This is a genomic window from Xanthomonas protegens (assembly GCF_038442435.1).
GTDB lineage: Bacteria > Pseudomonadota > Gammaproteobacteria > Xanthomonadales > Xanthomonadaceae > Xanthomonas_A > Xanthomonas_A sontii.
The window spans coordinates 57672-113794 of record NZ_JAQJCQ010000002.1; the positions used below are offsets into that span (position 1 = coordinate 57672).

Below are 56123 nucleotides of genomic sequence, written 5' to 3' on the forward strand. Positions count from 1 at the left end.
AGCTAAGGCGAGCGGAAAGGAGTAAGCCGTTAGCCACTATTTTGATGGAAGCTCTGCGAGATTTTGGACTTCCGGGGAACGGGGAAAGTCTAAAGGAACTATCTGTAAAGAAAGATCTGATAGTATTTTTGGATGGATTTGATGAGTTGGATCAAAAAAACTCTGAGAAAGTTGATCGCGACTTGCACTACTTAGTTTCAACATATCCCTTTGTGCGCGTGTTTCTGACGTCGCGTCCTCATACTGGTATGTCTAAAAGCTCTTATCTGCACAATTGCAGAATTGAAAAGCTTGACAGATCTGATGTGCATAGATTAGTCAGAAAGCTTTGCCCGAATGATTCGTCATCTCAAGAGCTCATAAAGGCGCTCGATTTTCATAAGGGGAATGCCCTTAGTTTATTGGAAACCCCGTTACTTGTTACACTTTTGGTCGCTCAGTATGCGCAAACTCAGCGTCTTCCTGAGCAGTTGGCGGAATTTTACGACAATATATTTCCGGTGCTTTTTGAGCGGCATGATAGCTTCAAAACCCCCTTCATTAGACCTCGGCGGCTTGGACTAACTACCCATTTGTATAGAAAAATTTTCCAGCGGTTTTGTTTTGCTTCCTTGCTTTCTGTGAAGCTGGATAGTGAGACATCTTTGCGTATTTCGGAATGGGCAATGAAGCTATGTGATGTTCATGGGGAGGCGGGTTTTTTTCTTGACGACATCGCTACCACTTCGTCTTTAATAAATGAGGAGGCGGGGGAATGGGCATTCATCCATAATAGCATCCAAGAGTTTTATGCGGCATCCTTTCTCCTGTCTTGTGGAGATGAGGAGCTCGCTGATTATGGCGAAAAGGTGAGAAATCTAGAAAGCGGTTCCTCAGTGGATCAAGTGTTCCGCTTTGCTGAGGAAATTAACTCAGTAAGGTTCTTGGAATTTCTGCAGTTGCCCTTTCTTAAGACTCTCGTTGCACCAATTGACAGCAATCAAGTCATTAATGATGACCAGGTGATAAATTGGTTGTCTGCTAGGGATTTAGTTGTAACTTGGGATAAGAATAGAGTCAATGGAGGTGCACACTTTACCATCCATATGGATGCCCGCGACGGAGGTGTAATTCGCCTTTTTGCGCCAAATCAGTCGATTGGTGCGGTACATGCAGCTATTTCTCTTGGTAAGAGAGACTGCGTGGAGCAGCTGATTAAAGTTCCTGGAGTCAGAAGCCGTCTATTGAGTTTGGTTTCTGAGCGAATTGAGGAAAGGCTCGTGAAGCTTAATGAGTGCTCTGAAAAGGTTAAGAGAAATCGAGAGGAGAAAAAGAAGTCTGAGCAGTTCTTGGATTCTCTATTGGCTAATTGATGTTGATTTAAGTGGAATTTTGATTGGGATGTCGAGGTTATAGATCAGAACCTTCTGTGGGCGCGGGGAGCGGGTCAGGTGCACTTTTGGTAGATGGATCTGCACTTCAATACGACCAGGATCGATTTCGATAGAGCAAAGGACCGCAGGGGGCGGAAAGATGATTCAAGACCAGGAGAGATGGATCTCAGCAGCCATCCTTCTATTCGTGTTCGCGGGTTTTGTGCTCACGGTTGTGCTGGTGCGACGGGCCAACAGACGGGAAAGCGCGCTAGAAGCCCTTCCAGCGGTGCCGATGGCGCGCGTGAGCGTAGGCATGCACTGGGATAGCGATACCAGCATGCCCATCCCCAAGTGGGAGGCCATTGCAGAGGCTGAGCCAGCGGAAGCGGGGGCGGACGCGTTGCATGTCTACTGGACCTCTGCCGCGCGACAATGGCTGGAGGTCTTGAACAAGCAGTTGGGCGATCACTATGCGGTGACCGAATCCGCCGACTTCCTGCTGTTGTCGAACCTAGAGGCGCGGCCGGCAACGGTGGTGTTGCAGACCTGCCAGCGCATGCTGGCCAGGATCCGTCGCAATCTGGGCGCGCTGGCGGTCGAGCAGGGCATGGGCAAGCATGTGGTGATCGTGTTCGCCGATGACGACGACTACTACGCCTATGTCTCCAATTACTACCCTGAGGGCGGAGAGTATGCGATGTCCTCGGGGATGTTCATCAGGGCCGGCTATGGGCACTTCGTGGTGCCGCTGGCGATCATGGACGCGATGGAGCCTGTGATCGCACACGAGCTGACGCATTGCTTGCTGCAGCACTTGCCGATCCCGGCGTGGTTGAACGAAGGCCTGGCGGTCAACACCGAGCACACGATGTTCCCGCAGCTGGCCATGCCGAGCGCGCAGAAGTACTTCCAGCACGAGATCCCGGCCCGCCATGCAGCGTACTGGAATGCGGACAGCATCCAGACGTTCTGGTCCGGAAAGTCGTTCCTGGCGACCGACGATGGCAACGCGCTTTCCTACGATCTGGCCAAGAAGATCACGGCGCTCGCCGCCGGGGACGAACCCGCGTTTCGTGCATTCGTCGCTGAAGCAAGCATGGACGACGGTGGCGTGGCCGCTGCGCAGCACCTGGGCTATCCGCTCGAACACCTTGTCCAGGCCGTGCTGGGTGACGGGGATTGGTCGCCGAAGCCCGAGCGCTGGCATCGGGACGTCGAGCGTGGACAGTTCTGATCAGACGTCAGGTGCCGCAAGCGATGCACCGGTTGAAGTGCCGACCGGGAATTGCCGCAGCGCACCCGTGACGCGCTGTACTAGCTTGACTGGATTGGTCTAGGCGCAGCGCCGCGTGCATCACGCCGCGCCGGTTGAACTGCACGCCGCCGCGTGACGCCGCCACCGATGTTCCCGGTCATGCCACCCTGCTACGGTGCGCCCTGGTGGGAAGCGGCGGCGACGCCGTTCCGGCGCGCAGCGAACGACAGGGGAGTGTGGATGCGGGGACGTGGGGAGCCGTCAGGCGGATGGGGCGAGTTGCTGCTGGTGGTGGCGGTGGCGTTCGGGTTGCCGATCTATTGGAGTGCGCTGGCGGTGCTGGCGCCGGTGGTGGAGCCGTCGTTCTCCGACGCGAACCTGTGGGGCATGGTGTTCTACGAGCTGCTGGTGCTGGCGTTGTTGCTGCCGACGCTGTGGTTCCGCGGCTGGACGCCGCAGGCGCTGGGGCTGCAGTGGCAGGCGAGCGACATCGGCGTTGGCCTGGCGCTGTTGGCCGCCTGTCTGGTGGCGACCTATCCGTTGAATCTGTTGAACGACAGCGTGGCGGCCGAGGTGAACCCGTCGATGGACGCGATGGTGGCCGGGCCGCTGTCGGCGGGCGTGGTGGTGCTGGTCTCGCTGCTCAATCCGATCTTCGAGGAGGTGTTCGTCTGCGCCTACGTGATCCGCGCGCTGGAGCGGCGGCACAGTCCGGCGTTCGCGGTGAACGTGAGCGTGGCGATCCGTGCGTCGTACCACCTGTACCAGGGGCCGGTCGGCGCCATCGGCATCGTGGTGGTCGGGCTGATCCTGGGTTGGTGGGTGGCGCGCACCGGGCGGCTGTGGCCGGCGATCGTGGCGCATGCCGCGCTGGATTTGCTGGGATTGATGGTCTACGTCTGATGCGCAGGGCGCGCGCGACGGCAGGCGGGCGTGCACCGGTTGGTCGCAGCGTCGGCATGCGCGAGCCCGGCCGCCCATTCCATCGACGACATGCCGTCGGCCACCATGCCTGACCACTCCGGCACTGGTGTTCGGCCGCCCGTTGGCTGAATTCGCGGCTGCGGCCTCACTGGCGCGGTCGCTGGCGTAGACAGCTACATTCCTGAACAAGTCGGCGCTTTCGCCGCTGTACGCCACGGCTTACAGTCGAACGACAAGGACGTGTCGCCCGCTGGGACAAACGGGGGAAGGTCCGGGGTTCCCCGCTGCTCGATCGCGCCGGTCACGGCGCGCGCCGCGCGGGTCGCAACGCTTTCAGGGGAGAAGCGGGATGGCGTCGACCGAGGATCTGCCAGAACCTCATCCGTTGTTCGAGCTGCTGTCGGGCGAGATCAGCGACCGCGAACTGCGCCGCTGCCTGCGCGTGGTGCGCCTGCACCTGGGCATGGACGTGGCGTTCCTGTCGCGCTTCCGCGAAACCGACCGCGTGCTGGATCACGTGGACGGGCCGCCCGACGGGCCGATCCACGAAGGCCAGATCCTGCCGTTCGCCGATGGCTACTGCATGCGCGTGGTGCAGGGCGAGTTGCCGCAACTCATTCCGGATACCTCCCTGGTGCCGGCGGCGCAGTGCATCCCGGCGACGTGGCAGATTCCGATCGGCTCGCACATGAGCGTGCCGATCCAGGTGAACGGCCGGATCTACGGCACGCTGTGCTGTTTCAGCTTCCTGCCCAGGCACGACCTGGGCGAGCGCGACATCGGCATGCTGCGTGCGTTCGCCGAGATCTTCGCGCTGCGCCTGCACGAGGTGGAGGCGCACAAGCTGGAACGGCAGGCGATGATCGACGAGATCGACGGCGCGCTGGCGGCGGGCGCGCCGCGCATCGTGTTCCAGCCGGTGTTCGCGCTGCAGGGGCTGCGCCTGCATGGGTTCGAGTGCCTGTCGCGTTTCGACGTCGCGCCGCAGCGTGGGCCTGCGCAGTGGTTCCAGCAGGCCGAGCTGGCCGGCGTCGGCATTCGTCTGGAATTGCACGTGCTGGCCAAGGCGCTGGCGTATCTGCGGCGCTTCCCGCCGCAGTACCGGCTGAGCGTGAACATGTCGCCGGAGCTGATGATGTCCGCGTCCCTGGCGGGCCTGCTCGGCGACGACACCGAGGTGACGCGCCTGACCCTGGAGATCACCGAGCACGCCATCGTGCGCAACTACCAGGCGCTGGCGCAGGCGCTGGCGCCGCTGCGCGAGCGCGGCGCGCAGGTGGCGGTGGACGATGCCGGCGCCGGCTACGCCAGCATGCGCCACATCCTGCAATTGCAGCCGGACGTCATCAAGCTCGACATGAGCATCACCCAGTGCATCCATTCCGACCGCAGCCGCCGCGCGCTGGCCAAGGGGCTGACCAACTTCGCCCACGAGATCGGCACGCGGGTGGTGGCCGAAGGTGTGGAGACGGCGCAGGAACTGGATGCGCTGCGCGAGCTGCAGGTCGACCTGGTGCAGGGGTATTTCCTGTCACGGCCGCTGTCGGAGGATGCGGCGCTGGCCCTGGCGCTGTCCGACGCCGGCTGAGCCGCGGCGCGTCCTTGCGGGCGTGGCGCGATCGATGGGCAGCCTGGCCGATGCAGGCCTGCGGCCCATGCACGCGGCGTCCTCTACCACGGCACCACGCGGCCCAGGTAATCCAGGTAGTGCAGGCCGCCGCGGCCATGGGCGGCGTCGATGGTGTCGAGCAGGGGCGGGATGCTGTCGTCGATGGACAGGCGTGCCTGCGGCCCGCCCATGTCGGTGCGCACCCAGCCGGGCGCCATCAGCAGCAAGGTGTGCGCGCTGTCGCGGTGGCGTGCGGCGTAGCTACGCATCAGCATGTTCAGCGCGGCCTTGCTGCTGCGGTAGATCTCGTACTGGCCATTGCTGTTGTTGGCGATACTGCCTTGCCCGGACGACATCACGCCGATGCTGCCGGTGTCGCGCACCAGGTCGCGCAAGGTTTCGATGGCGCGCATCGGGCTCAGCGCGTTGGTGACCATGACCCGGACGAACTCGTCGGTGGCGACATCGGCGACGGTCTCGCGGTCGTCGTTCTTGACGCCGGCGTTGACGAACAGCAGGTCCAGGACCTCGCCCTCCAGGCGCGCACGCAGCGCGGCAAGCTGCGCCGGGACGGTGATGTCGACGCATTCGATGCGCAGCATTTGCGGATGTTCGGCGGCGAGGCGGTGCAGCGCACTGGGCGTGCCGGCGCGCTCGGTGGCGATGACGCGCCAGCCGCGTCTCAGGTAGCCTTCGGCCATCGCCAGGCCCAGGCCGCGCGAGGCGCCGATCAGCAGGACGGTGGTGTGTGCAGGGGTGTGGGTCATGGTGGTCTCCTCGAGGCCGGCGCGGCCTCGGCACGCGAGGCCCACCAGCGGTCTGCGCACTCTAGGCGCGCATGCCGCCCGGCGGAACGCGCGCCGGATGCATTGAGGCCTTGCATGGGACGCCTGTGTCCGTTCGCCACTGTCGGGAAGCGCGTATGCCGGAACCGGATCTGAATCTGTTGATCGCCCTCGACGCCTTGCTGGCGGAAGCCAGCGTCGCCGGCGCCGCGCGGCGGCTGGGGCTGAGCGCGTCGGCAATGAGCCGGACATTGACCCGGCTGCGCGAAGCGACCGGCGATGCGCTGCTGGTGCGGGCGGGCGGCACGATGGTGGCGACACCGCATGCTCTGCAGCTGCGCGAGCGCGCCCGCGACGCGGTGGAGGCCGCCCGTGCCGTGCTGCGCCCGGCACCGGCCGATCTGGATCCGGCGACGTTGCAGCGCACCTTCACCGTGCGCGCCAACGACGCCTTCGTGGAGGCGTTCGCGGCGATGCTGGTCGCCGCGGTGGCGGCGTCGGCGCCGCAGGTCCGCCTGCAGTTCGTCGCCAAGGCGCAGAAGAGCGCAGGGCCGCTGCGCGAGGGCCTGGCCGATCTGGAAATCGGGGTGCTGGGCACGATGGGGCCGGAGGTGCGCGTGCAGGGCCTGTTTCGCGATCGCTTCGTGGGCGCGGTGCGTAGCGGCCATCCGCTGGCGCGCGACAGGGAGGTGAGCGCGCAGCGCTATGTCGCGTTCGGCCACGTCGTGGCCTCGCGGCGCGGACGGGCGCACGGGCCGGTGGACGCGGCGCTGCAGCAGCTGGGCCTGGTGCGTCATGTCGCGACCGTGGTGCCGAGTTTTTCCGCGGCGCTGGCGGTGGCGCGCGGCTCGGACTTGATCGCGTTGGTGCCGGCCTCGTTCATGGCGGCGCAGCCCGACATGCTGCGCGAGCCCGCGCACACATTTGCGCTCCCCGTGGTCACCGAGCCGATCACGGTGTCGATGCTGTGGCATCCGCGCCTGGAGCACGACGCAGCGCATCGCTGGCTCCGTGGGTTGGTGCTGGCCGAGTTCCGCAGCCGGATGCCGCTACGCTGAACTGGATGGGCGGCGGTGGTCGCAACAGGCGCGGGCAAGGACGGGCACCTGCAACGGTCCTTGCAGCGGCATGCACGCGCACGCTGCCGCGATGATCGCGCAGGTCGCCCACTGCCTGCATGCCTCAATCCGCGCCATCGCGTCCTGCGGCGTCACGCATGCCCTGGCGTCGTTGCGCCAGGACGTGCGCATCGGCGTACACCGCCGCGTCGTGGCCAGGGCCGTGTACCAGGCACGCCTGCCGTCGCCTCCATGCACGATGCGATTCGGCCGAGCGCACAGGCGGTCGCTGCGGGATGCGACATCGGTACTGGTCCGCCGCCGCGGCGATGCCGCACACTTGCCGGCTGTGATCGAAGGCAGGAACAGGCGATGGCACGGCGATACGGATGGAGCGCGATGCTGGTGGGGCTGGTGGCGTTCGCTGCGGCAGCGGCCGGCCCCGCACCTGGCGAATACAGCACCAAGGAAGGCTGGGGCAGCATGCGGGTCACCGAGAAGGGCGGCGCGCGCCAGTTCGACCTGTTGTCGGTCGGCGCCAACGGCCACACCTGCTCGCTGTCGGGCACGCTGCAGGGCGACAAGGCGGAGGTGAACGATGCAGGCGACGTGCCGTGCAAGCTGGCGTTCAAGCCGGTGCCGGGCGGGTTCAACGTGGCCGCGCTGACCGAGGAAAGCTGCCGCGATTATTGCGGCATGCGCGCCAGCTTCGAGGGCGACTACCTGCAGTTGCCGGCCGGCTGCACCGCCGCGGCCAGCAGCCGGCGGCGCGAGGCCTATCTGCAGGACTACCGCGGCAAGCGCTATGACAAGGCGCTGGCCGGCATGCAGGCGTTCGCAGGCGAGTGTGGCGGCTTCCTCAACTGGCTCGATCGCGACCGCTTCGCCAACGACCGCGCCATCACGTTGCTGCGCCTGGGCCGGCCGCAGGAGTGTCTGGCGACGCTGGACGGCACCCTGGCCGGCCGCAGCCGCGACGAGGCCTCGTTCCAGGCGGAACTGGAAAAGCAGAGCACCATGCTGCCGCCCAGCGACTGGGACGCTTACCTGCCGATCGCCAAGTCCACCTGGTTCAACCGCAAGCTGTGCGAGGCGGCCAGGCGCTGACAGACGCTGTGTGGGTGCGGCGCGCGGATGGCCGCTGCACCGGGCGCTGTCCGCCGCTGCGAGATGCGGCGCGCTGGCTGTGGACGTGCCTGCAGTTGGCGTGCGGCGCGAGAGACACCGAGGCACCTGGCGCCGTCCCATGGCCCACTGGTCGCCGGGGCGTCGCCGGTTGCCGTGGCCGCGGGCGACTGCGCATACTTCCGGCGACCGATTGCGCATTGGCGCCCTGGAGCAAGGATGATCGATCGACTGCGACGCCTGTTGTCCCGCACCTCGCCACGCGGGGCCGATACCGCCCACAAGGCTGCAGGGTCGGAGCCCGCGCCCGACGCGCAACCGCGCCATGCACTGCAGCAGCTGTTGCTGCAGGTGCTGCAGCGCGAGGGGCATGCGGCGACCCTGCACGACGAGGTGGTCGTGCTCGGCAACGGCCTGCAACTGCTCACCGAATTGGTGGATCTGGCCGAGCTGCGCAGCGGCGTGCGCACGGCCAGCTGCATTCGCGTGCATCACCGCAGCCTGTTCCCGGACGGGATCGTCGAGTTCCAGCATTCCATCGGCGAGGACACCGACGCGAGCCTGGCCTCGGGCTTCACGACCTGGGCGCGCACCGATCTGGTGGCGCTGTCGGAGGCGGTGGCGGCACCGGCCGATGCGCGCTGCATGACGCTGCAGATGGAGTTCCCGGCCTCGGCCACGGCCGAGGCCGCGGTGCGGCGCACGGTGGTGCTGGGGCCGGTGGCGCATATGAATGGCGACGCCGCGCGGGCCGCGGCGGGCGAGGACACGGAACATGCGTTCTGCCCGTGCTGCCTGTTCACCAACAGCCTGGACGCCTTGATGCCGTTGCTGCAGCGGGATCAGCGCATGCTCGGGATCCGCCTGTTCGCCTCGCGCGACGCCGACGGCGAGGTCGCGGCCGACTGCCGGGTCAACGGCGAGGACTTTCCCGACGGCGTGGCCTGCCTGCGTCGCTACGCCGAGACCTGGCCGGCGCTGGGCGCCATGGAATTCCGCAAGCAGTACGCGGTGGTGCGCCTGCCGGAGCCGGTGGCGCCGGACACCTCGCACTGACGCGTCATCGCGCGCTGCCCGAGCGCGCGCCCAGTGTTGGGTAGTGGCGGCTTAGGCGACCGCAGCGGCATCCGCCGGCGCGCTGGGCAGTGCCGACGCCACGATGCCGTGCAACTGCGCGGCCAGCGCCTTGCGGTCGCTGCCCGGCGCCACCGCGAGCGGTGCGTGGAAGGTCACCCTGACCACCGCACCGGACAGGCGCAGGAAATGCGCGACGTGCGCACCGGCCTGCATCTCGCCGTAGAAGGCGTAGGCATCGCGATCGCCGCCTTGCGCGATGGGGTGCCCGTCGACGCTGCGCAGCTCCAGCGTGAACGGCTGCAGCGTCCACTGTCGCGCGCCCGGGTCGGCACTGAGGAACAGCGAGAACAGGCTGGACTTGAACGGCGCCACCCGCTCGCCGGAGGAGGTGGTGCCCTCGGCGAACAGCACCACGTCGTGATCCGGGCGCAGTTGCGCGGCGACCGCGGCCGCCACTGCCGCAGCATCCTGGCGGCGCCGGCTGATGAACACGGTCTGCGCCAGCGCGCCGATGTGGCGCATGCCCGGCCAGCGTTCCATGTCGTTCTTGGCGATGAAACGCGCGCGCAGCAGGCTGCCCAGCACCACGATGTCGAAGTGGGAGATGTGGTTGCCGACGAACAGCGTGCCGCCTGCGTCGCGCGGCGCGCCCACCACCTCGACGCGAATGCCCAACGCGCGCCGCAGGCAGCCGAACCACAGCCGCGGCAGCACGAACGCGGCGCGGCCGCGGGTAAAGCGCATCAGCAGCCACTGCGGCGGGATCAGCAGCAGGCTGGCCGCGATGCAGACGGCGAGCCGGACGATGGCGCGCACGCGGCCGATCGGGGTGTCTGCAGCATGTCGGGGCGAAGCGGAAGGCATCGGGATCGCAGGTGAGGGCACGGTCGGCACGCGTGGCGGCGCGCCCGCGGCGATGGTAGCCGAGGCGTGTGTACTTCAGCATCCAGGGGTGTCCTGGTGGCAGTCCGGCGCGCGCTGTTTGCTTCGTTCGTCGCGGCTGAAGCCGCTCCTACGGGAGCTTGCGGTGTGCTGGCTGGGGGCAGTGTGGAGGGACTTCAGTCCCGACTGCTTCCAGGAACGGATGGCCGGTCTGCTTCGCTCGTCGCGGCTGAAGCCGCTCCTACGGGAGCTTGCGGTGTGCTGGCTGGGGGCAGTGTGGAGGGACTTCAGTTCCGACTGCTTGCAGGAACGGATTGCTGGTTTGCCTTGCTCGTCGCGGCTGAAGCCGCTCCTACGGGAGCTTGCGATGTGCTGGCTGGGGGCAGTGTGGGAGGGACTTTAGTCCCGACTGGTTCCAGGAACGGATGGCTGGTCTGCTTCGCTCATCGCGGCTGAAGCCGCTCCTACGGTGATTTGCGCTGCGTGTGTCGGGTAGGAGGCGCGGTTGCTTGGTCGATGCCCAGCGGTGCTGAGGTCGTCGCCGCTGAAGGGAACCCCATCACTCCCGGGGAGGTGCGCCGTAGGAGCGGCTTCAGCCGCGATGAGGCGTTAGGGGGAAAGCCTGTCGCGGCTGAAGCCGCTCCCACAAGTCAACCTCGCTCACCGAGCCATGGCAAGTGACTAGCGGTGCGCCGATGGCGCGCCTGCAGAGTCTGCTGAGGTCGCCGGCTCAGCGCGCGCTGTCGCCTGTGTGCAGTCCGCACGCTGTGAGATGGCGAACGACGTCAGCGTCCAGTCATGCATGGACGCTTCCTCAACGCCGTAGATCCACGATTGGCGCAGGCCGTCGATGCAGCTGGCGATGGCGATGCTGTCGCCGGGCGCGCCCTGGTCGGGCAGCGGCAGCGCTACCGGCGCCTGGGTCGGCACGCCGTGCAGCGCACGTGCGTAGGTCAGCATCAGCGGGCCGAGTCGCTCCAGGTTCTGGGCCCGTGCCGGGCCGGCGTCCGATGGCCGATGCTGCGCCAGCCAATCGCGCACCTGCCGCCATTCGGGCGTGCCCGCGGCGTAGGTGTCGGTACTGGACACGCGCAGGCTGTCCGGCACGTCCGGCGCGGCGTAAGCCGCCAGCGGCAGCAGGGCGAGCAGCAGCGTGCCCATGCCCCATCGCGCGTGCCGGGGGCGCGTCTGCCCGTTTTCGAACGCATCATCGCCGCATTTGTGCATCCGCCCGCTCCCTGCTGGTTGCCGATGGCGCGACGATAGCACCATCGGTGGCCATGCGTGCCCGCGTGGCCCGGGCATGTCGCCGGCCGCGCTCGCGCTCAGCGTTTGCCGGGACGATCGGCCAATGAGGCCTGCAGCGCGGTGGCCAATGCCGCGTCGCCGCTGACCAGTGCGCTCCAGCGCAATTCCAGGCCCTTGCGCCGGCCCTTCTCGGTGAGCTTCAGGCCATCCGGGTCCACGGTCAGGGTGTAGTGCACGCCGTCGATGTCCAGTTCGCGGCGAAGGGGTTTGTCGAGCGGGGTCATGCGGCGGCTCCCGTTTTCACGATGCGACGAGGGTAGCGGGGCGAAGGTGATGGCAGGTTCTGCAGGCGCGCCGGATGAAGTCGCTCAAGATCGCCACCTACAACGTCAACGGCATCCGCAGCCGCTTGCCGCAGCTGCTGCAATGGTTGCAGCGCGAGGCGCCGGACATCGTCGGGCTGCAGGAGCTCAAGCGCGTGGATGTGGGCTTTCCGCTCGCCGAGCTGCATGCCGCCGGCTACGGCGCGGTGTGGATGGGGCAGTCGAGCTGGAACGGCGTGGCGCTGCTGGCCAGGGGCTGCGATCCGGTCGAGAGCCGGCGCGGCCTGCCCGGCGATCCGCGCGACACCCAGAGCCGCTACATCGAGGCGATGGCGCACGGCGTGCTGGTCGGTTGTCTGTACCTGCCCAACGGCAATCCGTGCCCGGGTCCGAAGTTCGACTACAAGCTGGACTGGTTCGCGCGGCTGCAGCGGCATGCGCAGCAGCTGGTGGCGCTGCCGCATCCGGTGGCTCTGATCGGCGACTTCAACGTGGTGCCCACCGATGCGGACATCTACAACCCGGCCTCGTGGCGGCGCGATGCGCTGCTGCAACCGGAGAGCCGCCAGGCCTATGCCGAGCTGCTGGCGCAGGGTTGGACCGACAGCCTGCGCGAAGTGCACGGCGAGCGCCACGTGTACACGTTCTGGGATTATTTCCGCCAGCACTGGCAGCGCGATGCCGGGCTGCGTATCGACCACCTGCTGCTGAATCCCCCGCTGGCCGCGCGCCTGCGCGACGCCGGCGTGGACCGCTGGGTGCGCGACCTGCCGCATGCCAGCGACCATGCGCCGACCTGGGTCGCGGTGACCGCGTCGCCGGGCCGCGGTGCAGCCAAATCATTGGCCAAGCCGAGGCGCGGCGTCGAGGGCGCTGGAAGCCAGACCACGCGCGGCGCTGCGAAGAAGTCTGCACGTCCATCCGCGTCTGGCGCGACGTCGCCAGCAGCGAAGGCGGCAGCGCGGAGCAACGGCAAGACGACGGCCAGGACCGCAGCGAAATCGACTAAGCCAACGCCGGCAGCAAAGACGACAAGCGCAAAGACGACAAGCGCAAAGACGACAAGCGCAAAGACGACAAAAGCGAAGACGCCGAAAGCAAGCACGCCACGTGCTGCCGCCACGGTGCCGCCGACGCCCGCGCGCGGCGGCAAACGCCGCAAACCATCCCTTCTCCCTCCGGGAGAAGGTGGCGCGTAGCGCCGGATGAGGGTACGGCGAAGCGGGGAAGGTACCGACCCCGCGCTACCGCCGCGTCCCGGCGTCTTCCCTTACTTCAACATCTCGGTAAACGCGCGATCGGCCTCGATCACGTCCGGCAGCGCGGCGAACAGCGCGTCCAGGTCCACGTCGTCCAGCAGCGGGCCGGTCACCGCCTGCCGCGCCTGGTCGTTGGCGCCGCCGTGGCGTTCCAGCGCGTCGGCGACCAGCGCCGCCTGGGCGACGACCTTCGGCATCGGCTCGCCTTCCGGGGCCTGCAGCGGCCGCGCCTGGAAGGCGATGGCGGTCTGGATCACCTGCGGCAGGTGCCAGCGCCGCGCCAGCTCGGCGCCCACTTCCGGGTAGCCGAAGCCCAGTTGCACGGTCTCGTCGGCGGCGCGGCCGCTGGACGAGGCGTCCGGGTGCAGTTGCGCGGCGTAGTCGGGCGCGCCGGTCTGGATCAGCAGTTCGCCGATGTTGTGCATCATGCCGCAGGTGAAGGCGGTCTCCGCGTCCAGGCCCTTCTGCCGCGCCAGCAGCCGGCACACGCCGGCCACTTCGAAGCTGTGCAGCCAGAACGCGCGCAGGTCGAAATGCGCCGGCGCATGGAACGCGCCGGTCACCGAGGAGGCCAGCACCAGGGTGCGCAAGGTGTTGAAGCCCAGGCGCAGCGCCGCGTCTTCCACCGTGGTGGAATCGCGCGCGCCACGGAAGCGCGCCGAATTGGCCAGCCGCAGCACCTTGGCCGCGATCACCGGGTCCCGCTCGATGTTGCGCGCCACCGCGTCCAGGCTGGTGCCCGGCGCATCGAACTGCAGGATCAGGTCCTGCGCCACCTGGGGAATGGTCGGCAGGGTGTGCAACTGGTCGAACAGCGCCTCTAGCTTCATGGGACCCTCGGAACGGAACGGGAGGCGGGCAGGGCCGGCATCCGGCCGCGCCGCCACGGTGGCGGAATGCGCGCATCCTACCGATTCGCGATGGCCGGCGTGTGGATGGCCGGCGTCGCGGCGACGGCCGCGCCCTGGTGCAGCGGTGCGCGCGGCTCAGCCGGCGGTGCGCACGCGCAGGGTCAGGCCCTTGAGGAAGTTGCGCAGCAACTGGTCGCCGCACAGGCGGAAATTCTTGTGCTCCGGCTGCCGGAACAGCGCCGACAGTTCCGGCTTGGACACCGGGAAACCGGCGGCGTCGAAGATCTGGTGCATGTCCACGTCCTTGAGCTGGAACGCCACGCGCAGCTTCTTCAGCACCACGTTGTTGGTGATGCGCGCTTCCACCGGGCGCGGCGGCAGGCTCTCGTCGCGGCCGCGGTAGTGGAACACCAGCCCGTCCAGCACATGCGCCAGCACCGCGTCGCTGCATTCGACGAAGCCGTCTTCGTCCTCCTTCTTCAGCCACGCCGGGATCTGCGCCTTGTCGATCGGGAACGCCGGATCGGCGAGGTGCGCCAGATCGACGATCTTCTGGTCGCTCAGGTCGAGCATGTAGCGGATGGAGCGCAGGATGTCGTTGTTGAGCATGGCAGGTGTGGGAGTGCGGGAGGCCCGGCGAGGGGCGCTAGTCTAGGCGCTGGTCCGCATCAGTGCGTAGACCGCGCAGGCCCAGGCCAGGGTTGCGGTTCACCGAGGGTGTGTATGCGGCGCGGTTGCATCCGCGGGCGCATGCGCCATCATCCATGCATGGACCATTCGATTCCCAAGCCGAGCGCGGTGTCCGCGCTGAATCCCCGCCAGGAGCAACTGGTGGCGCTGGTGCGCCAGCAGGGCTATGCCGAGGTGGAAGGGCTGGCGGCGCGCTTCGAGGTGACGCCGCAGACCATCCGCCGCGACCTGACCCTGCTGTGCGAGGCCGGCGTGCTGCGCCGCTACCACGGCGGGGTGAGCCTGCCGTCCAGCGTGGAGAACCTGGCCTACACGGCGCGCAAGTCGCTGCAGGCGCAGGAGAAGCGGCGCATCGCCACGCTGCTGGCGCAGCACATTCCCGACGACGCCTCGCTGTTCATCAACATCGGCACCACCAACGAGGACGTGGCGCGCGCGCTGATGGGCCACAGCGGCCTGCGCGTGATCACCAACAACCTCAACGTCGCGGTGATGATGAGCGCCAATCCCAGCTTCGAGGTGATGGTGGCCGGCGGGCGCGTGCGCGGCCGCGACCAGGGCGTCACCGGCGAGGCCACCATCGAGCTGATCCGCCAGTTCAAGGTGGATTTCGGCGTGATCGGCATTTCCGGCATCGATCCGGACGGCACCCTGCTGGATTTCGACTTCCACGAGGTGCGGGTGGCGCAGGCGATCATCGAGCACTCGCGGCAGGTGTTCCTGGCCGCCGACCACAGCAAGCTCGGCCGCAACGCGATGGTGCGGCTGGGGCCGATCGGGCGGGTGCACGCCTGGTTCACCGACCGTGCGCCGCCGGACGAACTGGCCGCCGTGCTCGACGCGGCCGGCACCCGGGTGTTCGTCGCCGAGGGCGATGCGGCAGACTGGCGCGCGCCGGTGCTGGACGCGGCTGCGGATTGAGGGCACCTGTAGCAACGACGAAGGCCATTGGTAGGAGCGGCTTCAGCCGCGAGGCCTTACCGGGAATGCCCGTCGCGGCTGAAGCCGCCCCTGCAATCAATCGAGCCAAGACATCCCGCCGCGCTCCGGCAATACGCGTTGTTGGAGGTGTCCTTGAGTCAGCCCGCCGGCCCTGGCGCTAACGCCAGCGGCGGACGGGGGATCATGTTCGAATTATTTCGTTAATGTTGCGTGATGTGGTGTGCTCGACACGTCGCGGCGCCGCCATATGCACGTTTGGCTGTCTACAGCCTAAGTAAGGTAGGGCGTTCGATCCGTCTTCCGGGGCGCTGTCGACGCCACGCTGCAGTGCAGCGTGATATGTTCGGAAATGTTCGTTTACGATCTTTTCGTCCTCAGTCCTGCGCTTGGCCGCTGTTGCCGAGCCGGACACGACACTTCCGGAGTCGGCTATGCGTGAGACCTACGATGTGCTGGTGGTCGGTGGCGGCATCAACGGCGTGGGCATCGCCCGCGACGCGGTGGGCCGTGGCCTGTCGGTGTGCCTGTGCGAGCGCGACGACCTGGCCGCGCATACCTCCAGCGCCAGCACCAAGCTGATCCACGGCGGCCTGCGCTACCTGGAGCAGTACGAGTTCGCCCTGGTCGGCAAGGCCCTGGCCGAGCGCGAGGTGCTGCTGCGGCTGGCCCCCCACATCATCTGGCCGCTGCGCTTCCTGCTGCCGCACCAGCCGCACCTGCGCCCGGCGTGGATGATCCGCACCGGCCTGTTCCTGTACGACCACCTGGGCCGCGGCCGCCGCACCCTGCCGGGCTCGCGACGCCTGGCGCTGCGCACGCATCCGGTGGGCGTGCCGCTGCGCGAGGAGTTCCGCACCGGCTTCGTCTATTCCGATGCCTGGGTGCAGGACGCGCGGCTGGTGGTGCTCAATGCGATGGACGCCGAGCAGCGCGGCGCGCGCATCCTCACCCGCACCCGCTGCATCGGCGCGCGTCGGGTCGATGGCCTGTGGCAGGTGCAGCTGCAGCACGCCGACGGCCACCGCGAGGAGCTGCGCGCGCGGTCGCTGGTCAATGCCGCCGGGCCGTGGGCGGTGCAGTTCCTGGACGAGGTGGCGCACGTCGGCCACGACCACGCGCTGCGCCTGGTCAAGGGCAGCCACATCGTGGTGCCGCGGCTGTTCGAGCACGACCATGCCTACATCTTCCAGCAGCCGGACCGGCGCATCGTCTTCGCCATTCCGTACGAGCAGGACTACACCCTGATCGGCACCACCGACGTCGACTACCGCGCCGACCCGGCCGCACCGCGCATCGACGGCGAGGAGACGCGCTACCTGTGCGAGGCGACCAATCGCTACTTCCGCAAGCAGATCGCCCCGGACGACGTGGTGTGGAGCTACAGCGGCGTGCGCCCGCTGCTCGACGACGAGGAGGACAACGCCGCCGAGGTCACCCGCGACTATCTGCTGGAACTGGATGCGCGCGACGGCGCGGCCCTGCTCAACGTGTTCGGCGGCAAGCTCACCACCTACCGCAAGCTGGCCGAGGAGGCGGTGGACCGGCTGACCGCGCATGCCGGGCGCAAGGCGCCGGCCTGGACCGCGCACGGCGCGCCGCTGCCCGGCGGCGAGCGCAACGACATCGCCACGCTGGCGCGCGAGCTGCGCGCGGCGCGGCCGTGGCTGGCCGAGGCCACTGCGCAGCGGCTGGCGCGCAACTACGGCACTCGCGCGGAAACGCTGCTGGGCGACGCCGCCTCGCTGCAGGACCTTGGCCAGCACTTCGGCGCCGACCTGTACCAGGCCGAGGTCGACTACCTGCGCCAGCACGAGTGGGTGGTGGAGGCCGAAGACCTGCTGTGGCGGCGCAGCAAGCTCGGCTTGCGCGTGGACAACGCCGGCCGCCAGCGCCTGGTCGCCTATCTGCAACAGGCGCCGGCCACGCTGGCCGCGGCACCGGCGTGACCAAAACGCTGCCGCAGGCCCGGTTCGGGCCGCGGCGGCACGTGCACAATCGCGCTGCGCCCGGCCCCCGCCGTGGCGCACGAACCTGGACGCAACCGTGGAGGGTGGCAGGCATGGGTGGATCGACAGCGGCAACGACGGCAGGCCGGGAGGCATGGGCATGAGCCGGCAACTGATAGGCGAACTGATTTCCGAGGCGATCGCGATGCTGATCATCATCGCCTTCGGCTGCTCGGTGGCGTGCATGTACGTGCTCTACGACCCCAGCCCGTACCAGCACGCCTACTGGGGCGTGTGCATCGCCTGGGGCCTGGCGGTGACCATCGCCATCTACGTCACCGGCTCGGTGTCCGGCACCCACGCCAATCCGGCGGTGACCCTGGCACTGGCGCTGTACCGCGGCTTTCCCTGGCCCAAGGTGCTGCCGTACTGGGTGGCGCAGGTGATCGGTGCGTTCCTGGGCGCCTGGATCGTCTACCTGCTGTTCGCGCCGGTGATCGACCACTACAACCAGGCCCAGCATCTCACCCGCGCCGGCGGCGGCGCGGCCGGGGTGTTCTTCACCGCGCCCGGCCTGGCGATCACGCCGATGCACGCGCTGCGCGACCAGGTGATCCTGACCGCGTTCCTGATCTTCGGCATCTTCGCCATCACCGAGCGCTACAACGAGGCCGCGCCCACCGCCAATTCCGGTGCGCTGATCATCGGCCTGCTGGTGGCCACCATCGGCGCGTCGATGGGCTACCTGGAAGCCTGGGCGATCAATCCGGCCCGCGACTTCGGCCCGCGCCTGTTCGCCTACGTCGCCGGCTGGGGCTCCTCGGCGCTGCCGTCGGCCGACAACTACTGGTGGATCCCGATTGTTGGCCCGCTGATCGGCGGCGTGATCGGTGGCGCCGCCTACCAGCTGCTGATCTATCCGTTCCTGCCGGCACGGGTGAAGGCGCTGGAAGAAGAACAGGCCGCCGCGCGCCGCGGCTAGCGCGCTGGCAGCGCCTTCGTTTCCGCGCGCGGCGTGCGCGCCTCCCTAATTCCCCGTTGGCGCCGCGCCCGTGCGCGCGGCGTGCATCCCCGCAGGAGTCTCCGATGGAAAAGCAGTTCATCCTGGCCATCGACCAGGGCACCACCAGTTCGCGCGCGATCCTGTTCGACCGCCAGGGCCGCATCGTCGGCATGGCCCAGCGCGAGTTCTCGCAGATCTTTCCGCAGCCGGGCTGGGTCGAGCACAACCCGCGCGAGATCATGACCAGCGTCTACACCACGATCACCGAGCTGCTCAACAACCACCAGGTGGACGCCAGTGCGATCGCCGGCATCGGCATCACCAACCAGCGCGAGACCGCGGTGGTGTGGGATCGCGCCACCGGCCAGCCGATCTACAACGCCATCGTCTGGCAGTCGCGGCAGACCAAGGACATCTGCGACCAGCTCAAGGCCGACGGCCACGAGGACCTGGTGCGGGCCAAGACCGGCCTGCTGATCGATGCCTACTTCTCCGGCACCAAGGTCAAGTGGATCCTCGACCACGTCGAGGGCGCGCGCGAACGCGCGCAGCGCGGCGAACTGGCCTTCGGCACCATCGACAGCTGGCTGATCTGGAACCTAACCGGCGGCAAGGTCCACGTCACCGACTACACCAATGCCTCGCGCACGCTGCTGTACAACATCCATGAACTGCGCTGGGACGAGGAACTGCTGCAGTTGCTGGACATCCCGGCCTCGATGCTGCCGGAGGTGCGTTCGTCCAGTGAGATCTACGGCAACACCCAGGGCCAGTATTTCTACGGCCATGCGGTGCCGATCGCCGGCATCGCCGGCGACCAGCAGGCGGCGCTGTTCGGCCAGGCCTGCTTCGAACCGGGCATGGCCAAGAATACTTACGGCACCGGCTGTTTCATGCTGATGAACACCGGCGAGAAGGCGGTGGCCTCGAAGAACGGGCTGCTCACCACCATCGCCTGGGGCGTGGACGGCAAGGTGGAGTACGCGCTGGAAGGCGCGATCTTCGTCGCCGGTTCGGTGGTGCAGTGGCTGCGCGACGGCCTGCGCATGCTCGGCAAGGCCAGCGATTCGCAGGCCTACGCCGAGCGTGCCGGCGACAATGACGGCGTGTACTTCGTGCCGGCCTTCGTCGGCCTGGGTGCGCCGTACTGGCGCAGCGACATCCGCGGCGCGGTGTTTGGCCTGACCCGCGGCACCACCAAGGAGCACTTCATCCGCGCCGCGATCGAGTCGATGGCCTACCAGACGCGCGACGTGCTGACCGCGATGCAGGTCGATTCAGGCATCGAGCTGAAGGAACTGCGCGCCGACGGCGGCGCCATCGCCAACGACTTCATGGCGCAGTTCCAGAGCGACATCCTCGACGTGCCGGTGCTGCGTCCGGAGGTGGCCGAGACCACTGCGCTGGGTGCGGCCTACCTGGCCGGCCTGGCGACCGGCTTCTGGAAGAATCGCGGCGAGATCGCCCAGCAATGGGCGGTGGACCGCCGTTTCGAGCCGGACATGCCGGCCGAGCGCCGCGAAGCGCTGTACGCCGGCTGGCAGCAGGCGGTGGAGGCGACGATGGGGTTCCGGATTCGCTGAGGCGAGCAAGACACGTAGGAGCGGTTTCAATCGCGACCGGGCGCTCCTGGGAAGGCCTGGTCGCGGCTGAAGCCGCTCCTACGACGGTGGGATGCCTTGCGTCTGTCGGCAGCAAGACCGCTTCATCGTTCGTGCTGCCGCGAAGCTGGCAGCCGCGACTTGAGTCTCGTAGGAGCGGCTTCAGCCGCGACGGGCGTGCCAGCGAAAGCCCGGTCGCCGTGCTTCAATCGCGAGCATCGCCATTCCCGCGAGCGCTTCCCGCACCGCAACTCGCTCGGCGATGGTTCAAACGTACTGCGTCGGCCCACGCGGACCTGGCACCGGGGAGTCGACGTCGCCGACCGGGTCCTGGATCGGCGGAATGGTCGGATCGGTCGGTTGATCGGGGATCGGATCGATCGGGCGGTCCGGGGTCGGGTCAACGCCCGGATTCGGCACCTGGCCCGGCACCTCGTTCGGTGGCTGCTGCGGGTCCTGGCCAGGATTGGGGGATTGCATGTGCATGAGCCTCTCCGTGCGATGGCGTTCCAGGGTGCGCGCCATGGCAGCGCGTGCGGGTGAAGCGCATGCCAAGGACGGATGAAAGGCGGGCCGATCCGTGCGCCTTGCCATCGCGGTTGGCACGCCCGCCGCTGGCGCGGACTCCGACGCTCCGGCATGCTGGCGCCGCATGCACCGCTACGATCTGGTCATCTTCGATTTCGACGGCACCCTGGCCGATTCGTTCCCCTGGTTCCTGGCCACGATCAATGGCGTCGCCGACGCGTTCGGCTTCCGCCGCTTCGACGTGGAGCGGCTGGACGAAATCCGCAGCCTGAGCGCGCGCGAGCTGATGGCGCGCAGCGGCCTGCGCTGGTGGCGGGTGCCGGCGGTAGCGCAACGCATGCGCACGCTGATGAGCGCGCAGATCGAGCGCATCGCCCTGTTCGACGGCGTCGCCGAGCTGCTCGCGCAGCTGGCGCAGGCCGGGGTGCGGCTGGCCCTGGTCACCTCCAACAGCCACGCCAACGTCGAGCGCGTGCTCGGCCCGGCGCTGCTGGCGCAGTTCCGCGACGTGCGCTGCGGCGCGGCGGTGCTGGGCAAGCGCCGCAAGCTGCCCGCCAGCCTGCGCGCCTGCGGCGTTCCCGCCGCGCGGGCGCTGTGCGTGGGCGACGAGATCCGCGATGCCGAGGCCGCGCGCCAGGCCGACATCGCCTTCGCCGGTGTCGCCTGGGGCTACACCTTGCCGGCCGCCTTGCAGCCGCACACGCCGCTGCCTTTGCTGCAGCGGCCGGAGGCGTTGCTGGCGCTCGTGCTTGGCGCCGGTGCCTGCGCGCAGTCGCGTCTGGCGCAGGCAGGCGCGCGCGGCGCCTGCGCGGCCGTGGGCGGCGACGCATGACGTGGTTGCAGTATGTGGTCGCGGGCGTGATCGCGGTCGTCTTCTTGGGCAGCGCCGCCCTGTCGATGGGAGCGCTGTATCGCATGGGGCGCAACCAGGTGACGGACCTGCTGGAGGCTTCGTTCCGTGAGCAGGCGTTTCCGGGCGAGCACGGGCCGTTGCGTGGCAGCGACCTGACCGTGGTCAAGCGATCCAGGCAGACCATCGAGGGCAGCTATGGTCATGTGTATTCGATCGCGCCGGGTGCCGCGCTGCGGACCGCCGATGCGTTCTGGTACTGCGTCGGGCCGGGACCGAGCTGGTTCCTGGCCATTCCGGTGGTGACCTCCGGCTTAGGCCGCGCGCAGGTGCAGTGGATCGTGCGGCCGATGACCGAGGGGCGCATGCGTGTGGCGCTGCAGTTCGACCGCAAGGCGACCCGGCTGGCCTTCGGCACGCGACCGGCCGCGCGCTGAGTCCACCGACCCGGGCGAGGCAGACAGGCGCGCGCGGCGCAAAGGGAACTGCTCATCGCGTCGTCGCGCCGTCCATTGTTCCCCGCCGTGCCCAGTGGCATGTGCCGCGACCGACGCTGCGGCATCCAGGGGGCGCACCGGGAGCCTTCGGATTCGGCCACGCCATGCGCCGGCTGGCGCGGCCGGACGCCGAGCGGAATTGCTGCACTGCAGGTTGATTGTTCACTTGTGATTGCTATATTCATATGCGAACAGTCGCGGTGCCCGTTGCCATCCCGGGCGTGCATGCTGCGGCCATAACCCACCGCGCCCGATCCCGGGCAGAGGCGTGCCATGCGTAACCCCAGCAACTCCCGTCCCTCGCGCGTCCGTGGGCGATCCGCTGTGGCCGTCGTTCCGAGCGTGTGCGCATGGCGCTGAGCGCTGTCGCCGCCGACGCCACCCTGGCGCCGCGCGCGCTGGGTCGCAGCGGCGTGCAGCTGTCCACGCTGGGCTTCGGTGCCGCGCCGATCGGCAATCTGTATGCCGAGGTGGACGACGCGGTGGCGCTGGTCGCGGTGGCCGACGCCTATGCCGCCGGCATCCGCCATTTCGACACCGCGCCGTACTACGGCTATGGGCTGAGCGAGCAACGCCTGGGGCAGGGCCTGCGCGGGCTGCCGCGCGCCAGCTACACGCTCTCGACCAAGGTCGGGCGCTGCGTCTACGACGATGCCGCGGCCGCGCCAGGACGCGAGGGCTTTGCCGTGGCCGGACGCCGCGCCGAATTCGACTACAGCCGCGACGGCGTGCTGCGTGCGTTCGACAGCAGCCTGCAACGGCTCGGCACCGATCACATCGACGTGCTGCTGCTGCACGACATCGGCCGCCTGACCCACGGCGAGCGCCACCCGGCGATGCTGCGGCAGGCGCTGGACGAGGCGCTGCCGACGATGGCCGCGCTGAAGGCGCAGGGCGCATGCCGGGCGATCGGCATCGGCGTCAACGAGGAAGACGTGGCGGTGGAACTGATGCCGCTGTTCCCGCTCGATTGCGTGATGCTGGCCGGCCGCTACACCTTGCTCGAACAGCACGCCGCGCAGCGGATCATGGCGCAGGCGCTGCAGCGGCAGATCGGCATCCTGGTCGCTGGGCCGTACAGCTCGGGCCTGCTGAGCGATGCGCGCGGGCCGGGCGACACCTACAACTACGCACCGGTGGATCCGGCCACGCTGCAGCACGCGCAGCGCCTGTTCGCGGCCTGCGCCGCGCACGGCGTGGACGTGGGCGCTGCGGCGCTGCAGTTCCCGCTGGCCCATCCAGCGGTGAGTGCGGTGGTCGCCGGCATGCGCACGCCGGCCGAAGTGGCCAGCGCCGCCACGCGCCTGCGCGCGCCGATTCCCGCTGCGCTGTGGCAACAACTGCGCGACGACGGCCTGCTGCGCGCGCCGGTGCCGACGCCGTGAACATCATCGACGCCCATGTGCATTTCTGGCGCCTGGCGCGTGGCGACTATGCCTGGCTGACGCCGGAGCTGGGCGTGCTGTACCGCGATTACCTGCCCGAGGACCTGGCCGCGACGCTGGAGGCGCAGGGCGTGACCGCGCTGGTGGCGGTGCAGGCGGCGCAGAGCGAGGCGGAAACGCGCTACCTGCTGCAACTGGCGCAGGCCGAGCCGCGCATCGTCGGCGTGGTCGGCTGGGTGGAGTTCGAGGCCGCCGACGTCGCCGCGCGCATCGCCGCGCTGTGCGCCGACGGCGCCGGCCTGCTCAAGGCACTGCGGCCGATGGTGCAGGACCTGGCCGATCCGCAGTGGCTGGCGCGGCCGCAGCTGGATGCGGCGTTCGACGCGCTGCTGCAGCACGATCTGGCCTTCGACGCGCTGGTGCGTCCGCTGCACCTGCCGGCGCTGCTGGCGCGACTGCAGCGCCATCCGCAGCTACGCGTGGTGCTGGATCACGCCGCCAAGCCGGCCATCAGCGGCGCCGATTTCCAGACATGGGCCGACGGCGTAGCGCAACTGGCGCAGCACCCCAACGTGGTGTGCAAGCTGTCCGGTCTGCTCACCGAACTGCCGGCCGACGCCACCATCGACAATCCCGCGCTTGCCCCCTACGTGGCGCATCTGTTCGCCTGTTTCGGCCCGCAGCGGCTGCTGTGGGGCAGCGACTGGCCGGTGCTGACCCAGCGCGCCGACTACGCCGCCTGGATGGCGCTGGCGCGGGCCTGGGTCGCGCAGCACGCCGGCGATGACGCCGAGGCGGTGTTCGCCGGCACGGCGCGGCGCGTCTATCGCCTGTCCGATCCGATTGCTTCCTCCCCCACCTGGAGTCCCGCCGCATGACCACGTTCGCGTTCGTTTCCGGGAGCCGCGCATGAGCGGCCGTCTGCAAGGCAAGCGCTGCCTGATCACCGCCGCCGGCGCCGGCATCGGCCGCGAGAGCGCACTGGCCTGCGCGCGCGAAGGCGCGCAGGTGCTGGCCACCGACATCGACGCCGCCGCGCTGCAGGCGCTGGCCGCCGAGGCCGATGGCATCGTCACGCAGACCCTGGACGTCACCGATGCCGCCGCGATCCAGGCGCTGGTGGCGGCGCAGCCGACCTTCGACGTGCTGTTCAATTGCGCCGGCTACGTGCACCAGGGCAGCATCCTCGACTGCGACACGCCGGCGTGGAAGCGTTCGTTCGCGATCAACGTCGATGCCATGTACTACCTGTGCCAGGCGGTGCTGCCGGGCATGCTCGCGCAGGGCCGCGGCAGCATCGTCAACATGTCCTCGGTGGCGTCCAGCATCAAGGGCGTGCCCAATCGCTTCGCCTATGGCGTGACCAAGGCGGCGGTGATCGGCCTGAGCAAGGCCATCGCCGCCGACTACGTGGCCAAGGGCATTCGCTGCAACGCGATCTGCCCGGGCACGATCAAGACGCCGTCGCTGGGCGAGCGGGTCAAGGCGCTGGGCGGCGACGAGCAGGCGGTGTGGAAGAGCTTCACCGACCGCCAGCCGATGGGCCGCCTGGGCGACCCGCGCGAGATCGCGCAGCTGGTGGTGTACCTGGCCTCGGACGAATCCTCGTTCACCACCGGCCAGACCCACATCATCGACGGCGGCTGGTCGAACTGACCGCGCCTTCCCACTACGACAGAGGATTTCCCCATGAAACTGCTGCGTTACGGCGAACCCGGCCACGAACGCCCGGCCCTGCTCGATGCCGACGGCCACCTGCGCGACCTCTCGGCGGTGATCGACGACGTCGCCGGCGAGCATCTCACCGCCGCCGGCCTGGCCAGGCTGCGCGCGCTCGATCCGACCACGCTGCCGCAGGTGGATGGTGAAGTGCGCTACGGCGCCGCCGTGGGCCGCGTCGGCAAGTTCATCTGCGTCGGCTTGAACTATGCCGACCACGCCGCCGAGTCGGGCATGGCGGTGCCGGAGATGCCGGTGCTGTTCATGAAGGCGACCAGCGCGATCAGCGGCCCCAACGACACCGTGACGATCCCGCGCGGTTCGCTCAAGACCGACTGGGAAGTGGAGCTGGGCGTGGTGATCGGCGATACCGCGCGCGACGTGTCGGTGGAGGACGCACTGGCGCACGTCGCCGGCTATGCGGTGATCAACGACCTGTCCGAGCGCGCGTTCCAGCTCGAGCACGGCGGGCAGTGGGTGAAGGGCAAGAGCTGCGACGGCTTCGGCCCGATCGGCCCGTGGCTGGTCACCGCCGACGAGGTGGCGGACCCTCAGAACTTGTCGATGTGGCTGGAGGTCAACGGCCACCGCTACCAGAACGGCAGCACCCGCACGATGGTGTTCGGCGTGGCCGAGCTGGTCAGCCACATCAGCCGCTACATGACGTTGCTGCCGGGCGATGTGATCAGCACCGGCACGCCGCCGGGCGTGGGCCTGGGCCAGAAGCCGCAGGTGTACCTGAAGCCGGGTGACGTGATGCGGCTGGGCATCGAAGGCCTGGGCGAGCAACGCCAGGCCGTCGTGGCGCATCCGCGCGACGCGCAGTAAACGACGCGCGAGATGCAAAGCCCCTCTCCCTCCGGGAGGGGGGTTGGGGTGAGGGTCCGGGGCGAAGCCACCTCGCCATGCATGTGGCTTTCGCTTCCGCGCGAGCGCCACGTCCGCGTGCGGTTACTTCGTTCTTGTTTTGCAGCGTCGGTGACATCACTGCACCACCGCACCCTCACCCCAACCCCTCTCCCGGGGGGAGAGGGGCTGCTCCATCGTTCTTTTTAGCTGTTCCTCATTACCGCCTCACCCACCAGGATCCCCATGAGCAAAATCGTCGCGCTCGAGACCTTCGACGTCCGTTTCCCCACCTCGCGCGAACTGGACGGTTCCGATGCGATGAATCCGGATCCGGATTATTCGGCCGCCTATCTGCGCCTGCGCACCGACGCCGACGACGGCCTGGCTGGCTACGGCCTGGCCTTCACCATCGGCCGCGGCAACGACGTGCAGAGCGCGGCGGTGGCGGCGCTGGCGCATCACGTGGTCGGCCGCGACGTGGAGACGGTGATCGGCGATCTGGGCGGCTTCGCGCGCAGCCTCACCGACGACTCGCAGCTGCGCTGGCTGGGCCCGGAGAAGGGCGTGATGCACATGGCCATCGGCGCCGTGGTCAACGCCGCCTGGGACATGGCCGCGCGCCGCGCCGGCAAGCCGCTGTGGCGCTTCATCGCCGAGCTGTCGCCGGAGCAACTGGTGGCCGCGATCGATTTCCGCTACCTGAGCGACGCGCTGACCCCGGACGAGGCGCTGGCCATGTTGCGCGACGCCGAACCGCTGCGCGCCGAGCGTATCCAGACCCTGCTCGAACAGGGCTATCCGGCCTACACCACCTCGCCCGGCTGGCTGGGCTATTCCGACGAGAAGCTGGTGCGCCTGGCCAAGGAAGCGGTGGCCGATGGTTTCCGCACCATCAAGCTCAAGGTCGGCGCCAACGTGGAGGACGACATCCGCCGCTGCCGCCTGGCGCGCGCCGCGATCGGCCCGGACATCGCCATGGCGGTGGACGCCAACCAGCGCTGGGACGTGGGCCCGGCGATCGCCTGGATGCGCCAGTTGGCCGAATTCGACATCGCCTGGATCGAGGAGCCGACCAGCCCCGACGACGTGCTTGGCCACGCCGCGATCCGCCGCGGCATCGCCCCGGTGCCGGTGTCCACCGGCGAGCACACCCAGAACCGGGTGGTGTTCAAGCAGTTGCTGCAGGCCGGTGCGGTGGACCTGATCCAGATCGATGCCGCGCGCGTCGGCGGCGTCAACGAGAACCTGGCGATCCTGCTGCTGGCGGCCAAGTTCGGCGTGCGCGTGTTCCCGCATGCCGGCGGCGTGGGCCTGTGCGAACTGGTGCAGCACCTCGCCATGGCCGATTTCGTCGCCATCACCGGCAAGATGGAAGACCGCGCGATCGAGTTCGTCGACCACCTGCACCAGCACTTCGTCGATCCGGTGCGGATCGTGCACGGTCGCTACCTCGCACCGACCGCACCGGGTTTCTCGGCCGAGATGCATGCGACTTCGGTCAGCGAGTTCCTGTATCCGGATGGCCCGTTCTGGAGCGCGGATCTGGCGGCGCAGGGCGGCTGAGGTTTGCAGTGCAGGTGCGTTTCCGCTGACGGAAGCGCACCTGCGGCGTCAAAGCGGTCGCGGCTGAAGCCGCTCCTACGACAGCGCCAGTGGCCCCGCATCGCTTTCCGTAGGAGCGGCTTCAGCCGCGACGAGCGAAGCGGCAATTTAACCGGCTGCACCAGCAGTCAAGACCGACATCCCCGCTCGCAAACGCCTCAGCCCGCGCCCTTGCGCTCCTGTTCCGCCACCGCCGCCTGCAGCGAAAAGATCTGCAGCGCTTCGCGCCATTTCTCGCCGGGCGCCGAGCCGGGCAGGGGTTTCTGGAAGCGCCACATCAGCTCCTCCCACGCCTGCACGCGCGGATCGGCGGCGTCGGCGACGGCCTTGGCCGCGGGCGAATAGTCCTCGTCCACCTCCATCAGCATCACCAGGCGGTCGCCGTAGCGATGGATGTCCAACTCGCGGATGCCGGCGGCGCGCAGCGAGGCGACGATCTCCGGCCAGACGGTGTCGGGACGGTGCCAGCGTTCGTATTCGGCGATCAGCGCCGGGTCGTCGTGCAGGTCCAGCAGGTAGCAATGACGCGGCATGGCTCAGGTTCCGCGGGCAGAGGGAAGGGGCGTCACGCGGTTTCGCGCCGCATGCAGCGCGAAGCCGAGGATCACCGCGAAGCCGATCGCAGGCACCGCGAGCGCCCAGTGGATGCCGGCATGGTCGGACACCGCGCCCATCACCGCGGTCAGCGCGGCGCCGCCGATGATCGCCATGACGATCAGCGAGGCGCCCAGCTTGCGCGCGTCGTCGTCCAGTCCGTCCAGGCCCAGGGCGAAGATGGTCGGGAACATCACCGACATGAACAGGCTGCTGGCGACCAGCGCATACAGGCCGATCCAGCCGGGCAGCGCGACCGCCACCGCGCACAGCAGCAGGTTGAGCAGGGCGAACACGCCCAGCAGCCGCGCCGGCGCCAGGAAACGCAGCAGCGCGGTGCCGATGAAGCGGCCGGCCATGAACAGCACCAGCGACAGGGTGAGGAAATCGGCGGCGGTCTTCTCCGGGGTGCCGGGCACGCCGTCCTGCAGGTAGCGGATCAGGTAGCTCCAGATGCCGACCTGCGCGCCGACGTAGAAGAACTGCGCGACCACCGCGAACACGAAGCGGCCATTGCGCCGCAGCTGGCCGAAGCCGCCGGCGCGCGCGCCATCGCCACCGGCACGGGTGGCGGGGAAGCGGGTCAGCCCGATCAGCAGCGCCCACAGCAGCACCACCGCACCGATGATCAGGTACGGCGTCTGCACCGCCAGCGACTCGGTGGCGAAGAACGCCTCGCGCGCGGCCGGCGCCATCGCCGCCAGTTCCTGCGGCGTGTGCTCCACGCCGGACAGGATGAAGTGCTGGCCGACCAGGATGCCGGTGATCGAACCCAGCGGGTTGAACGCCTGCGCCAGGTTCAGCCGCCGCGCCGCGCCCTCGGCCGGGCCGAGCACGGTGACCAGGGGATTGGCGGTGGTTTCCAGGAAGGCCAGGCCGCTGGCGATGACGAACAGCGCCAGCAGGAACAGCCAGTAGGTGTGCACCTGCGCGGCGGGGTAGAACAGGAACGCGCCGACCGCGTACAGCAACAGGCCCAGCACCACCGCCGCCTTGTAGCTGTAGCGGCGCATGAACATCGCCGCCGGGATCGCGAACACGAAGTAGCCCAGGTAGAACGCGCTCTGCACCAGCCCGGCCTGCAGGTCGCTCAGCTCGAAGGCCTTCTTGAACTGCTTGATCAGGATGTCGTTGAGGTTGTTCGCCATGCCCCAGAGAAAGAACAGGCTGACGATCAGGACCAACGGCGCAAGCGCGGTCCGGGTGAGACTGGCGGGCGCCGGTGCGGCGGATTCGCTGCTGTAGTGCATTGCCGCCTACCCCTCCCAAGGTGTGCCGCGTCGCGTTCGGATTGTCGGCGGAGCGTACTGCGCCGGCGAGTGCCATGCAAATATAAAATTTGAGTTCATATGTGGATGGCGGCGCGGTCTCGGCCTATGAGCTGCAGGCCGCAGGCGGTGCGAGCTGGTGCGGCGTCCCTGTACCCTAGTCCTCTTCACCTGCTGCCGGGTCCTCGACGGAATGACCACCCCCTTGCCCAAGTACCGCGCGCCCGCCCTGGACAAGGGGCTGGACATCCTGGAGCTGCTGGCGCGCGACGGGCGGCCGATGAGCATGGGCGAGATCTCGCAGGGCATCGGCCGCTCGCGCGGCGAGATCTTCCGCATGCTGCAGGTGCTGGAAGAGCGCGGCTACCTGACCCGCGCCGCGGGCGAGGGCGGCTACACGCTGACCAACCGCCTGTTCATGCTCGGCATGCAGCAACCGCGGGTGCAGAACGTCACCGAAGTGGCGCTGCCGGTGATGCGCGCGCTGGCCGACGCGATCCGCCAGCCCTGTCACCTGGTGGCACCGTCGGACGACCAGATCGTGGTCATCGCGCAGATGGACGTGCCCAGCGACCTCGGCCTGGTGGTGCGCCCCGGCCACCGCCGTCCGTTCGCGCATTCCACCTCCGGCCTGGTGCTGTTCGCGTTCCAGCCGGCCGACGCGCAGGCGCAGTTGCTGCAACGCCTGGACGCCAGCGAGGTGGCCTACGACCGCGCCGCGTTCCTGGCTGCGGCGCAGGAAGTGCACGCGCTGGGCTACAGCATCCATCCCAGCGAGGCGGTGGTCGGCGTGATCGATCTCACCGCGCCGATCCTGCAGCACGGCGTCGCCCGCTACACCCTGACCGTGCCTTTCATCGAACGCCGCCCGCAACCGATCGACGCACAGGCCGCGATGCGCGCGGTGTGCGATGCCGCGGCGCAGATCAGTGCGGCGTTGGCGTAGGTGTCGTGATCCTGGCGAGTCCGGGGCTGGGATGCGATGGCGGCGTGCAAGAAGCGAGTGGAGCGCGTAAGCCCCGCGATCGCGATCCGTGGCATGCTCAACGCTCGGTGGCAGTGCTGGGGAGCATAGTCCATGCGTTGGCATAGCAGCCGTGTTTGCGTCGGTTCGAGGCTAGCCATTCATTCAAGCCGAACCCGCGTCGTGGTGCGGTTAACTCAGGTGCTAGGCGGCATATGAACATTGCACGCGCATTGTGTTCGACTTGGATCGCGCTCGCCGCGCTTTCGGCGAATGCTGCGCCGGTGGTCAGAATCGATGGGAGCTCACCGGATCGCTTCGAGCGCTCGCATGCCGAGCTCGTCGCGTCTCTTTCTCCGCAACAGCGGCTGCGGCTCAGCCTCGCGGAGATCGTCTATCTCGAATCAAGGCGGTGCTTGGGCAGGCGTCAGGCGCATGCCGATTCCTTCGTGGAGCAGCAGCTTGGCGAGCAGGTAGATCTCGCACCCTGTCGAAAGGCGTTGCACGGTCTTGGCTACCTGGAAATCATGGAGCGCAGCTATCCTCCAGGCGGCGGTTCTGGTCCAGAGGCTGTGCCGCCTAACAGCACTCCCAAGTCGAAGCCGCTTCGCGGCGCTGGCCAATTCTGGCGTTAGGGCACACACATGATTCTTTCGCTCTTGATCCAGATGGCGACTGGTACGCCACCTATGCCGCCGCCGGCTGTCCGCGGGTTCTGCACCCCGGTTCAGCCGGAGCTTGCCAAATTTCAGGTTGATGAGGACTACCACGTGATCGGCCAGCAGCGTCGCACCGGAAAGCTCTACTCCGGCACCCTTCGCGTACAGCGGGTTGGAAGCCACTACCAGTTGGTCAGAGTTGTCGGCGGCAAGAGCGTGCGCGGTGTGGCTACGCCGGTGGCATGCGGGCCAGACGAAGTCCACCTGTTGCAGATCCGCTACGCGAACGAGCCAGCGTTCAACTGTAAAATGAGCGTGAACTATGACAACTATTCGGTGGCTAGCTGCGGTCCTGGCGGCCGAGACGGCTGGGCGGTCACCGGCTTGGAAGCGTGGTATCCCAACGGTACGCCCTAATCATTCGTCCGAGACGATGCCGTTTCGCTATGTGCCTCAACTCGGGTGATAGGCAGCAATGGCAGATAAATTGGAAGTTCAACGGCGCAAGCAACTCCGCAGGGCAGCGGAAGCCAAGCAGCGCGAATCCGAGGAGAGCAGCCTTCCTGTTCCCAGGGAGACACTTTGGGCGCTATTCGACTACTTGGACATGTCGCTTGCAGTCGGTTGCGACCATTCCTTGCGGCTGACGGAACAGTTCCTTGCGTCCCGCGAGATTCGGCCGGAGTTGCTGGTGGCATGGCTTGGAGAGTACGGCGGCTTCTGCGACTGCGAAGTGCTGTCCAATGTAGAGGAGCGCTGGGGCAGGCAGTGATGTGCTTGCTGTCTGACGGTTCCTTCGAGCCGACGCCGCCTCGCGGCTCGGCTTAACTCAGGTGTTATGCAGCACGGAGAGAACGAGGCTATCGTGGACTACAAGAAAAAAATTCACGCGCACATCCAAGTGGCTGCCGATGAGCTCCTCGCCTTTGTGCGCAGCTGTGAGGCGGACTACGTTGAACGATGGGTTCCCACGGTTCACGTCAAAGACGCCCTGGAGCTGAACTTTGTCGCCACGCCGCAGCAAGGACGGCAGTACGGCCCGAAGGGCTGGCTGTTCGCTATCCTCGCCAGGGTGCTCGAAGATCAAGGCGTGCTTGAACACAAGAAGGTTGGCAACCGTTCCTACTGCAGATCAAGGGCTGCTGCCTAACAATCGATCCAAGCCGGCGCCACTTCGTGGCGCGGCTTAACGCAGGGTAGGCCGCCTGACCCGTCTGCGACGTGCAGCGCTGGGAGGCCTCACTGACGTGCCGCCACCCGTGCGTCGACCATGCGAAGCATCCCTCGTGCCGCTGTTCTCGCGCCGCGTACCGCGCGCGCGGCAAGGTCAGCGCATGCCCTCGCCTGCGCTGCATGCCCACATGTGCGCCACACCGCTGGAATGCGCGCCCACGGTGCACGTGACTCGATCCCCAGCCTGATCACGCAGTCGCTGTACGTGCGCGCAAAGCGTTGACCTGTGCGCCACCGCTGCGCAGCCTGCAGGGAACACGGCGACACGGACACACGGCATGGCACGGCGGTTTCCCTGGAGTTGGTTGGCGGTGCTGGCGGCCTGCGCGTTGGTGCTGGTGCTGGCCTGGCAGAACCGCGGTCTGCGCGAGGAACGGCGCTGGTTCGTCACCCGCACCACCGAGCCGTACTTGGGCATGTACGTGCCGCGCATCGCCGCTACCACGTTGGACGGTGCGCCGCTGACGCTGGGTGAGCCGGCGGCCGAGCGGCAGGTCCTGTTCTTCTTCACCACCACCTGCCCGTACTGCAAGCGCTCGGCGCCACAGATGGTGCAGGCCGCGCAGCGTCTGGCCGCGCAGCAGCCCGACGTGCAGGTGCTGGGCGTGTGCCAGTGCAGCCCCGCGCAGGCGCAGCGCTACGCCGCCGAGCACGGCTTTACGTTTCCGGTGACCACGTTGACCGACCGCCGCGCGCTGATGCTGTTCCGCGCGCGCAATGTGCCGACGCTGCTGGCGCTGGACCACGAAGGACGCGTGCGCTATGCGCGCGTCGGCGTCTTCGATACCACGGAGCGGATGCAGGACCTGATGGCCGCAGTGCGTCGCACGGATGCGCCGCCGGCCTTGGCAACCATCGAGGAGTAAGCCATGAAACAGCGTTGGACAGCGTTACGCAACGGGATGCTTGCGGCCGTGTTCCTGGCCAGCATGGGCTTCGGCGCGGTGCAGGCGACCGCCGGCGACGGCATCGAGAAGGAGGCGGCCTGCAGCGCCTGGGCGTGCCAGCAGGAGTGCGCACCGTTCGGCGGTGAGCTGGGGCCGGGCGGGCCCGGAAAGCCGCTGGTCTGCTACTGCTGCGGCTGAGCCGTGTCCGGAGCCGGCCGCGCCAGGCCGGCTCCGGCATCGGGGCCGCGATGGCGGCGATCAGGGATCGCAGTGAGCATCTGCCGCGGTGCGACTCCGTCATCACTCCGCCAACCTGCAAGTCGCTCCCGGTGCGCGCGATTGCGCCCTGCATCCTGGTCATCCACCGCCGATTCACGCAGGTTTGCGCGCTGGCTGGGCATGGTGGAACGCAGACCAACCAGGAGCGTTCCATGACTTCACCTCTTCATCCCGTCCGCCTGACCCTGCTTGCCGCGCTCACCGCTGTAGCGCCGAGCGGCTGCGGCAAGCCTGGCGACCAGGCCTCGCGCACCGCACCGGCCACCTCGCCGGAGCCCACCGCCGCGCCGGTCGGTGGCGAAAGCGGACGCGCACCGATCGGCGGCGACGCCTCGGCCAAGGCGATGCTGCAGGTGTTGGAGGGCAACGTGGTGGCGCTATCGAAGCAGGCGCTGTCGCGCAACGTCAGCAAGACCGTGGCCGACTTCGCCCGCGAGACCATCGCCCTGCACCACGACGCCGACCCGGCCACGGCCGGCAAGGGTGGCCCCGGCGATGCGGAGAAGATCGCCGCGCAGGTGGCCAAGGGCCGCGCGCAGTTGCAGGCGCTGGGCGATGAAAAGGACAACTCCGCCTACATGAACGCCTACGCGGCGGCAGTGGTGCGGCAGTACTCCGACGCGCTGTCGGTGATCGATGCCGAACTGGTGCCGGCGGCCAAGGAAGACGCCACCCGCCAGGAACTGCAGCAGGCGCGCAAGCGCATCGCCGAGCAACTGGAGCGCGCGCAGGCGCTGGCCTCGGCCCGCTACTGAGCACCTAGCCCCTCTCCCGTTGGGGCGACAGGGTGCGGCCTGCGCGCCACTGGCGCGCGCACCCTGGAGCGCCCGCGCCGCAAGCGCGGGCCGGGGCGCGGAGCGGGGGCTGGGGTGAGGGTACGGCGCGAAGCGACTCGCAGAATTCAGGCGCACGAGGCTGCGCCAATAGCCTCGTCCGGCCCGCGGGGGCACCTTTCCCGAGCATGGGGGCCATGCCCCCGAGGGGGAGAAGAAACAGCCGCTAGGGCGCGCCATCAATCCCTGAGCATGCCGCGCCGCGATTGCGTGCGCCTGTGGCTAGGAAAAGCGAGGCCGAGCGATGACGCGCCCATGGCGCGTCCAGCTACCAGGCCCAACGCGGCATCCCCGGCGACCGGCGACACGCCCTAGCCGTCGGCGGCGATCGCCTGCAACGCCGGCCGCTCCTCGCGCCCATCCGGATGTCGCGCGAAGCGGGTCGGGTCGCTGCCGTGCACCGGCGCCTCGTCCTGCCATGGCCAGCCGCCGAACTGGGTGCGGCGATAGTCGGCCATGGCCTGGGCGATTTCGGCCTGGGTGTTCATCACGAACGGACCGTGTTGGGCCACCGGTTCGGCGATCGGTCGGCCTTGCAGCACCAGGAACTCGCTCGCCTCGCTGTCGCCATTGACCAACTCGACCGCCTGATCGGCGCGCAGCTCGATCGCCGCATGGCGGGTCACCGGGCGCCCGCCCACGGTCACCGCTGCGCCCTTGAAGAAGTACAGGCTGCGGCGCGTGCCGCGGCCTTGCGCGGCGGGCAGGGTCCAGCGTGCGCCGGGTGCCATGCGGATCGTCCAGATGGCCACATCGGCATCGTCCTGCGCGGCCCACGAATCCGGTGGCGGCGCGAGCGGGCCGCCGGCGCTGCCGGGCGCGGCGTCGACCGGGCCGATGCGGCCGGCCACGCAGGCCACCTCGGTGGTGCGACCGGCGTCGTCGGTGGCGGTGAAGCGCGGCAGGTCTTCCGACCAGAACATGGTGAAGTGCGGCGCGGCCAGCTTGTTGCGCGCCGGCAGGTTCAGCCAGATCTGGAACAGTTCCAGCGGGTTGGGCGCCGCCGTGTCCAGCAGCGGGAACATCTCCGAATGGACGATGCCCGCGCCGGCCGTCACCCACTGCACGTCGCCGGCGCCGAAGCGCGCCGCCGCACCGAGCGAATCGGCATGGTCGATCAGGCCCTTGCGCACGATGGTCACGGTCTCGAAGCCGCGGTGCGGATGACCGGGAAAGCCGGGAATCTCCTCGCCGTGATACATGCTCCAGCCGTCCTTGCGGCTGAAGTCCTGGCCGATGGCGCGGCCGTGCAGGGACGCCGCCGGCCCCATCGCGCCGTTGCCGGCGGGGTAGGCATCGTCGTGGTAGACGCAGAACAGGAACGGGTCGAGCGTGTCCCAAGGGAAGCCGAGCGGCTTGATCTGGACGATGGGGTCGGTCATGGAGAGATCCTTCGTGCGAACGCCACCCGAGGTTGAAGGCGGCAACCCTCACGATATGGGGCGATGCCGACGGAACGGAAGGCCAGTCCGAAAGACATCCTGTCCCGCACGGGAAACACTGGGATGCGCCGCCGCCGCGTCCGTGGCGATGGCGCCGGCGCGGTGGCCGGCCGCGTCGCATGCGCCGAGCGAGCGAACCCGGCAGTCAGCGGGGCGCACTGAATGCCTGCTGGGGCGCAACCGCTGATCTGCGCCTGCACGACCCGTGCGTCATTGCACTGTCATCTGCCGCGACCAGCATCGCAGGCTTTTCCGATCCTGCGAGCGCCTGGTGCGTCCCGAACCCTTGCCGGCCCTGTCGCGGCTGTTCCTGCAATGGCGGCCGTCGCTGAGCCGCTATTTCCGCAAGCGCCGCGCCGCGGCCTGGGATGCCGACGACCTGCTGCAGGAAGTGTGGCTGCGGCTGCAGCGCAGCGAGGCGCATGCGCCGGAGATCGCCAATCCCGAAGCCTACCTGTTCACCATCGCCGCCAACCTGATGCGCGAGCACGCGCTGCTGCATCAGCGCAGCAGCCAGCGCGACACCTGCCTGGACGATGTGCTGGAGCGGCTGGCGGTGCCCTGCGAGGCCGATGCACAGGTGCACCGCGCGCAGCGCCGGCAGCGCCTGGCGGAACTGATGGCGCGGCTGCCGCCGAAGTGCCGCGCGGCGATGGTGCTGCGCTATCGCGACGAACTGGGCTACCAGGAGATCGCCGAGCAGCTGCAGATCTCCAGCCACATGGTCAAGAAGTACATCATCAAGGGCCTGGCGGTATGCCGGCAGGGCATGGCGCGCTATGCGTGAGGATCCGCAGCGCGTCGCCGAGGCGGCCGCGGACTGGTACCTGGCGCAGCGCGAGTCCACGCTGCCGCCGGCGCGGCAGGCCGAATTCCTGGCCTGGCTGCGGCAATCGCCGGCGCACGTGGCCGCCTATCTCGACATCGCGCGGATGCATGGCGACCTGCCGTCCGCGGCGCAGGCGCAGCAGGCCAGCAGTGCGCAACTGCGCGCGCATGCCTTGCGCAGCGGGGCGGTGGTGGTGCCGCTGCGCCCGGACGTGGACACGCCGACATTGGTGTCCAACCCGCGCCGTGTCCTGCCACGGCGCAGGCGCTGGCCGCTGGCGGCTGCCGCCGTGCTCGCGCTGGCCGCCGCGGGCGTGGCGTTGCGCCTGAGCGCGCCGGACCCGGTGCAGGCGACGGTGTACCAAGCACCGGCGGACGCGGCGCGCAGCGTCGCCCTGGACGACGGCAGCGTGGTGCAACTGGAGCGCGGTGGCGCGATCGCGGTGCGCTACGGCACGCAGCGTCGCGACATCACCCTGCTGCGCGGCAAGGCGGTGTTCGATCTCGGCCACGATCCGGCGCGGCCGCTGCGGGTCAGCGTCGGCGCGCTGGTGCTGCGCGACGTCGGCACCGTGTTCGGGGTCGACCCGCAGGCCGGCGGCGCGCGCGTCACCGTGCTGCAGGGGCGGGTGCAGGTGTCGCGCGATACCCCGGCGTGGTGGCGCCGCAGCGACCTGCCGTCGGAAGGAGCGACGCTGGCGGACCTGGGCGGCGGCCAGCAGGCGCGGGTGGATGCGCAGGGCCGCGTGCTGGCGCGGCGCGACCACGCCGACATCGCCGACGCCACCGCCTGGCTGCCGGCGCAGGTCGGCGTGCACGATCGCAGCCTGGGCGAGGTGGCGCGGCTGTTCAACGCCTACACCACGCAGCCGCTGCGCATCGCCGACCCGGCGCTGGCGGCGCGGCGGGTCAGCGGCGTGTTCCACCTGCGCGATCCGGAGGCCTTCGTCGCCTATCTGGGCAGCCTGCCGGACGTGCAGGTGCAGCGCGATGCGCACGCGGTGACCATCCGTCACGCACCGGCCCCGCTGTAAGAAAAAATTCATGCAATCGACGGTAGCCGCACGGCGCACCGGGGCACTCCTAGGAAGCATGGCCGTCGCGCAGCACGCGCGGGGCCGCCCTTCCTCCCCTCCGGTGTGATCGTCATGCGCAAGCCTCTCGTCGTCTCCATCGCCCTGCTGTTGGGCTGCACGTCCTCGCTGCCGGCCTGGTCGGCGCCCGCAGCCACCGCCTCGGCCATCGCACCCATGCCGCTGGCGCAGGCGCTGGACCAGTTCGCGCGCAGCAGCGGCCTGCAACTGATGTACGACCCGGCGCTGGCCGAAGGCCTGCGCAGCAGCGGCGCGCCGGCCGGCCTGGCGCCACCGCAGCAGTTGCATGCGCTGCTCGCCGGTACCGGCCTGGACTACCGCATGCTGACCCCGGGCTCGGTCGCCATCGTGCGCAGCAGCGTCGCCGCCGCGCCGGCCGCCGCCCCGCGCGCGCCACGCAGTGCCGCCCCGGCCCGCCCCGACGCCGATGGCGAGCACGACGGCCCGCGCGAACTGGCGCCGATCAACGTCACCGCCAACAGCGTCGACACGCTGGCGCCCAGCGCCGCGCCGCTGGAGGCGAGCCAGCCGACCTCGGTGATCGACGAGCGCTTCATCCGCGACGGCCTGCGCCTGAACTCGAACTACGACGACATCATCAAGTACGCGCCCAGCGTGGTCACCACTTCGCCGGAAGGACCGGGCCTGGGCAAGAACGAAGGCGTCAGCATCCGCGGCTTCCAGGACGGCCAGTTCAACATCACCTTCGACGGCATCCCGTTCGGCGATGCCAGCGACCTGCACCACACCACCTCGGCCTACTTCAACAACCACGTGCTTGGCCAGGCCGAGATCGACCGCGGCCCCGGCGGCGGCGCCACCATCGGCAACGCCACCTTCGGCGGCACCCTGGCGCTGCGCACGCGCAACCCCAGCGAGGTGGATGGCGTGACCGTGTACGGCACCGGCGGCAGCTGGAACACCTGGGCCGGCGGTGTCAGCGCCGACGAGCACATCGGTAACACGCGCCTGTTCGCCGACCTGTCCAAGGAAGCCAGCGACACCTACCTCAAGGGCACCGACGACCGCCGCGAGCATGCCTTCCTCAAGACCGTCACCGATCTGGGCGAGGCGACCACGCTGACCCTCGTCAGCAGCTACAACCAGGAACACCAGAACACCGTGCAGGGCGCCACCCGCGCGCAGATCGCGCAGCATGGCTGGCGCTACGGCCTGGGCAACGATCCGACCCTGCAGAACTACACCGGCTACAACGCCGCCGCCTACTACTCCAGCTTCACCTACCTGGGCCTGAGCACGCGCCTGGGCGACTGGGACCTGGACAACAAGGTCTACTACAACAGCTTCGACCACACCGCTTCCAAGACCAGCATCCCCACCAGCGAGAGCGCTGCCGACAATGGCGTGACCTTCTACAGCGCGACTGGCAAGAAGCTGTCCAAGGCCGCCAAGGACGTGCCGGGCAAGCTCTCGGACAACGATTTCCGCGCCTTCGGCGACGTGCTGCGGCTGGCGCGCGACCTCGGCCCGGGCCAACTGCAGACCGGCGTGTGGGTGGAGCGCAACCTGGACGAGCGCCAGCAGTTGCCGGTGGACATGACGACCGGCGCGGCCAGCGGCACCAAGTACGGCCCGCTGTACAACTACAACCTGCACGACCGCACCGACACCCTGCAGCCCTACCTGCAGTACGACTGGAAGCTCAGCGACAGCCTGACCCTCAGCCCGGGCCTGCGCTACGCGCGGGTGCAGCGCCAGCTCGATGCCGAGCTCAACAAGAGCACGCCGCCGGCGCCTGCGCACAGCACGGCCAGCTACGACGCCACGCTGCCGTCGCTGAGCCTGCACCAGGCCTTCAACGAGCACTGGAGCGGCTACGTGCAGGCCGCGCGCGGTTTCCTGGCGCCGCCGATCGACGTGATCGAACTCAACGGCACGCGCGGCCTGCGCCCGGAACTGACCAGCAACTACCAGCTCGGTACCAGCTATGCCGCGCGCGGCCTGACCTTCGGTGCCGACGTCTACTACATCGACTTCAGCAACTACATCAGCCAGACCCTGGTCAACACCGACAGCGGCACCGAGAGTGCCTTCGTCAACGGCGGTGGTGCGGTATATCGCGGCGCCGAGGCCGAGGCCACCTACGCGCTGACGCCGATCCTGAGCCTGTACGCCAACGCCAGCTACAACGAGGCCACCTACAAGCACAGCAGCACCCAGGTCGCCGGCACGCCGCGGGTAACCGCCGCCCTGGGCCTGCTGTACAACAGCGGCACCGGCTACTTCGGCTCGCTGATGGAGAAGGTGGTGGGCGCGCAGTACGGCGTCGACAACACCACCACGGCCAGCGGTGCCACCGTGTTCGGCAACGACCAGCGCCTGGGCGGCTACGCCAGCCTGGATGCGGCGCTGGGCTACCGCAGCACACACGGGCCCTACGGCCTGAAGGGGTACTCGATCAGCATGGACGTCAACAACCTGCTGAACCGGCATGCGCTGATCGGTTACGCCGGCACCCGCTCCTCCGACAACCAGCCGCTGTACTTCGGCCTGGCCGGGCGCGGCGTGTTCCTCGACCTGTCGCTGAAGTTCTGAGGCCCGCCATGTCCGCTTCCCGATTCGCATGCGTGCGCAGCGCATGGCGCCTGGCCGCGTTGCTGTGCGTCGCCAGTGCCGCCTGTCCGGCGGTCGCATCGCCCAAGCCTGCCGCGGCACCGAACGCGGCGGAGGTTCGCCTGACGATCGTGGTGATGCGCCACGGCGTACGTGCACCGACGCAATCGCCAGAAGACCTGGCCAAGTACGGCGCGCAGCCCTGGCCGCAATGGCCGGTGCCGCCGGGCCAGCTCACGGCGCACGGCGCCGCCGGCATGCAGGCGCTGGGTGCACGCTACCGGCAGCGCTGGCTGTCCACGGCGGCACTGGCGCCGGACTGCGCCGCGTCCGGCGCGGTGGTGATCGCCGACAGCACGCCGCGCAACCACGACAGCGCGGCGGCCTTCACCAAAGGATTGCTGCCGGGATGCCAGGCGCACTACCTGGCGTTGCCGACGACGCAGAACAATCCGCTGTTCCATTTCGGCAAGGACGAGGACAAGGACGACGATGCGTCCGCGCCGCCGCTGCACCTGGACGCGGCCGTGCGCAGCCGGCTGCGCGCGCTGCAGCACGTGCTGTCCGGCTGCGCCGGTTCGGCCTGCGCCGCGCCGGGTGCGCCGCGCCTGGACGATCCGCAGCGGCTGCAGGATCCGGCGCAGGTGGCCAAGACCTTGAAGACCGCCGGCAGCTTGTCCGAGAACCTGATGCTGGAATACGCGCAGGGCCTGCCGTTGCCGCAGGTGGCGTGGGGGCGTGCCGATGCGGCGGCGCTGCAGCGGCTGGTCGGCCTGCACAACGCCTCCTTCGCCTACAGCAAGCGGGCGCTGCCGGCGGCGCGTGCCGGCGGCTCCAACCTGCTCGCGCACCTGTTGGCGACGCTGCAGGTGGCGGCCGGGCAGACCCCGGCGGTGGCGCCGCTGGCGCCGGCGGACACGCGCGCGCTGGTGCTGCTCGGCCACGACACCAACCTGGCGCACCTGGCGGGCCTGTTCGGCATCGATCCCATCGTGCGCGGCCAGCCGGACGCGTATCCGCCAGGCGGTGCGCTGCTGCTGGAGCTGGTGCGGCAGGACGGCCAGGACTTCCTGCAACTGCGCAGCGTGGTGCCTACCCTGCCGGCGCTGCGGGCCAACCGCTTCGACGGTCGCAGCCTGCGCGAGCGGCGCTGGCCGCTGCCCGGCTGCGGCGGCCGCATGCGCTGTCCGCTGGCGATCGCGCTGCCGGCGTTGCAGGCACGCCTGGATCCGCAGCGGGTCGAGGCTGCGGTGCCGTCGATGACCGAGTGGCCGGCGCAGGCGGCGCCAGTGGGCGATTAGTTGGCGCCAGCGCTTGACGGCACCGTAGGCGAGGCTGAAGCCGCGCCTACGCGTGCCACGGTGCCGGGGTAAATGCCGCCCGCCGTCACGGACCACTCAGCGCGGAAGGTCGATCATCGCGGTTCCCCCACGCGCCTGCGCCTGCGTGCGCCGCGCTCTTTGCCAGGACCCTGCCATGTCCCCGACCCACGCCGCCGCGTTGCCCGACACCATGACCGCGATCGAGATCCGCCAGCCCGGTGCGCCCGAGGTGCTGGTGCCGGTGCGCGTGCCGTTGCCGCACCCCGGGCGCGGCGAACTGCTGGTGCGGGTGGCCGCGGCCGGCGTCAACCGGCCCGACGTGATGCAGCGCCAGGGCAGCTATCCGCCGCCGCCGGGCGCCTCGCCGCTGCCGGGGCTGGAGTTCGCCGGTGAGGTGGTCGGCCTGGGCGAGGGTGTGGAGCGCTACCGGCTGGGCGACCAGGTTTGCGCGCTGGTCGCCGGCGGCGGCTATGCCGAGTACGCGGTGGTGCACGAGCGCAACGCCCTGCCGGTGCCGGCGGCGCTGAGCCTGACCGAGGCCGCGGCGGTGCCGGAAACCTTCTTCACCGTGTGGACCAACGTGTTCCAGCGCGGCCGTCTGCAGTCCGGCGAGACCTTGCTGGTGCACGGCGGTACCTCCGGCATCGGCAGCGTCGCTACGCTGCTGGGGCGGGCGTTCGGTGCGCGGGTAATCAGCACGGTGGGCTCGGCCGACAAGCGCGCCGCCAGCCTGGCGCTGGGCGCGGAGGCGGCGATCCTCTACCGCGAGGAGGACTTCGTGGCCGAGACCATGCGCCTGACCGAGGGCCGCGGCGCGGACGTGATCGTGGACCTGATCGGCGGCGACTACCTGGCGCGCAACTACCAGGCCGCGGCGCTGGACGGGCGCATCGTGCAGATCGGCATCCAGCAGGGCAAAGTGCGCGAACTGGACCTGATGCCGCTGCTGGCCAAGCGGCTGACCCATACCGGCTCGACCCTGCGTCCGCGCTCGGTGATGGAAAAGGCGGCGATCGCGCGCGAACTGGAGGAGCGGGTGTGGCCGTTGTTGGCAGAGGGTCGCATCAAGCCGCAGGTGGACCGCTGCTTCCCGCTGCAAGAGGCGGCACAGGCGCATGCGCTGATGGAGTCCAGCGCGCATATCGGCAAGATCGTGCTGGTGACTGACGCGCGGTGAACCGGGTATCGGTCGCGGCGACCCGCCTGCCGTCGTAGGAGCGGCTTCAGCCGCGACGGGGCTTTACCTGGAACGCCCGTCGCGGCTGAAGCCGTTCCTACGCGCGGTTTCGGTCGTGATGGGAGGCCACCCTCGGTCGCCCTCGAGTGCACAGGCGTTCCGCGCCCTCACAGCTGCGCCCACCGCTAGCCTTGCAGGAGCGGCTTCAGCCGCGATGGGCTTTACCGGGAACGCCCATCGCGGCTGAAGCCGCTCCTACACCCGGTTCCGGTCGTGATGAGCGGCGCGCTCGGTCGCGACAGGCAGCCGGCGCAGGCACCGGCGCGCCCATACGGCACGCGGGCCCGCGCCCGCCGCTGGCCCGGTTCAAGCACCGCGCCGTATAGTGCGCCGCACGCGCGGTGGTCCGCGCTTGCCCGTGCCGGTCCCTGCGTGCGCCTGCTGCCCCGTTCCGCGTCGTCTTCTTTCCTATTGCGTTACGTCCTGCTGCTGTTGTGGCTGTGCGCGGCGGTGGCGTCGGCCCAGCCGCAGGACGCCGCCGACGCGCCGCCGGACCCGCAGACCTTGCTGGACAACGCCGCAAAGTCGCTGAAGGACGCGCGCGGCAAGGAAGTGGATGCCGGCAACCAGACCGCCTTCCAGGACCTGGTCACGCAGGTCTCGGACGCCTCCAACGATGCGCAGACCGCGGTCGACGCCCTAGCGCCGCAGCTGGCCCAGGTGGAAGCACGCCTGCAGCAGCTCGGTCCCGCCGCCACCGGCGATTCGCCCGACATCGCCGCGCAGCGCAAGGCGCTGACGAAGCAGCGCGACGCCCTGGACTCGGGGGTCAAGCGCGGCAAGCTGATGGTGGTGGAGGCGCGGCAGCTGGCCGACGAGATCGAACGCGCGCGCGCCGAGCATTTCAGCCAGGAGCTGTCGCTGCGTTCGCCCTCGCCGCTGTCGCCGGCGCTGTGGAAGCAGATCGCCGCCGATTTCCCCGACGACCAGGCCAAGCTGCTGGCGCTGTACACCCTCGGCGTGCAGTCGCTGCAGGACGCGATCGCCGAGCATGGCAGCGGCGCGCTTGGTGTCGGCATCGCCATCGCGGTGATCCTGCTGTTCCCGCTGCGCTACCTGCTGCGCTGGCTGGGCAAGCGCTATGCGGTGTCGCGCGCGCCGGGCAGCCGCCTGCGCCGGTCGGGTCTGGCGATCTGGTTCCTGCTGCTGGGCACGTTGACCCCGGGCCTGGCCGCGCTGGCCCTGGCCGAGGCGCTGCGCAGCATCGATGCGGTGCCGGAGCGCCTGGACGCAGTGCTCAACGGCTTCGTGGTGGTCAGCTTCGCCGCGGCCTTCATGGGCTCGCTCGGCGCCAGCGTGCTGCTGCCGAACCAGCCGAGCTGGCGGCTGTTCCCGATCGACGACGCCACCGCGCGACGCCTGCGCAAGTACACCTGGGCCACCGCGGCGCTGGCCTGGCTCAGCAGCATGCTGCTGGTGATCAACCAGGCCGCGCGCACCAGCGACTCGGCCACCGTCGCCGCCGACGGCGTGATCGCGCTGGTCTACGGCGTGCTGATCCTGGCCACCCTGACCAGCCTGTCGCGGCTGCGCCGGCGCCAGTACGCCGAAGCGGCGGCGCAGGCCCTGGCAAACGCGCAACCGCCGCCGCCCGGGCAGCACGGCGGCGCGCTGGCGCTGATCGGCGTGCTGGTCAAGGTCGCGGTGGTGGTGGCGCTGCTGGCGGCGCTGCTGGGCTATCTGCACCTGGGCCTGTTCATCACCCGGCAGATCATCTGGATCACCATGATCGTCGGCGCGATCCGCCTGCTGATGACCTTCGCCGACGACTTCGCGCTGTGGCTGTTCGCCAGCGAAGGCCGCATCGGCCGCGCCGCCAATGGCGCGTTCGGGGTGCGCTCGAGCCGGCTGGAGCAGGCCGGGGTGCTGACCTCGGCGCTGCTGCGGGTGGTGCTGCTGCTGATCGGTATCGGCGCGCTGCTGATGCCGTTCGGCACCAACGTCTCGATCGTCTCGGACTGGTTCTCGCTGCTGTCCGACGGCATCCGCGTCAGCGACAAGGTGGTGCTGTACCCGGGCGCGATCGTGCGCTCGGTGCTGGTGCTGCTGCTCGGCCTGGGCGTCATGCAGTACCTGCATCGCTGGCTGACCCAGACCTACCTGCCCAAGACCGAACTGGACGACGGCTCGCGCAACTCGATCAGCACGGTGGCGCGCTATGTCGGCATCATCCTGGCGGCGTTGTGGGCGCTGGCCGCACTGGGCATCGGCCTGGAGCGGATCGCGCTGGTGGTCAGCGCGCTGTCGGTGGGCATCGGCTTCGGCCTGCAGTCGATCACCCAGAACTTCGTGTCCGGCCTGATCCTGCTCGCCGAGCGCCCGGTGAAGATCGGCGACTGGATCAAGATCGGCGACCAGGAGGGCGACGTGCGCCGGATCAGCGTGCGCGCCACCGAGATCCAGGTCGGCGACCGCTCCACCCTGATCGTCCCCAACTCCGAACTGATCACCAAGACCCTGCGCAACATGACCCTGGCCGGGCCGCTGGGCCGGGTGCAGATCCAGTTCGCCGTGTCGCTGGGCACCGACGTGACCAAGCTGCGCGCGTTGCTGCTGGAGCTGTACGCGGCGCACCCGGGGGTACTGGACGACCCGGCGCCGTCGGTGTTCATCGACTCCATCGCCAACGGCCACGTCACCCTCAACAGCTTCGCCTACGTGGCCTCGCCGCGGCTGACCTACGGCACCCGCAGCGAACTGTTCTTCGCCCTGCTGCAGCGCCTGGCCGAGGAGGGCATCGCCCTGGAGTCGCCGCAGGAAGTGAAGCTGTTGCGTCAGTAGCGGGGATTGGAGATTGGGGATTCGGGATTGGTGGAGCGCAAAGCAGGCTTGGCTGCGACCTGCCGGCGTTTCAGGTCGCGGCTGAAGCCGCTCCTACGACTCCCCAATCCCGACTCCCCAATCCCGGCTTCTAGCGCCTGCCGCGCTCCTCGCGGGCGCGGATGCGCCGGTCGAACAGCACGGCGCTGACCACGATGCCCAGGCCCAGGATCACGCCGAGCAGGAACAGCACCATCGCGATCGCCGGATAACCGAACAACTTGGTACCGGTGTCGATGCGCATCATCTGCGTGGAGGCCAGGATCAGCGCGGCGGTGACGATGCCGGCGGCGACGCGGTTGGCGATCTTCTGCAGGCTCTCCATCAGCCGCGATTCCTCCAGGCCGGCCACGCGCACCTGCAGCCGGTTCTCCGCGGCCAGGGTGAGGATGTCCGAGAGCCGGCGCGGGCCTTCGCGCAGCAACGCCTGCAGTTCCATCGCCTCGCTGGCCAGGTTGGCCGCCGACAGCGACTTCTTCAGCCGCGCGCGCATCACGTGCTGCAACTGGTCCTCGACCACCACGCGCGTGTCCAGGTGCGGCGACAGCGCGCGGCACACCGCTTCCAGGTTGAGCAGGGTCTTGCCGAGCAGGCTCAGCTCGGGCGGGGTGCGCAGGCCGTACGCGGTGGCGATGCGCACCAGGTCCAGCACCACCCGGCCTTCGGAGGTGGCGTCGTGCGCGGCGTAGCGGGCGATCATCTGCCCGGTCTCGCGCTGGTAGCGCTCCTCGTCGAAGTCCTCCAGGCGCGTGCTCAGCGCGATGGTTTCCTCGGCCACTTCCTCGCCGCGGCCATCGACCGCCGCGAACAGCAGCTTGAGCAGGCGCTCGCGCAGCTTCGGCGGCACGTGCGCGACCATGCCCAGGTCGAAGATCGCCAGGCGCCCGTCGGCGAGCACGCGCAGGTTGCCCGGATGCGGATCGGCGTGGATCTCGCCGTGCACGAACATCTGGTCCAGGTAGCCGCGCACCAGCGCCGCGGCCAGGTCGTCCATCGGCTGCTCGGTGCGGCGCAGCCCGGAGATCTTGTCCACGCGCACGCCTTCGGCCAGTTGCATGGTCAGCACGCGGCGGCTGCACAGGTCCCACACCGGCTGCGGCACCCACAGCTGCGGGAACGGCCTCAGGTGCTCGCCGAAGCGCGCCAGGTTCTCGGCCTCGGCTTCGTAGTTCAGTTCGGCCAGCAGCGCCTTGCCGAACTCGGCCAGCCAGTCGGCGAAGCGGATGCGCCGGCCCAGCCCGGTCAGCTTGTCGGCGGCATTGGCGAAGCTGCGCAGCACCTCCAGGTCCGAGCGCACCTGTGCGGCGACCTCGGGCTTCTGCACCTTGATCGCCACCGGGGTGCCGTCGCGCAGCGCGGCGCGGTGCACCTGCGCCAGCGAGGCGCTGCCCAGCGGGGTGTCGTCGAAGGCGGAGAACGCCTTGTTGATGCCGACGCCGAGCTCGGCCTCGACGATCTCGCGGATGCGTTCGCTCGGAATCGGCGCGGTGTTCTCCTGCATGCGCTCCAGCGCGGTGGCGAACTCCGGCGGCACCACGTCCGGGCGCGTGGACAGCATCTGCCCGAGCTTGACGAAGGTGGGGCCCAGCGCCTCCAGGTCGGTGACGAACTGTTCCGGCGTGCCTTCCGGCGGCAGCTCGTGCTCGCCCTGGGCAGTCTCCATGTCCATGCCGGAAAACACCCCGGAGCTGCGGTAGCGCAGCAGCAGGCGCAGGATCTGGGTACGGCGGCTGAGGCCGCCGATCACGTGCGGTGCGTCCGCAGCGTCGGGCGTCGCGCTCAAGGTGGGCTCCGGGCAAGGATGGGCGCGATCGAGTGTGGCGACGGCCGGGTCGTCGCGCGGTGAATCCTGCTGCGCGCATCGCCCGTGCGCCGCTGCCGGGAGGGGAGGGGGCGACGATGGTCGCTGACTGTGCGACAGGCGCGATCCCGCGCCGTGGGCGCCACGCAGATGGTCTGCCGTCGTCGGCGCGACGCCCGGCGCTGACGCTGGCGTCCTGGTCATGGTGATGCGTCGTATCCTGCAGCGTTGCGATAGCGAGGGTCGGAGGAAGCGGAATGCGGTGGAGTGAACGGGCGGGATCGCTCGGGGCGCGGCGGTGCTCCCGCTTGCGGCGCGGTCGTCGGTGCGATGCGCCGGAGACCGTGCCATGGCACGGCGCGCTGCGCGCACAGGCAAGCGGTGTCGGCATGGCCGTGGCCCGATGAGCCGACGTCGGCTCGCGCTGCTGGCGGCGGTGGTGGTGCTGGCGCTGGCGCTGATGGTCATGGCCTGGTTGGGCGACGACGGGGCCGGCGTCGCCGCCGAGGTGCGCAGCGCCCTGCGGGCCTTCGCGCGCGCGCTGTTCTGAGGCCACAGGCGGTCGGCCGCCCCTGTTCCGGTGCCGCGGCCCGGCTTACCCTGGGCGCTCCCCGTCACCTGCCCGGAGCGCTGCCATGTCCGTCGTTGTTTTGCCCGCCGTCCGTCGTGCCGCTGTCCTTGCCGCGTGCGCGCTGCTGGCGGTGCTGCTGTCGGCGAATGCGACCGCCGCGGCTGCGCCTCAGCGCTATGCCGGCGAGGATTTCGACGCCAAGGCCTTCGCCGCCAGCAAGCGCCGCAGCTACGCGCTGCAGGACTTTTCCGACCGCTACCGCGCAACGCTTGAAGTGGAGGACAACGACGGAGTGTTCCGTCCCGGCATCGTGCGCGTGTTTGACCGCGGCAACGCCACGCCGCTGCTCGAAGTGGCCTCGCCGGAGCTGGTAGTGGACACCGATGCGAAGAGCGGCAAGGTCAAGGCCAACGTGCACGAACTGCCGTACGGCGAGCAGAGCGTGCTGATCTACGCCGACTTCAATTTCGACGGGATCAAGGACCTGGCGGTGATGGACGGGCAGAACAGCTGCTATCACGGCCCGTCCTATCAGGTGTACCTGGGCACCGCCGACGGCTTCGAGGCCAGCCCTGGTTTCACCGAGCTGGCGCAGAGCAACTGCGGCCTGTTTCAGGTGGATGCCAAGGCCCGCGAGATCCAAACCATGACCAAGGATGGCTGTTGCTGGCACCAGTACGCGACGTATTCGGTACGCGACGGCGCGCCGCTGCTGGAGCGCGAGGTGGTGGAGGATGCGCGCAGCGAGGGGCCGGGCCTGGCGCAGGAGACGGTGTACCGCGACCGTGCCGGCAAGCGCGTGGCCGACACCCACTACCTGTGGGACGAGCAGGGCGGCACCACCGCGGGCGAGCGCAAGATCCTGCTCGAGTTTCGCCTGGCGCCGGCCGGCAAGCGCATCGTGGTGTTCGCCAATGTCGGCGACGGCGGCAGCAGCAAGCCGTTCTATGCGGCGATCGGCGCGCAGCAGCGGGTGGACCTGCTGTATCCGGATGCCGAACGTGAAGCCATGGACTACGACGCCGATGGCCACGTGCTCAGCTTCGCGCGTGGCGACACCACCTACCGCATCGTCGGCAACGCGCAGGGCGTGCCGCAGCGCATGGAGGTGGTGGTGCGCGGCAAGGCCCAGCCGCTGGCGCTGCAGCCCGGCTCGGTGCATGGCTCGCTGCAGGCGGTGGCGCAGGTGCTGGAGGCTGAGTCGGCGGAGTAGTGGGCGACGGGGCGTTGCTCCGAAGCAGCTGGCGATTCCGGCTTGCGCGCGTCGGGACTGAAGTCCCTCCCACAGTGCGCCCGGACAGCCCATTGCAGCCCCGATGGCGCCATCCGTAGAAGCGGCTTCAGCCGCGAAGGGCGTGACTGGTGAAGCCTGTCGCGGCTGAAGCCGCTCCTACAACGAGGGGGGCACGGTCACCGATTCCTTGTTGCATTGCATGTGGCGTTGCCTACGTGTGCGGCGACTACGCCACGCATGAGGTGTGGGGCTCGTCGTAGGAGCGGCTTCAGCCGCGACAGGCGGTCCCGATAACGCCTGCCGTCCCGGGTGACACAGGCCTGCCTTGAACCGCGTTGGCCACATGACCGGCCGCCTCTCACCGCCACGCCGCGAACGCCCGCGCCACCGCTTCGGCACCGGGGTCGATCACGCCGCGCAGTGCGTCCGCGGGTACCGCGGCGGCACGGCCGGCGCCGGCGCGGGTGAGCTGGGCGGTGGCATCGGCGCCTGCGCGGGCGGCGCGCGCGGCGGCCTCCACGTCGGCGCCCTGTGCCAGGGCGTCCAGTGCCGGCAGCAGCGCATCAAGCAGGGTGCGGTCGCCGCGTTGCGCGCCGCCGTAGTGCTGCATCCGCGCCACGCCGGCCTGCAGCGCCTGCACCCAGTCACGTCCGTCCGCCAGCGCACCGGCGGCGGTGGTGAACAGGATCGACAGCAGCACGCCGCTGGAACCGCCCATGCTGTGTTCGATCGTCGCCGCCAGGCCGCGCGCCAGTGCCGCGGCGTCGCCGGTGGCCAGCGCATCGGTGTCCAGCGCCTGCTGCAGGGCGCGCGCGCCGGCGGCGAAGGTGCTGCCGGCGTCTCCATCGCCGCTGCGCGCATCCAGCGCGTCCAGCTCGGCCTGCGCGGCGATCAGCGCTTGCGCCACCCGGCCCAAGGCCGCTGCGCACCGCGCATCGCGCGCGCCATCGCGGTGGCTGTCGTCGCGCTTCAATGCCGGCGCAAAGGTCTGCACCGCATGCGGCACACGCACGCCGGGCCAGCCCAGGGTCTGCACCGGTGCCTGCAGCGCGGCCAGCACGTCGGCATCGGCCGGGCCGAGGGTGATCGAGAAGCCGTGCATGTCCATCGAGGTCATTAGCGCCGCCGGCACCGGCATCAGCGCGACTCGCGCGACGCCGATGCGCTGCAGCGCCAGCCGCGTCAGCACGCCCAGTTCCTGCGTCGAGCAGCCGCCGAGATCGTTGAGCATCAGCACCAGCGGCGCGTCGGCGCCGAGGCGGGCATCGGCCTGCGCCAGCAGCGGGTCCAGCACCAGCGCCAGCGCCTCTTCCACCGTGCCCGGCTGCACCGGTCGCGCCCCCGGCTCGTTGTGGATGCCCAGCCCCAGTTCCGGTGCGCGACGGCCGACGTGCTGGCCGGGCACGCTGCAACTGGACAGCGCCATGCCCAGCGACAGCAGGCGGTCGGCGAAGGCCTGGCCGCGCTGCGCCAGTTCGGCCAGCGGCACGCCCTCGCGCGCCAGGTGGCCCACGTACTTGTGCACCAGCACCGTGCCGGCGATGCCGCGTGGCTGCGCGGCGTCGGGCAGGGCGATGTCGTCGGCGACCAGCACGCTGGCCACGTCGATGCCTTCGGCGCAGGCGCGCTCGGCGGCCAGGCCGAAATTGAGCCGGTCGCCGGTGTAGTTCTTGATCACCAGCAGCACGCCGGGCGCGTCGGCGCAGGCGCGGATCGCCGCCAGCACCGCCTCCACGCCGGGCGAGGCGAACAGGTCGCCGGCGATCGCGCCGCTGAGCATGCCCGGGCCGACAAAGCCGGCATGCGCCGGTTCGTGCCCGGCGCCACCGCCGGACAGCACCGCGACCTGGCGCGGATCGCGCGCGGCCTGCAGCACGATGCGGGTGCCGCTGCCGGTCTCCGAGAGCAGCAGCGGTTGCAGCACGGCCGCGGCCGCGAGGACGTCGTCGACGATGGCGCGGGGGGCGGTGAGGAACTGGTCCATGCGGGTGTCCTGTGCAGGCCGTGCGGCGGTGTGGCGCACGATAGCCGGGCCGGCGTTACGCGCGCTTGAGGCCGGCCTGCTCACGCACCTGGTCGGCGGAATCGGCGAGAATCGCCGCTCACCCCGAATGGAATCCCCGCATGGCCGGCGCCAGCCTGTTCACCCTGCTCGACGACATCGCCACCCTGCTCGACGACGTGTCGCTGCTGACCAAGGTCGCGGCCAAGAAGACCGCCGGCGTGCTCGGCGACGACCTGGCGCTGAATGCGCAGCAGGTGACCGGGGTGAACGCCGACCGCGAACTGCCGGTGGTGTGGGCGGTGGCCAAGGGCTCGCTGTTGAACAAGGCGATCCTGGTGCCGGCGGCGCTGGCGATCAGCGCCTGGCTGCCGTGGGCGATCACCCCGCTGATGATGATCGGTGGCGCGTTCCTGTGCTTCGAGGGCGTGGAGAAGCTGGCGCACCGCTTCCTGCATTCGAAGGAGGAGGATGCGGAACGTCACGCGCAGCAGGTGCAGGCGCTGGCCGACCAGCAGGTGGACGTGGTCGCGCTGGAGAAGGACAAGGTCAAGGGCGCGATCCGCACCGACTTCATCCTCTCGGCGGAGATCATCGTGCTGTCGCTGGGCGTGGTCGCCGGCGTACCGTTCGTGCAGCAGCTCGCGGTGCTGGTGGCGATCGCGCTGGCGATGACCGCCGGCGTCTACGGGCTGGTCGCCGGCATCGTCAAGCTCGACGACCTGGGCCTGTACCTGAGCCGCAAGGGTGCTGCCGCGGCGACGATCGGTCGCGGCATCCTGTGGCTGGCGCCGTGGCTGATGCGCACGCTGTCGATCGCCGGCACCGCGGCGATGTTCCTGGTCGGCGGCGGCATCCTGGTGCACAGCATCGGCCCGCTGCACCACGCCATCCAGGCCATCGCCCCGACCGGCGGCATGGGCAGCCTGGTGCTTGCCCTGGGCAATGCGGTGGTGGGAATCGTGGCCGGTGCCGTGGTGCTGGCGGTGGTATTGGGCGTGCAGAAGGTGCGGCATAGGGATTAGGGATTGGAGAGTCGGGATTCGCAACAGCGACGCGCACCCCCGCTTTTGCGAATCCCCAATCCCGACTCTCCAATCCCGAAACACCGACTCCCCAATCCCGCGCCGGCAAAGCCGGCGCTAGTCGGCCGACACCACCCGATTCTTGCCGGCCTTCTTGGCCTCGTACAGCGCACGGTCGGCGCGGCGGATCAGCGCGTCCTGCGCTTCGCCGGGCTGGCGCAGGGCGACGCCGGCGCTGAAGCTGACGAATACGCGCTGGTCTTCGTGCACCACCGCGCGCTGCGCCAGGGCGCGCTGCACCCGGGTCACCGCTGCGCTGGCCTCGAAGATCGTGCAGTCCGGCATCAGCAGCACGAACTCCTCGCCACCGAAGCGGGCGATGGCATCGCTGGCGCGTAAGGTGGTACGCGCCACCTCCACCACGTGGCGCAGCGCGCTGTCGCCGCCGGGGTGGCCGAAGGTTTCGTTGAGCTGGCGGAAATCGTCCAGGTCCAGCATCGCCACGCACAGTGGCTGCGCGCTGCGCTCGGTGCGCACCAGTTCGCGCACGAACAGGTCGTCCAGGCCACGGCGGTTGAGCGCGCCGGTGAGCTGGTCGACCCGGACCAGGCCGCTGACGTCCTGCAGCTCCTGCTCCAGGCGCAGGATGCGCTGTTCGGCCGCGTCCACTTCCTGGCGCGCCGCGATCAGGTGGTCGCGCGCCCGTAGCGCCTGCTCCTGGACGTGGCTGGTGTCCTGCAGCACTTCCTGCAGAAGGCGGTTGAGGTCGGCGATGCTGCGCGCGTCGCGGATGGTCTGCGAGTAGTCGGCGATGCGGTCGTGGAATTCGCCGGTGCTGGCGGCCATCCCGTCCAGGTCCGCGACGAAGCTCAGCATCAGATCCTTCATCGCCTCCTTGGATTCGGCGATGCCCCGCTTGAGCAGGCCCTGCTTGTAGATCACCTCGCGCAGGCTGCCGCGCGCCTCCTCGATCGAGTAGCGGTCCAGCGGCCCGGCGATGAGGTCGCGCACCACCGCGATCTGGCCCTGCAGCCAACTGGTGTCGTCGAGCAGTTCGCCGACGTTCTCCAGCAGCAGGTCGAACAGGCTCAGCAACAGCGCCTGTTGCTCCTGGCTGTCGTTGGCGCGCAACGCGATCTGGTGGCACAGCTCGCGCACCTGCTGCGCCACCGGCTCCAGCGGTTGCCCGGGACGCCATTGACGCAGCGCCTCGCCGCTGGCCTCGGCCTCGCCGGCGAGCTCGGGCAGGGTGTGCAGCAACGCCGCGAGCGCGCCGGCCACGGTCTGCCGCAGCAGGTCGCGCAGGCGCTCGCTGTCGCTGGGCCCGGCCAGCGGGTCGTCGACGTCGATGGTGCGGATGTACTTGTCGATCAGCTGGCGCAACGCGCGGCCGTAACTGGGCCAGTCGCCGCTGCTCGCCGCCGACTGCAGGCGCCGGCCCATGTCGCCCAGTTCGCCGTGCAGCGAGGCCATGCCGTCGGCGAAGGCGCCGAGCAGGCCCTGCGGCTCGTGCGCCTGCTGGAACAGGCGGATCAGCGCGGCGGTGGCCGCAGCCGGATCGGTGGCCGCCTCCGCGGGCGTCGCCGCAGGGCCGTGCGCGTGCCCATGGCCGTGCCCCTTCGCGCGCGCCGGCAGCCCCGCAGCCGTTGTCGGCGCGGGATCACGCCGACGTGGCGACAGCAGCTTGCGCAGTCCGCTGATCGGCGGCTCGTCGCGTTGATCCGACATGCCAGCCGGCTCCTCCCCAAGGTCAAGGCGCCGCCCATGCTGGCGCTCAGGAACTGGATATCGGCGCTGGCGGCGCGCGCTTGAGCCGGCGGGCGGCGGCTCTGTGAAGCGCACTCCATGGCTGTCGCACCCTCACGTGGTCCCTCCGTACGGCCGCCTTTCCTTCTCCCACCGGGACCATGGCCCCCTTTTCGGGGGAAGGTGCCCCGAAGGGGCGGATGAGGGGGCGAGCTGCGGGGAGATGTTTAGGGAAGAAAACTCCGCGGCTGCCGTACCCTCACCCCCAACCCCTCTCCCGGTGGGAGAGGGGAGCAACGTGGTCCCTCGGCGCCGGTGCCTTTCCTTCTCCCTCCGGGAGAAGGTGCCCCGAAGGGGCGGATGAGGGTGCGAGTTGCTGGGGAGGTGTCTGGGGAAGAAAGCTTCGCGGCGGTCGCACCCTCACCCCCAGCCCCTCTCCCGGAGGGAGAGGGGCGCGTGTGCCGCGGCGCTGTGCAGAACGCGCCCGACGCTGGCACTCTGGCGGGCGCGCCTGGCGCCGACGCGCACACTTCCTCGGAGACTGAGCATGGCCGATCCCCGCGAACCGCTGCTGCATCCCGTTCCGATCCTGTCCCTGCGCCCCACGCAGATGACCGTGGGCATGCGCGAGGTGAAGGAGAAGCGCAAGCGCTGGCGCGCGCACGCGTCGAAGCACAAGCAGGCCGAGCTGCTCGGCAAGCACATGATCCCGGTGGTGCTGGGACCGGACGGCCGCTACTACGTGGTCGATCACCACCATCTGGCCCGGGCGCTGCACGACGAAGGGGTGGAGGACATCCTGGTCACGGTGATCGCCGACCTCAGCATGGTCGACAAGGCCGCGCTGTGGAGCGTGCTGGATCATCGCCGCTGGGCCTATCCCTACGACGCCAAGGGCGAGCGCCGCCCGTTCAAGGACATGCCCACGTCGATCGCCGATCTGAAGGACGATCCCTACCGCAGCCTCGCCGGCGAGGTGCGCCGCGCCGGCGGCTACGCCAAGGACACCACGCCGTTCAGCGAGTTCCTGTGGGCCGACCTGTTCCGCCGCCGGCTGCGGCGCCGCGACGTCAAGGAGGATTTCGCCCGTTCCATGGAGACCGCGCTCGCGCTCGCCAAGAGCAAGGAGGCGAGTTACTTGCCGGGCTGGTGCGGGCCCTTGTCCGACGACTGATCCGGCGTGGCGTCATGCATCGGCCTGCCGCCCAGAAGCGCGTGCAGGGCGCGTTCGACGCGGCCGCCGAACAGCAGGATGACGAAGGCGATGGCCAGCGACACGGCCACGATCTGCCACTGGCCGGCGCCGCACATGATGCCGACGCAGGCGGTGAGCCAGACGCAGGCGGCGCTGGTCAGGCCATGCACCCGCACATGTTTCTGGGTGTGATAGATGACGCCGGCGCCGAGGAAACCGATGCCGGTCAGGATGCCCTGGATGACGCGGCTGCCGGCATCGGTGAAGCCGCCCTTGCCGAGCGGGTCGGCCAGCAGCACCACCATCGCGGTGGCCAGGCCTACCAGGCCCAGCGTGCGGATGCCGATCGGCTTGCCGTGCAGGTCGCGGTTCAACCCGATCGCCGCACCGGCGAGGGCGGCGATCCCTAGGCGCACGGCGATCTCGGACAGGTCGGTCAAGGCAGGTCTCCCGGTGGGTGTGTCGCCGCAGGCGGCCGGCCCATCATAGGCAGCCCGGCCACGGGCGCTGCGTGCATGCCGTGGGCCGGCCTCAGAGCGCGGCGCGGACGTCGTCCAGGCTGGGCGGGTTGGCGCCGGCGCGGGTGCAGTTGATCGCCGCGGCAGCCACGCAGAACTGCAGCAGGCGCTCCAGCGCGGCCGGCTCGCTGCCCAGCGCCGCCAGTGCGGCCGGATCGGGCAACTGCTGCAGCAGCGCCGCCTGGAAGCTGTCGCCGGCGCCGACCGTATCGACCACCTGCACCACGCGGCCGGGCACGCGCGCTTCGCTGTCGCCGCGCCACGCCACCGCGCCGTCGCTGCCGAGGGTCATCACCACCAGCGACGGCCCCTGCTGCAGCCAGCTGCGGGCGATGGCGAACGGATCCTGCTGCGGATACAGCAGCTCGATGTCCTCCTGGCTGACCTTGACCACGTGCGCCAGCGCGATCCAGCGCGCCAGCCGCGCGCGCCACACCGCCATGTCCGGCTCCACCGTCGGCCGCACGTTCGGGTCCAGCGAGATCAGCCGTTGCCCGCGCTCGCGCTCGGCCAGTGCCTGGAAGGTGCTGGCGGTGGTCTCGGCGACCAGGGTGTAGGAACCGAAATGCAGGCCGCCGACGCGCGCGTCCAGCGCCGGCAGGTCGGCCTCGGTCAGCGCGCGATCGGCGCAGCC

General features: G+C 69.3%; 52 protein-coding genes (2 of these 52 cut by a window edge). 37 read left to right on the forward strand and 15 right to left on the reverse strand.

Translation table 11 applies throughout. The features are described 5' to 3' along the window. From PIQ37_RS04060 to PIQ37_RS04075, 4 genes are all read left to right on the forward strand, one after another. Window positions 1–1352 carry the 3' portion of an NACHT domain-containing protein gene (locus tag PIQ37_RS04060; protein WP_342072464.1) on the forward strand. The gene continues 385 nt to the left of window position 1, outside the view, so only the last 1352 of its 1737 coding nucleotides appear in the window; the start codon falls outside the window, past its left edge; its stop codon occupies window positions 1350–1352. A 160-nt stretch (window positions 1353–1512) separates the two neighbouring features. Then, on the forward strand, window positions 1513–2589 hold the full coding sequence (locus tag PIQ37_RS04065; protein WP_342072465.1) for a hypothetical protein: 1077 nt from the start codon (window positions 1513–1515) through the stop codon (window positions 2587–2589). A 261-nt stretch (window positions 2590–2850) separates the two neighbouring features. Then, window positions 2851–3513 (forward strand): CPBP family intramembrane glutamic endopeptidase, encoded by a 663-nt coding sequence (locus PIQ37_RS04070; RefSeq protein ID WP_342072466.1) that lies wholly within the window; start codon window positions 2851–2853, stop codon window positions 3511–3513. 370 nt (window positions 3514–3883) lie between these two features. Continuing rightward, a complete protein-coding gene (locus PIQ37_RS04075) occupies window positions 3884–5122 on the forward strand; it encodes a sensor domain-containing phosphodiesterase (RefSeq protein ID WP_342072467.1) in 1239 nt (412 codons plus the stop codon). Between the two features lie 83 nt (window positions 5123–5205). Here the strand turns inward: PIQ37_RS04075 and PIQ37_RS04080 are convergent, their stop codons facing one another. Beyond that, window positions 5206–5910, reverse strand: coding sequence for an SDR family NAD(P)-dependent oxidoreductase (locus tag PIQ37_RS04080; RefSeq protein WP_342072468.1), 705 nt, complete (start codon window positions 5908–5910; stop codon window positions 5206–5208). 155 nt (window positions 5911–6065) lie between these two features. Here PIQ37_RS04080 and PIQ37_RS04085 point away from each other — a divergent pair, with 155 nt between their 5' ends. From PIQ37_RS04085 to PIQ37_RS04095, 3 genes are all read left to right on the forward strand, one after another. Then, entirely contained in the window at window positions 6066–6986 is a 921-nt protein-coding gene (locus tag PIQ37_RS04085) for a LysR family transcriptional regulator (RefSeq protein WP_342072469.1), read from the forward strand. A gap of 372 nt (window positions 6987–7358) precedes the next feature. Next, window positions 7359–8093 carry a hypothetical protein gene (locus PIQ37_RS04090; protein WP_267086733.1) on the forward strand — a complete coding sequence of 245 codons (735 nt, stop codon included), beginning with the start codon at window positions 7359–7361 and terminating at the stop codon, window positions 8091–8093. Between the two features lie 237 nt (window positions 8094–8330). Then, window positions 8331–9167 carry a DUF6348 family protein gene (locus PIQ37_RS04095; RefSeq protein ID WP_342072470.1) on the forward strand — a complete coding sequence of 279 codons (837 nt, stop codon included), beginning with the start codon at window positions 8331–8333 and terminating at the stop codon, window positions 9165–9167. Between the two features lie 51 nt (window positions 9168–9218). Here the strand turns inward: PIQ37_RS04095 and PIQ37_RS04100 are convergent, their stop codons facing one another. The 3 genes from PIQ37_RS04100 to PIQ37_RS04110 form a co-directional block, all read right to left on the reverse strand. Then, window positions 9219–10004, reverse strand: a complete 786-nt coding sequence (locus PIQ37_RS04100; protein ID WP_342072471.1) for a lysophospholipid acyltransferase family protein — start codon at window positions 10002–10004, stop codon at window positions 9219–9221. Between the two features lie 747 nt (window positions 10005–10751). Then, complete coding sequence (locus PIQ37_RS04105) at window positions 10752–11231, reverse strand: hypothetical protein (RefSeq protein WP_342072472.1); 480 nt, start codon at window positions 11229–11231, stop codon at window positions 10752–10754. A 164-nt stretch (window positions 11232–11395) separates the two neighbouring features. Next, window positions 11396–11602, reverse strand: coding sequence for a hypothetical protein (locus PIQ37_RS04110; protein ID WP_342072473.1), 207 nt, complete (start codon window positions 11600–11602; stop codon window positions 11396–11398). Window positions 11603–11676: 74 nt separating this feature from the next. Between PIQ37_RS04110 and PIQ37_RS04115 the strand changes: the two genes are divergently transcribed. Beyond that, window positions 11677–12840 (forward strand): exodeoxyribonuclease III, encoded by a 1164-nt coding sequence (locus PIQ37_RS04115; RefSeq protein WP_342072474.1) that lies wholly within the window; start codon window positions 11677–11679, stop codon window positions 12838–12840. Between the two features lie 71 nt (window positions 12841–12911). Here PIQ37_RS04115 and PIQ37_RS04120 read toward each other — a convergent pair whose 3' ends face one another. Next, window positions 12912–13730, reverse strand: coding sequence for an HDOD domain-containing protein (locus PIQ37_RS04120; protein ID WP_017907477.1), 819 nt, complete (start codon window positions 13728–13730; stop codon window positions 12912–12914). A 156-nt stretch (window positions 13731–13886) separates the two neighbouring features. Next, window positions 13887–14360, reverse strand: a complete 474-nt coding sequence (locus PIQ37_RS04125) for a YehS family protein (protein WP_152238671.1) — start codon at window positions 14358–14360, stop codon at window positions 13887–13889. Between the two features lie 159 nt (window positions 14361–14519). Between PIQ37_RS04125 and PIQ37_RS04130 the strand changes: the two genes are divergently transcribed. From PIQ37_RS04130 to glpK, 4 genes are all read left to right on the forward strand, one after another. Next, window positions 14520–15362 carry a DeoR/GlpR family DNA-binding transcription regulator gene (locus tag PIQ37_RS04130; RefSeq protein WP_407136876.1) on the forward strand — a complete coding sequence of 281 codons (843 nt, stop codon included), beginning with the start codon at window positions 14520–14522 and terminating at the stop codon, window positions 15360–15362. Between the two features lie 452 nt (window positions 15363–15814). Next, the gene (glpD, locus tag PIQ37_RS04135) at window positions 15815–17329 is read left to right on the forward strand and encodes a glycerol-3-phosphate dehydrogenase (protein ID WP_342072476.1); all 1515 of its coding nucleotides are present in this window, start codon (window positions 15815–15817) and stop codon (window positions 17327–17329) included. Window positions 17330–17489: 160 nt separating this feature from the next. Beyond that, entirely contained in the window at window positions 17490–18311 is an 822-nt protein-coding gene (locus PIQ37_RS04140) for an MIP/aquaporin family protein (protein WP_342072477.1), read from the forward strand. Between the two features lie 104 nt (window positions 18312–18415). Then, window positions 18416–19915, forward strand: coding sequence for a glycerol kinase GlpK (gene glpK, locus PIQ37_RS04145; protein ID WP_342072478.1), 1500 nt, complete (start codon window positions 18416–18418; stop codon window positions 19913–19915). Window positions 19916–20200: 285 nt separating this feature from the next. Here the strand turns inward: glpK and PIQ37_RS04150 are convergent, their stop codons facing one another. After that, window positions 20201–20419: a hypothetical protein gene (locus tag PIQ37_RS04150; RefSeq protein WP_026143701.1), complete on the reverse strand. Its 219-nt coding sequence runs from the start codon at window positions 20417–20419 to the stop codon at window positions 20201–20203. Between the two features lie 166 nt (window positions 20420–20585). Between PIQ37_RS04150 and PIQ37_RS04155 the strand changes: the two genes are divergently transcribed. The 7 genes from PIQ37_RS04155 (at window position 20586) to PIQ37_RS04185 (ending at window position 27324) form a co-directional block, all read left to right on the forward strand. Then, window positions 20586–21293: an HAD-IA family hydrolase gene (locus tag PIQ37_RS04155; RefSeq protein WP_342072479.1), complete on the forward strand. Its 708-nt coding sequence runs from the start codon at window positions 20586–20588 to the stop codon at window positions 21291–21293. Continuing rightward, entirely contained in the window at window positions 21290–21748 is a 459-nt protein-coding gene (locus PIQ37_RS04160) for a hypothetical protein (protein ID WP_342072480.1), read from the forward strand. The genes PIQ37_RS04155 and PIQ37_RS04160 overlap by 4 nt, the downstream gene beginning before the upstream one ends. Before the next feature lie 410 nt (window positions 21749–22158). Continuing rightward, the gene (locus tag PIQ37_RS04165) at window positions 22159–23193 is read left to right on the forward strand and encodes an aldo/keto reductase (protein WP_342072481.1); all 1035 of its coding nucleotides are present in this window, start codon (window positions 22159–22161) and stop codon (window positions 23191–23193) included. Beyond that, window positions 23190–24071 (forward strand): amidohydrolase family protein, encoded by an 882-nt coding sequence (locus PIQ37_RS04170; protein ID WP_342072482.1) that lies wholly within the window; start codon window positions 23190–23192, stop codon window positions 24069–24071. The genes PIQ37_RS04165 and PIQ37_RS04170 overlap by 4 nt, the downstream gene beginning before the upstream one ends. A gap of 31 nt (window positions 24072–24102) precedes the next feature. Next, entirely contained in the window at window positions 24103–24849 is a 747-nt protein-coding gene (locus tag PIQ37_RS04175) for an SDR family oxidoreductase (RefSeq protein ID WP_342072483.1), read from the forward strand. Between the two features lie 33 nt (window positions 24850–24882). After that, the gene (locus PIQ37_RS04180) at window positions 24883–25740 is read left to right on the forward strand and encodes a fumarylacetoacetate hydrolase family protein (RefSeq protein ID WP_342072484.1); all 858 of its coding nucleotides are present in this window, start codon (window positions 24883–24885) and stop codon (window positions 25738–25740) included. Between the two features lie 264 nt (window positions 25741–26004). Continuing rightward, a complete protein-coding gene (locus tag PIQ37_RS04185) occupies window positions 26005–27324 on the forward strand; it encodes an L-fuconate dehydratase (protein ID WP_342072485.1) in 1320 nt (439 codons plus the stop codon). A 197-nt stretch (window positions 27325–27521) separates the two neighbouring features. On the opposite strand, the gene PIQ37_RS04190 is transcribed toward PIQ37_RS04185, so the two are convergent. Both PIQ37_RS04190 and fucP read right to left on the reverse strand, forming a co-directional pair. Further along, complete coding sequence (locus tag PIQ37_RS04190; RefSeq protein WP_342072486.1) at window positions 27522–27896, reverse strand: L-rhamnose mutarotase; 375 nt, start codon at window positions 27894–27896, stop codon at window positions 27522–27524. Between the two features lie 3 nt (window positions 27897–27899). Continuing rightward, entirely contained in the window at window positions 27900–29207 is a 1308-nt protein-coding gene (fucP, locus tag PIQ37_RS04195) for an L-fucose:H+ symporter permease (protein WP_342072487.1), read from the reverse strand. 211 nt (window positions 29208–29418) lie between these two features. Between fucP and PIQ37_RS04200 the strand changes: the two genes are divergently transcribed. From PIQ37_RS04200 to PIQ37_RS04235, 8 genes are all read left to right on the forward strand, one after another. After that, window positions 29419–30171: an IclR family transcriptional regulator gene (locus PIQ37_RS04200; protein WP_342072488.1), complete on the forward strand. Its 753-nt coding sequence runs from the start codon at window positions 29419–29421 to the stop codon at window positions 30169–30171. Between the two features lie 233 nt (window positions 30172–30404). Next, complete coding sequence (locus PIQ37_RS04205) at window positions 30405–30824, forward strand: hypothetical protein (RefSeq protein WP_342072489.1); 420 nt, start codon at window positions 30405–30407, stop codon at window positions 30822–30824. Window positions 30825–30833: 9 nt separating this feature from the next. Continuing rightward, window positions 30834–31265, forward strand: a complete 432-nt coding sequence (locus PIQ37_RS04210; protein WP_342072490.1) for a hypothetical protein — start codon at window positions 30834–30836, stop codon at window positions 31263–31265. 58 nt (window positions 31266–31323) lie between these two features. Then, window positions 31324–31620 carry a DUF2695 domain-containing protein gene (locus PIQ37_RS04215; RefSeq protein WP_017911548.1) on the forward strand — a complete coding sequence of 99 codons (297 nt, stop codon included), beginning with the start codon at window positions 31324–31326 and terminating at the stop codon, window positions 31618–31620. A 93-nt stretch (window positions 31621–31713) separates the two neighbouring features. Beyond that, complete coding sequence (locus PIQ37_RS04220; RefSeq protein ID WP_232760274.1) at window positions 31714–31998, forward strand: hypothetical protein; 285 nt, start codon at window positions 31714–31716, stop codon at window positions 31996–31998. Window positions 31999–32386: 388 nt separating this feature from the next. Beyond that, the gene (locus PIQ37_RS04225) at window positions 32387–32947 is read left to right on the forward strand and encodes a peroxiredoxin family protein (protein WP_267117010.1); all 561 of its coding nucleotides are present in this window, start codon (window positions 32387–32389) and stop codon (window positions 32945–32947) included. Window positions 32948–32950: 3 nt separating this feature from the next. Beyond that, on the forward strand, window positions 32951–33166 hold the full coding sequence (locus tag PIQ37_RS04230) for a hypothetical protein (RefSeq protein WP_026143700.1): 216 nt from the start codon (window positions 32951–32953) through the stop codon (window positions 33164–33166). Window positions 33167–33399: 233 nt separating this feature from the next. Then, entirely contained in the window at window positions 33400–34002 is a 603-nt protein-coding gene (locus PIQ37_RS04235) for a hypothetical protein (RefSeq protein ID WP_342072491.1), read from the forward strand. A gap of 389 nt (window positions 34003–34391) precedes the next feature. On the opposite strand, the gene PIQ37_RS04240 is transcribed toward PIQ37_RS04235, so the two are convergent. After that, a complete protein-coding gene (locus tag PIQ37_RS04240) occupies window positions 34392–35462 on the reverse strand; it encodes a pirin family protein (RefSeq protein ID WP_342072492.1) in 1071 nt (356 codons plus the stop codon). Window positions 35463–35793: 331 nt separating this feature from the next. Between PIQ37_RS04240 and PIQ37_RS04245 the strand changes: the two genes are divergently transcribed. From PIQ37_RS04245 to PIQ37_RS04270, 6 genes are all read left to right on the forward strand, one after another. After that, window positions 35794–36309 (forward strand): RNA polymerase sigma factor, encoded by a 516-nt coding sequence (locus tag PIQ37_RS04245; RefSeq protein WP_043094463.1) that lies wholly within the window; start codon window positions 35794–35796, stop codon window positions 36307–36309. Continuing rightward, on the forward strand, window positions 36302–37384 hold the full coding sequence (locus PIQ37_RS04250) for a FecR family protein (protein ID WP_342072493.1): 1083 nt from the start codon (window positions 36302–36304) through the stop codon (window positions 37382–37384). The genes PIQ37_RS04245 and PIQ37_RS04250 overlap by 8 nt, the downstream gene beginning before the upstream one ends. Before the next feature lie 114 nt (window positions 37385–37498). After that, on the forward strand, window positions 37499–40000 hold the full coding sequence (locus PIQ37_RS04255; protein WP_342072494.1) for a TonB-dependent receptor: 2502 nt from the start codon (window positions 37499–37501) through the stop codon (window positions 39998–40000). A gap of 8 nt (window positions 40001–40008) precedes the next feature. Beyond that, complete coding sequence (locus tag PIQ37_RS04260; RefSeq protein ID WP_342072495.1) at window positions 40009–41319, forward strand: histidine-type phosphatase; 1311 nt, start codon at window positions 40009–40011, stop codon at window positions 41317–41319. A 175-nt stretch (window positions 41320–41494) separates the two neighbouring features. Next, window positions 41495–42517 carry an NAD(P)H-quinone oxidoreductase gene (locus PIQ37_RS04265; RefSeq protein WP_267097832.1) on the forward strand — a complete coding sequence of 341 codons (1023 nt, stop codon included), beginning with the start codon at window positions 41495–41497 and terminating at the stop codon, window positions 42515–42517. A 471-nt stretch (window positions 42518–42988) separates the two neighbouring features. Beyond that, window positions 42989–45358: a DUF3772 domain-containing protein gene (locus tag PIQ37_RS04270; protein ID WP_342072496.1), complete on the forward strand. Its 2370-nt coding sequence runs from the start codon at window positions 42989–42991 to the stop codon at window positions 45356–45358. Between the two features lie 130 nt (window positions 45359–45488). Here PIQ37_RS04270 and PIQ37_RS04275 read toward each other — a convergent pair whose 3' ends face one another. Beyond that, window positions 45489–47180: an ABC1 kinase family protein gene (locus tag PIQ37_RS04275; RefSeq protein WP_342072497.1), complete on the reverse strand. Its 1692-nt coding sequence runs from the start codon at window positions 47178–47180 to the stop codon at window positions 45489–45491. Window positions 47181–47601: 421 nt separating this feature from the next. Here PIQ37_RS04275 and PIQ37_RS04280 point away from each other — a divergent pair, with 421 nt between their 5' ends. Together PIQ37_RS04280 and PIQ37_RS04285 are read left to right on the forward strand one after the other, a co-directional pair. After that, window positions 47602–47748, forward strand: a complete 147-nt coding sequence (locus PIQ37_RS04280) for a hypothetical protein (protein WP_342072498.1) — start codon at window positions 47602–47604, stop codon at window positions 47746–47748. An 85-nt stretch (window positions 47749–47833) separates the two neighbouring features. Continuing rightward, entirely contained in the window at window positions 47834–48982 is a 1149-nt protein-coding gene (locus PIQ37_RS04285; RefSeq protein WP_342072499.1) for an XAC2610-related protein, read from the forward strand. A 379-nt stretch (window positions 48983–49361) separates the two neighbouring features. Here PIQ37_RS04285 and PIQ37_RS04290 read toward each other — a convergent pair whose 3' ends face one another. Continuing rightward, the gene (locus PIQ37_RS04290) at window positions 49362–50987 is read right to left on the reverse strand and encodes a dihydroxyacetone kinase subunit DhaK (protein WP_342072500.1); all 1626 of its coding nucleotides are present in this window, start codon (window positions 50985–50987) and stop codon (window positions 49362–49364) included. A 140-nt stretch (window positions 50988–51127) separates the two neighbouring features. Here PIQ37_RS04290 and PIQ37_RS04295 point away from each other — a divergent pair, with 140 nt between their 5' ends. Further along, window positions 51128–52030: a DUF808 domain-containing protein gene (locus tag PIQ37_RS04295; protein ID WP_342072501.1), complete on the forward strand. Its 903-nt coding sequence runs from the start codon at window positions 51128–51130 to the stop codon at window positions 52028–52030. Between the two features lie 117 nt (window positions 52031–52147). Here PIQ37_RS04295 and PIQ37_RS04300 read toward each other — a convergent pair whose 3' ends face one another. Then, window positions 52148–53758, reverse strand: coding sequence for a diguanylate cyclase (locus PIQ37_RS04300; protein WP_342072502.1), 1611 nt, complete (start codon window positions 53756–53758; stop codon window positions 52148–52150). 565 nt (window positions 53759–54323) lie between these two features. Here PIQ37_RS04300 and PIQ37_RS04305 point away from each other — a divergent pair. After that, window positions 54324–54950 (forward strand): ParB-like protein, encoded by a 627-nt coding sequence (locus tag PIQ37_RS04305; RefSeq protein ID WP_017907902.1) that lies wholly within the window; start codon window positions 54324–54326, stop codon window positions 54948–54950. On the opposite strand, the gene PIQ37_RS04310 is transcribed toward PIQ37_RS04305, so the two are convergent. Together PIQ37_RS04310 and PIQ37_RS04315 are read right to left on the reverse strand one after the other, a co-directional pair. After that, window positions 54911–55411 (reverse strand): MgtC/SapB family protein, encoded by a 501-nt coding sequence (locus PIQ37_RS04310; protein WP_342072503.1) that lies wholly within the window; start codon window positions 55409–55411, stop codon window positions 54911–54913. The two genes, PIQ37_RS04305 and PIQ37_RS04310, sit on opposite strands and share 40 nt — an antisense overlap. 91 nt (window positions 55412–55502) lie before the next feature. After that, window positions 55503–56123, reverse strand: partial view of a carbohydrate kinase family protein gene (locus PIQ37_RS04315; RefSeq protein WP_342072504.1) — the 3' portion only. 306 nt of this gene lie beyond the right edge of the window; the window shows 621 of its 927 coding nt (coding positions 307–927); its start codon lies off the right edge, out of view; its stop codon occupies window positions 55503–55505.

Bases quoted from the DNA above. Each gene is read 5' to 3' on its own strand.
- PIQ37_RS04065 (WP_342072465.1), top strand. From the start codon at position 1,513: ATGATTCAAGACCAGGAGAGATGGATCTCAGCAGCCATCCTTCTATTC.
- PIQ37_RS04070 (WP_342072466.1), top strand. From the start codon at position 2,851: ATGCGGGGACGTGGGGAGCCGTCAGGCGGATGGGGCGAGTTGCTGCTG.
- PIQ37_RS04075 (WP_342072467.1), top strand. From the start codon at position 3,884: ATGGCGTCGACCGAGGATCTGCCAGAACCTCATCCGTTGTTCGAGCTG.
- PIQ37_RS04080 (WP_342072468.1), bottom strand. From the start codon at position 5,910: ATGACCCACACCCCTGCACACACCACCGTCCTGCTGATCGGCGCCTCG.
- PIQ37_RS04085 (WP_342072469.1), top strand. From the start codon at position 6,066: ATGCCGGAACCGGATCTGAATCTGTTGATCGCCCTCGACGCCTTGCTG.
- PIQ37_RS04090 (WP_267086733.1), top strand. From the start codon at position 7,359: ATGGCACGGCGATACGGATGGAGCGCGATGCTGGTGGGGCTGGTGGCG.
- PIQ37_RS04095 (WP_342072470.1), top strand. From the start codon at position 8,331: ATGATCGATCGACTGCGACGCCTGTTGTCCCGCACCTCGCCACGCGGG.
- PIQ37_RS04105 (WP_342072472.1), bottom strand. From the start codon at position 11,231: ATGGGCACGCTGCTGCTCGCCCTGCTGCCGCTGGCGGCTTACGCCGCG.
- PIQ37_RS04110 (WP_342072473.1), bottom strand. From the start codon at position 11,602: ATGACCCCGCTCGACAAACCCCTTCGCCGCGAACTGGACATCGACGGC.
- PIQ37_RS04115 (WP_342072474.1), top strand. From the start codon at position 11,677: ATGAAGTCGCTCAAGATCGCCACCTACAACGTCAACGGCATCCGCAGC.
- PIQ37_RS04120 (WP_017907477.1), bottom strand. From the start codon at position 13,730: ATGAAGCTAGAGGCGCTGTTCGACCAGTTGCACACCCTGCCGACCATT.
- PIQ37_RS04125 (WP_152238671.1), bottom strand. From the start codon at position 14,360: ATGCTCAACAACGACATCCTGCGCTCCATCCGCTACATGCTCGACCTG.
- PIQ37_RS04130 (WP_407136876.1), top strand. From the start codon at position 14,520: ATGGACCATTCGATTCCCAAGCCGAGCGCGGTGTCCGCGCTGAATCCC.
- glpD (WP_342072476.1), top strand. From the start codon at position 15,815: ATGCGTGAGACCTACGATGTGCTGGTGGTCGGTGGCGGCATCAACGGC.
- PIQ37_RS04140 (WP_342072477.1), top strand. From the start codon at position 17,490: ATGAGCCGGCAACTGATAGGCGAACTGATTTCCGAGGCGATCGCGATG.
- glpK (WP_342072478.1), top strand. From the start codon at position 18,416: ATGGAAAAGCAGTTCATCCTGGCCATCGACCAGGGCACCACCAGTTCG.
- PIQ37_RS04150 (WP_026143701.1), bottom strand. From the start codon at position 20,419: ATGCACATGCAATCCCCCAATCCTGGCCAGGACCCGCAGCAGCCACCG.
- PIQ37_RS04155 (WP_342072479.1), top strand. From the start codon at position 20,586: ATGCACCGCTACGATCTGGTCATCTTCGATTTCGACGGCACCCTGGCC.
- PIQ37_RS04160 (WP_342072480.1), top strand. From the start codon at position 21,290: ATGACGTGGTTGCAGTATGTGGTCGCGGGCGTGATCGCGGTCGTCTTC.
- PIQ37_RS04165 (WP_342072481.1), top strand. From the start codon at position 22,159: ATGGCGCTGAGCGCTGTCGCCGCCGACGCCACCCTGGCGCCGCGCGCG.
- PIQ37_RS04175 (WP_342072483.1), top strand. From the start codon at position 24,103: ATGAGCGGCCGTCTGCAAGGCAAGCGCTGCCTGATCACCGCCGCCGGC.
- PIQ37_RS04180 (WP_342072484.1), top strand. From the start codon at position 24,883: ATGAAACTGCTGCGTTACGGCGAACCCGGCCACGAACGCCCGGCCCTG.
- PIQ37_RS04185 (WP_342072485.1), top strand. From the start codon at position 26,005: ATGAGCAAAATCGTCGCGCTCGAGACCTTCGACGTCCGTTTCCCCACC.
- PIQ37_RS04190 (WP_342072486.1), bottom strand. From the start codon at position 27,896: ATGCCGCGTCATTGCTACCTGCTGGACCTGCACGACGACCCGGCGCTG.
- fucP (WP_342072487.1), bottom strand. From the start codon at position 29,207: ATGCACTACAGCAGCGAATCCGCCGCACCGGCGCCCGCCAGTCTCACC.
- PIQ37_RS04200 (WP_342072488.1), top strand. From the start codon at position 29,419: ATGACCACCCCCTTGCCCAAGTACCGCGCGCCCGCCCTGGACAAGGGG.
- PIQ37_RS04205 (WP_342072489.1), top strand. From the start codon at position 30,405: ATGAACATTGCACGCGCATTGTGTTCGACTTGGATCGCGCTCGCCGCG.
- PIQ37_RS04210 (WP_342072490.1), top strand. From the start codon at position 30,834: ATGATTCTTTCGCTCTTGATCCAGATGGCGACTGGTACGCCACCTATG.
- PIQ37_RS04215 (WP_017911548.1), top strand. From the start codon at position 31,324: ATGGCAGATAAATTGGAAGTTCAACGGCGCAAGCAACTCCGCAGGGCA.
- PIQ37_RS04230 (WP_026143700.1), top strand. From the start codon at position 32,951: ATGAAACAGCGTTGGACAGCGTTACGCAACGGGATGCTTGCGGCCGTG.
- PIQ37_RS04235 (WP_342072491.1), top strand. From the start codon at position 33,400: ATGACTTCACCTCTTCATCCCGTCCGCCTGACCCTGCTTGCCGCGCTC.
- PIQ37_RS04240 (WP_342072492.1), bottom strand. From the start codon at position 35,462: ATGACCGACCCCATCGTCCAGATCAAGCCGCTCGGCTTCCCTTGGGAC.
- PIQ37_RS04250 (WP_342072493.1), top strand. From the start codon at position 36,302: ATGCGTGAGGATCCGCAGCGCGTCGCCGAGGCGGCCGCGGACTGGTAC.
- PIQ37_RS04255 (WP_342072494.1), top strand. From the start codon at position 37,499: ATGCGCAAGCCTCTCGTCGTCTCCATCGCCCTGCTGTTGGGCTGCACG.
- PIQ37_RS04260 (WP_342072495.1), top strand. From the start codon at position 40,009: ATGTCCGCTTCCCGATTCGCATGCGTGCGCAGCGCATGGCGCCTGGCC.
- PIQ37_RS04265 (WP_267097832.1), top strand. From the start codon at position 41,495: ATGTCCCCGACCCACGCCGCCGCGTTGCCCGACACCATGACCGCGATC.
- PIQ37_RS04280 (WP_342072498.1), top strand. From the start codon at position 47,602: ATGAGCCGACGTCGGCTCGCGCTGCTGGCGGCGGTGGTGGTGCTGGCG.
- PIQ37_RS04285 (WP_342072499.1), top strand. From the start codon at position 47,834: ATGTCCGTCGTTGTTTTGCCCGCCGTCCGTCGTGCCGCTGTCCTTGCC.
- PIQ37_RS04290 (WP_342072500.1), bottom strand. From the start codon at position 50,987: ATGGACCAGTTCCTCACCGCCCCCCGCGCCATCGTCGACGACGTCCTC.
- PIQ37_RS04295 (WP_342072501.1), top strand. From the start codon at position 51,128: ATGGCCGGCGCCAGCCTGTTCACCCTGCTCGACGACATCGCCACCCTG.
- PIQ37_RS04300 (WP_342072502.1), bottom strand. From the start codon at position 53,758: ATGTCGGATCAACGCGACGAGCCGCCGATCAGCGGACTGCGCAAGCTG.
- PIQ37_RS04305 (WP_017907902.1), top strand. From the start codon at position 54,324: ATGGCCGATCCCCGCGAACCGCTGCTGCATCCCGTTCCGATCCTGTCC.